Origin of the sequence: Bremerella alba, from assembly GCF_013618625.1 — a bacterium.
Lineage (GTDB): Bacteria > Planctomycetota > Planctomycetia > Pirellulales > Pirellulaceae > Bremerella > Bremerella alba.
Genome location: NZ_JABRWO010000013.1, coordinates 115,343 through 173,013 on the forward strand (window position 1 = coordinate 115,343; position 57,671 = coordinate 173,013).

The 57,671-nt window shown below is 55.6% G+C and carries 46 protein-coding genes (2 of these 46 running past the window's edge); 33 read left to right on the top strand and 13 right to left on the bottom strand.

Going from position 1 to position 57,671, the window contains the following annotated elements:
• The 4 genes from HOV93_RS21205 to HOV93_RS21220 all read left to right on the top strand — a co-directional run.
• Positions 1–1,402 carry the 3' portion of an FAD-dependent oxidoreductase gene (locus HOV93_RS21205; protein WP_207398548.1) on the top strand. The gene continues 869 nt to the left of window position 1, outside the view, so the window shows 1,402 of its 2,271 coding nt (coding positions 870–2,271); the start codon falls outside the window, past its left edge; it ends in the stop codon at positions 1,400–1,402.
• 9 nt (positions 1,403–1,411) lie between these two features.
• Positions 1,412–3,142 (top strand): FMN-binding protein, encoded by a 1,731-nt coding sequence (locus tag HOV93_RS21210; protein WP_207398549.1) that lies wholly within the window; start codon positions 1,412–1,414, stop codon positions 3,140–3,142.
• A 125-nt stretch (positions 3,143–3,267) separates the two neighbouring features.
• Entirely contained in the window at positions 3,268–5,082 is a 1,815-nt protein-coding gene (locus tag HOV93_RS21215) for a serine/threonine protein kinase (RefSeq protein WP_207398550.1), read from the top strand.
• Positions 5,083–5,227: 145 nt separating this feature from the next.
• Positions 5,228–7,267: a right-handed parallel beta-helix repeat-containing protein gene (locus HOV93_RS21220; protein ID WP_207398551.1), complete on the top strand. Its 2,040-nt coding sequence runs from the start codon at positions 5,228–5,230 to the stop codon at positions 7,265–7,267.
• Between the two features lie 63 nt (positions 7,268–7,330).
• On the opposite strand, the gene HOV93_RS21225 is transcribed toward HOV93_RS21220, so the two are convergent.
• The 3 genes from HOV93_RS21225 to HOV93_RS21235 all read right to left on the bottom strand — a co-directional run bounded on the left by HOV93_RS21225 (position 7,331) and on the right by HOV93_RS21235 (position 9,577).
• Positions 7,331–7,879: a carboxymuconolactone decarboxylase family protein gene (locus tag HOV93_RS21225; RefSeq protein ID WP_207398552.1), complete on the bottom strand. Its 549-nt coding sequence runs from the start codon at positions 7,877–7,879 to the stop codon at positions 7,331–7,333.
• Positions 7,880–8,000: 121 nt separating this feature from the next.
• Positions 8,001–8,897, bottom strand: coding sequence for a DUF4261 domain-containing protein (locus HOV93_RS26500; protein WP_207398553.1), 897 nt, complete (start codon positions 8,895–8,897; stop codon positions 8,001–8,003).
• 86 nt (positions 8,898–8,983) lie between these two features.
• A complete protein-coding gene (locus HOV93_RS21235; RefSeq protein ID WP_207398554.1) occupies positions 8,984–9,577 on the bottom strand; it encodes a DUF1579 family protein in 594 nt (197 codons plus the stop codon).
• 352 nt (positions 9,578–9,929) lie between these two features.
• On the opposite strand from HOV93_RS21235, the gene HOV93_RS21240 reads away from it, so the two are divergent.
• From HOV93_RS21240 to rdgB, 3 genes are all read left to right on the top strand, one after another.
• The gene (locus tag HOV93_RS21240) at positions 9,930–10,370 is read left to right on the top strand and encodes a hypothetical protein (RefSeq protein WP_207398555.1); all 441 of its coding nucleotides are present in this window, start codon (positions 9,930–9,932) and stop codon (positions 10,368–10,370) included.
• Between the two features lie 218 nt (positions 10,371–10,588).
• Positions 10,589–13,123 (top strand): U32 family peptidase, encoded by a 2,535-nt coding sequence (locus HOV93_RS21245; RefSeq protein ID WP_207398556.1) that lies wholly within the window; start codon positions 10,589–10,591, stop codon positions 13,121–13,123.
• Positions 13,124–13,132: 9 nt separating this feature from the next.
• A complete protein-coding gene (gene rdgB, locus HOV93_RS21250) occupies positions 13,133–13,747 on the top strand; it encodes an RdgB/HAM1 family non-canonical purine NTP pyrophosphatase (protein WP_207398557.1) in 615 nt (204 codons plus the stop codon).
• Positions 13,748–13,762: 15 nt separating this feature from the next.
• Here the strand turns inward: rdgB and HOV93_RS21255 are convergent, their stop codons facing one another.
• Complete coding sequence (locus tag HOV93_RS21255) at positions 13,763–14,461, bottom strand: hypothetical protein (RefSeq protein WP_207398558.1); 699 nt, start codon at positions 14,459–14,461, stop codon at positions 13,763–13,765.
• Between the two features lie 5 nt (positions 14,462–14,466).
• Entirely contained in the window at positions 14,467–15,219 is a 753-nt protein-coding gene (locus HOV93_RS21260; protein ID WP_207398559.1) for a hypothetical protein, read from the bottom strand.
• A gap of 211 nt (positions 15,220–15,430) precedes the next feature.
• Between HOV93_RS21260 and HOV93_RS21265 the strand changes: the two genes are divergently transcribed.
• The 7 genes from HOV93_RS21265 (at position 15,431) to HOV93_RS21295 (ending at position 24,167) form a co-directional block, all read left to right on the top strand.
• Complete coding sequence (locus HOV93_RS21265; protein WP_207398560.1) at positions 15,431–16,603, top strand: glycosyltransferase family 4 protein; 1,173 nt, start codon at positions 15,431–15,433, stop codon at positions 16,601–16,603.
• Positions 16,604–16,734: 131 nt separating this feature from the next.
• On the top strand, positions 16,735–18,039 hold the full coding sequence (locus HOV93_RS21270; RefSeq protein ID WP_207398561.1) for a Glu/Leu/Phe/Val family dehydrogenase: 1,305 nt from the start codon (positions 16,735–16,737) through the stop codon (positions 18,037–18,039).
• Between the two features lie 100 nt (positions 18,040–18,139).
• Positions 18,140–19,918, top strand: a complete 1,779-nt coding sequence (locus HOV93_RS21275; RefSeq protein WP_207398562.1) for a DUF885 domain-containing protein — start codon at positions 18,140–18,142, stop codon at positions 19,916–19,918.
• A 65-nt stretch (positions 19,919–19,983) separates the two neighbouring features.
• Complete coding sequence (locus HOV93_RS21280) at positions 19,984–20,811, top strand: DUF1295 domain-containing protein (RefSeq protein WP_235990753.1); 828 nt, start codon at positions 19,984–19,986, stop codon at positions 20,809–20,811.
• Positions 20,812–20,821: 10 nt separating this feature from the next.
• Positions 20,822–22,162, top strand: a complete 1,341-nt coding sequence (locus HOV93_RS21285) for an NAD(P)/FAD-dependent oxidoreductase (protein WP_207398563.1) — start codon at positions 20,822–20,824, stop codon at positions 22,160–22,162.
• Positions 22,084–22,875 carry a DUF1365 domain-containing protein gene (locus tag HOV93_RS21290; RefSeq protein ID WP_207398564.1) on the top strand — a complete coding sequence of 264 codons (792 nt, stop codon included), beginning with the start codon at positions 22,084–22,086 and terminating at the stop codon, positions 22,873–22,875. Before HOV93_RS21285 ends, HOV93_RS21290 begins: the two co-directional genes overlap by 79 nt.
• Complete coding sequence (locus tag HOV93_RS21295; RefSeq protein WP_207398565.1) at positions 22,803–24,167, top strand: SAM-dependent methyltransferase; 1,365 nt, start codon at positions 22,803–22,805, stop codon at positions 24,165–24,167. Before HOV93_RS21290 ends, HOV93_RS21295 begins: the two co-directional genes overlap by 73 nt.
• 268 nt (positions 24,168–24,435) lie before the next feature.
• Here the strand turns inward: HOV93_RS21295 and HOV93_RS21300 are convergent, their stop codons facing one another.
• Both HOV93_RS21300 and HOV93_RS21305 read right to left on the bottom strand, forming a co-directional pair.
• Positions 24,436–25,974 (bottom strand): lipopolysaccharide biosynthesis protein, encoded by a 1,539-nt coding sequence (locus tag HOV93_RS21300; RefSeq protein ID WP_207398566.1) that lies wholly within the window; start codon positions 25,972–25,974, stop codon positions 24,436–24,438.
• A 33-nt stretch (positions 25,975–26,007) separates the two neighbouring features.
• Positions 26,008–26,847 carry a glycosyltransferase family 2 protein gene (locus HOV93_RS21305; protein WP_207398567.1) on the bottom strand — a complete coding sequence of 280 codons (840 nt, stop codon included), beginning with the start codon at positions 26,845–26,847 and terminating at the stop codon, positions 26,008–26,010.
• A 120-nt stretch (positions 26,848–26,967) separates the two neighbouring features.
• Here HOV93_RS21305 and HOV93_RS21310 point away from each other — a divergent pair, with 120 nt between their 5' ends.
• Positions 26,968–27,783 carry a carbon-nitrogen hydrolase family protein gene (locus HOV93_RS21310; protein ID WP_207398568.1) on the top strand — a complete coding sequence of 272 codons (816 nt, stop codon included), beginning with the start codon at positions 26,968–26,970 and terminating at the stop codon, positions 27,781–27,783.
• A gap of 677 nt (positions 27,784–28,460) precedes the next feature.
• Positions 28,461–29,417, top strand: a complete 957-nt coding sequence (folK, locus tag HOV93_RS21315) for a 2-amino-4-hydroxy-6-hydroxymethyldihydropteridine diphosphokinase (protein ID WP_207398569.1) — start codon at positions 28,461–28,463, stop codon at positions 29,415–29,417.
• Between the two features lie 9 nt (positions 29,418–29,426).
• Here the strand turns inward: folK and HOV93_RS21320 are convergent, their stop codons facing one another.
• Positions 29,427–29,639: a putative signal transducing protein gene (locus HOV93_RS21320; RefSeq protein ID WP_207398570.1), complete on the bottom strand. Its 213-nt coding sequence runs from the start codon at positions 29,637–29,639 to the stop codon at positions 29,427–29,429.
• A 146-nt stretch (positions 29,640–29,785) separates the two neighbouring features.
• Here HOV93_RS21320 and HOV93_RS21325 point away from each other — a divergent pair, with 146 nt between their 5' ends.
• The 4 genes from HOV93_RS21325 to HOV93_RS21340 all read left to right on the top strand — a co-directional run bounded on the left by HOV93_RS21325 (position 29,786) and on the right by HOV93_RS21340 (position 37,504).
• Entirely contained in the window at positions 29,786–30,220 is a 435-nt protein-coding gene (locus tag HOV93_RS21325; protein WP_207398571.1) for a response regulator, read from the top strand.
• Positions 30,221–30,439: 219 nt separating this feature from the next.
• A complete protein-coding gene (locus tag HOV93_RS26505; protein WP_207398572.1) occupies positions 30,440–32,653 on the top strand; it encodes an esterase/lipase family protein in 2,214 nt (737 codons plus the stop codon).
• Between the two features lie 376 nt (positions 32,654–33,029).
• Complete coding sequence (locus tag HOV93_RS21335; protein ID WP_235990755.1) at positions 33,030–35,633, top strand: PVC-type heme-binding CxxCH protein; 2,604 nt, start codon at positions 33,030–33,032, stop codon at positions 35,631–35,633.
• 101 nt (positions 35,634–35,734) lie between these two features.
• Complete coding sequence (locus tag HOV93_RS21340; protein ID WP_207398573.1) at positions 35,735–37,504, top strand: c-type cytochrome; 1,770 nt, start codon at positions 35,735–35,737, stop codon at positions 37,502–37,504.
• Between the two features lie 297 nt (positions 37,505–37,801).
• Here HOV93_RS21340 and HOV93_RS21345 read toward each other — a convergent pair whose 3' ends face one another.
• Positions 37,802–38,299, bottom strand: a complete 498-nt coding sequence (locus tag HOV93_RS21345) for a hypothetical protein (protein ID WP_207398574.1) — start codon at positions 38,297–38,299, stop codon at positions 37,802–37,804.
• A gap of 339 nt (positions 38,300–38,638) precedes the next feature.
• Between HOV93_RS21345 and HOV93_RS21350 the strand changes: the two genes are divergently transcribed.
• Positions 38,639–39,037, top strand: coding sequence for a hypothetical protein (locus HOV93_RS21350; protein WP_207398575.1), 399 nt, complete (start codon positions 38,639–38,641; stop codon positions 39,035–39,037).
• Between the two features lie 33 nt (positions 39,038–39,070).
• A complete protein-coding gene (locus HOV93_RS21355; protein WP_207398576.1) occupies positions 39,071–39,541 on the top strand; it encodes a hypothetical protein in 471 nt (156 codons plus the stop codon).
• Between the two features lie 41 nt (positions 39,542–39,582).
• On the opposite strand, the gene HOV93_RS21360 is transcribed toward HOV93_RS21355, so the two are convergent.
• On the bottom strand, positions 39,583–41,241 hold the full coding sequence (locus HOV93_RS21360; RefSeq protein ID WP_207398577.1) for a serine/threonine-protein kinase: 1,659 nt from the start codon (positions 41,239–41,241) through the stop codon (positions 39,583–39,585).
• Between the two features lie 102 nt (positions 41,242–41,343).
• Positions 41,344–41,916, bottom strand: a complete 573-nt coding sequence (locus HOV93_RS21365; RefSeq protein ID WP_207398578.1) for a sigma-70 family RNA polymerase sigma factor — start codon at positions 41,914–41,916, stop codon at positions 41,344–41,346.
• Positions 41,917–42,055: 139 nt separating this feature from the next.
• On the opposite strand from HOV93_RS21365, the gene HOV93_RS21370 reads away from it, so the two are divergent.
• The 5 genes from HOV93_RS21370 to HOV93_RS21390 all read left to right on the top strand — a co-directional run bounded on the left by HOV93_RS21370 (position 42,056) and on the right by HOV93_RS21390 (position 48,863).
• Complete coding sequence (locus HOV93_RS21370; protein ID WP_207398579.1) at positions 42,056–43,627, top strand: hypothetical protein; 1,572 nt, start codon at positions 42,056–42,058, stop codon at positions 43,625–43,627.
• Positions 43,624–44,505, top strand: coding sequence for an HAD family hydrolase (locus HOV93_RS21375; protein ID WP_207398580.1), 882 nt, complete (start codon positions 43,624–43,626; stop codon positions 44,503–44,505). Before HOV93_RS21370 ends, HOV93_RS21375 begins: the two co-directional genes overlap by 4 nt.
• Before the next feature lie 6 nt (positions 44,506–44,511).
• On the top strand, positions 44,512–45,792 hold the full coding sequence (locus HOV93_RS21380; RefSeq protein WP_207398581.1) for a glycosyltransferase family 4 protein: 1,281 nt from the start codon (positions 44,512–44,514) through the stop codon (positions 45,790–45,792).
• A 52-nt stretch (positions 45,793–45,844) separates the two neighbouring features.
• On the top strand, positions 45,845–47,575 hold the full coding sequence (locus HOV93_RS21385) for an alpha-amylase family glycosyl hydrolase (RefSeq protein ID WP_207398582.1): 1,731 nt from the start codon (positions 45,845–45,847) through the stop codon (positions 47,573–47,575).
• A gap of 67 nt (positions 47,576–47,642) precedes the next feature.
• Positions 47,643–48,863, top strand: coding sequence for a glycosyl transferase (locus tag HOV93_RS21390; protein ID WP_207398583.1), 1,221 nt, complete (start codon positions 47,643–47,645; stop codon positions 48,861–48,863).
• Between the two features lie 81 nt (positions 48,864–48,944).
• Here the strand turns inward: HOV93_RS21390 and HOV93_RS21395 are convergent, their stop codons facing one another.
• A complete protein-coding gene (locus HOV93_RS21395; RefSeq protein ID WP_207398584.1) occupies positions 48,945–49,574 on the bottom strand; it encodes a 3-keto-disaccharide hydrolase in 630 nt (209 codons plus the stop codon).
• A gap of 288 nt (positions 49,575–49,862) precedes the next feature.
• Between HOV93_RS21395 and HOV93_RS21400 the strand changes: the two genes are divergently transcribed.
• Positions 49,863–50,651 carry a hypothetical protein gene (locus HOV93_RS21400; protein ID WP_207398585.1) on the top strand — a complete coding sequence of 263 codons (789 nt, stop codon included), beginning with the start codon at positions 49,863–49,865 and terminating at the stop codon, positions 50,649–50,651.
• Positions 50,652–50,706: 55 nt separating this feature from the next.
• Here the strand turns inward: HOV93_RS21400 and HOV93_RS21405 are convergent, their stop codons facing one another.
• Complete coding sequence (locus HOV93_RS21405) at positions 50,707–51,642, bottom strand: ZIP family metal transporter (protein WP_207398586.1); 936 nt, start codon at positions 51,640–51,642, stop codon at positions 50,707–50,709.
• A 187-nt stretch (positions 51,643–51,829) separates the two neighbouring features.
• Between HOV93_RS21405 and HOV93_RS21410 the strand changes: the two genes are divergently transcribed.
• The 5 genes from HOV93_RS21410 to HOV93_RS26240 form a co-directional block, all read left to right on the top strand.
• Complete coding sequence (locus HOV93_RS21410) at positions 51,830–54,031, top strand: heavy metal translocating P-type ATPase (protein WP_207398587.1); 2,202 nt, start codon at positions 51,830–51,832, stop codon at positions 54,029–54,031.
• 102 nt (positions 54,032–54,133) lie between these two features.
• On the top strand, positions 54,134–55,318 hold the full coding sequence (locus HOV93_RS21415) for a phosphoglycerate kinase (RefSeq protein WP_207398588.1): 1,185 nt from the start codon (positions 54,134–54,136) through the stop codon (positions 55,316–55,318).
• Positions 55,319–55,399: 81 nt separating this feature from the next.
• Positions 55,400–55,951, top strand: coding sequence for a DinB family protein (locus tag HOV93_RS21420; protein ID WP_207398589.1), 552 nt, complete (start codon positions 55,400–55,402; stop codon positions 55,949–55,951).
• Between the two features lie 39 nt (positions 55,952–55,990).
• Positions 55,991–56,404, top strand: coding sequence for a fluoride efflux transporter FluC (locus HOV93_RS21425; protein WP_207398590.1), 414 nt, complete (start codon positions 55,991–55,993; stop codon positions 56,402–56,404).
• A gap of 216 nt (positions 56,405–56,620) precedes the next feature.
• Positions 56,621–57,671, top strand: partial view of a DUF1559 family PulG-like putative transporter gene (locus tag HOV93_RS26240; protein WP_207398591.1) — the 5' portion only. The gene runs 1,007 nt beyond the window's last position; 1,051 of the gene's 2,058 nt are visible here — the first part of the coding sequence; the start codon lies at positions 56,621–56,623; its stop codon lies beyond the right edge, outside the window.

Sequence of the window (57,671 nt, forward strand, 5' to 3'; positions counted from 1 at the left end):
AAACGATCTCGAAATGCAGGATGGTAAAATTGCATCCATCACGGCGTTCGATACCCGCACCAGCCAGGTTCGCAAGTTTGAAGGAAGCATGTTCTGCGATGCTACCGGTCACGGCACGATCGGAGCTTTATCGGGTGCCCTGTACGATCAAACCGACAAGGGCCGCATGGGCATGAGCAACATGTGGCGTTGGGACGAAGCCGACCAGGAAGCGACCTTCCCCGAAACTCCGTGGGCTTTGGATCTGACGATGAAGGACTTCCCTTACCCTCGCGACCATCACGGTCAGTGGTTCTGGGAAAGCGGTTTCGATCTTGACCCAATCCAAGGTGCCGAGGCAATTCGCGACTGGAATCTACGTGCTGTCTATGGTGCGTTCAACGCGATGAAGAACCGAGACGGGGCCTCGAAGCATAAGAATGCCGAGCTAACCTGGCTGGCTTATGTCGGCGGTCCGCGTGAGTCTCGCCGCTTGATTGGTGACGTAATTTTGACCGAGGATGATATTGTCGCGAAGCGAGACTTCAAAGATGGCTGCGTGCCGAGTACCTGGTCGATCGACCTGCACTATCCTAAGAAAGAGTTCGCCGACAAATTCCCCGAGAACCCGTTCATCTCGATCGCGGTGCACGATCGTCGTGTCGATCGATCGTACGGCTATCCTGTCCCTTACCGCTGTTTCTACTCGAAGAACGTCCCCAATCTGTTCATGGCCGGCCGCTGCATCAGCGTTACCCACGAAGCTCTGGGAACCGTACGCGTTATGAAAACCTGCGGCATGATGGGCGAAGTTGTCGGCAAGGCCGCTTCCCTCTGCAAGATCTACGACTGCACGCCGCGTCAGGTCTACGAAGAACACTGGGACGAAATGGACCAACTGCTTAACCTGCCCGGTCAGGCTCGTCGTGAGACCGTCGAGGCTGAGATTGAAATGCCCACCACCCTTTTGCCTGCTTCCCCATACGGTCCGCCTTCGGGACTAAACCCAACGAAGCTAACCGGGATCGTGATCGATGACCGGCAAGCCGAGAAGATCGGCAAGTGGAGCGAAGGGACTGGCCTGAAGGGCTACGTGAATCACGGCTATCTATACTCGGGCGAAAAAGGGGCCAAGGTTCGTTTCCCCATCAAGCTCGAGAAGCCTGGCAAGTACGAAGTTCGCTACGCCTATCAGCCGCACGAAAATCGAAGTGCCAAAGCAAATGTCACCGTAGGGCTCGATTCGTCGCGTGAAACGAAGACCATCAACATGCAGGAAAAGCCGCCGATTGACGGAGGCTTTACCTCACTTGGTGTCTTCACAATCACACCGGGTGAAGAGTCGTACGTGGAAGTCGAAAGCGATGGCAACGGAAACATCCATGCCGATGCGATCCAGTTGATTCCCGTCGCTGGGAAGTAATCCACTTCGATGACGGAAGATGCCCAGACAGCCAACGTTCCACCAAAGAAACGCAGGTCACTCGGCCTGCGTTTCCTTCTACATGGATATCGGTTCGCCCTGATCGCAGCGATTGCGGTACTGATTCGAGTTCACAGTCAAAGCGAAAGCCGGGCCGCTTTAGATCCTGTGGAAATCTCGTTGGGCAAAGTCCAAGAATTCCTTCCGGCAGCGGCCTCCTTAGTGGCTGCTGCGGACCGAGATGGAGCCTACATTCAAAACGACGATGGCAAACGCATCGGCTGGGTCGTCACGACCTTTCCCACCGCCAGTAACATTATTGGCTTCTCAGGCCCGACCAATTCATTGATTGTTGTTGATGCCGACAACACAATCCGTGGCACCGAAATCCTTTCCAGTCAGGATACGCCAGAACATCTTACGGCCGTTCGCAAAGCGACTTGGTTTCTAGAGCAGTTCGCAGGAAAGTCTCCCCAAGACCTCGGGGGCCAATCGAAACTCGACGCCGTTTCCGGTGCCACGCTTACAAGCTTGGCCGTCATTGAATCGGTGACCAAGACGCTCGGTAGCGATCCTCCTAACTATCGCTTTCCGGATGAGGTCACGCTCGAGGAAGTGGCCGAGATCCTACCCGAAGCGCAAGACCTGATCGCCCGATCGTCGCCGCGCGGCTGGCTCGACGTGCTCGATAGCAGCGGCAAGATCATCGGAACCGTCTGGAGAACGAGCCCCCAGGCCGATCAGTACATCGGTTATCAAGGGCCCTCCGATGTTTTAGTGGTCATGGATACCGAAGAAACGCTGAAAGCGGTCGCCTTGCGCGAAAGCTACGACAACGATCCTTACGTGCGCTACGTTCGCGAAGACTGGGCCTTTCCTGAATATTTGGCCGGCTACGATCTCGACCAGCTTGCCAAGTTTGATATCCAGGCAGCGGAAATCGAAGGGGTTTCCGGGGCGACCATGACCAGCCAATCAGCGACCCAAGCTGTGGGTATCGCGGCCGACGCCTACCGGCGTGAGATGCAAGCCGAACAGAAGCCAGCATTGGCCCAGGTGCCCATCACATTCAGCTGGCGCGACATCGCCACGCTGGGGGTAATTGCCGCCGCCTTAGCAATCGCATTCACTAACTTACGTGGCAAGAAGTGGGTGCAGTTCGGCTTTGGGTTCATTGTGATTGCGTACCTTGGCTTCTTTGCGGGGGACATTCTGTCGATGGCGTTGTTGGTGGGCTGGGCCAGTCATCCCGTTCCCTGGCAGAAGTGTATCGGCCTGTTTGCCGTGGCAATCGCTGCGTTTGCGGTCCCGTTATTCAGCAAACGGCAGGTCTATTGCAATCATCTATGTCCACATGGTGCCGCCCAGATGATGATCCTCCGGTTCTCGAAGTGGCATTGGAAGATTCCTAAAAAGCTGCGTCTCTTACTTTCCGCGGTGCCTGCCGTGTTGCTGGCGATTGGCATTCTGATTGCTTTTTCCATGGTTGATGGCAACCTGGCCGCATTAGAGCCGTTCGATGCGTATGTGCCTACCATTTCAGGCTGGGCCTCTCTCTCGATCGCCATTGGTGGGCTCATTTTCTCGGCATTCGTCCCGATGGGCTTCTGCCGGTACGCCTGCCCAACGGGCGCCGTTATTTCTCACGTTCGCTGGAATGCCTCGAGCGACCAGTGGAGCATTCGCGACAGCGTCGCCACTCTTTTGATGGGTTTGGCCGTGATTTGTTTTTGGCTGTAGAGCCCTTTTGAGACAGGCTCTTGCGCAGTCGTCGAAGTTCGCGGGGTATGCTTCTATAATAAAACACACGCTCCCTGGCACTTCATCTTCTCAGATCAACTTCAAGAACCATAAGCGGCATTATTATGGACCAGAAACAGATGGGCCCCTATCGCCTGGAAACCATCATTGGCAGTGGTGGCATGGGGACCGTGTATCGTGGCATCGACGAACGAACCGGCGACAAGGCTGCGATCAAGATTCTGCCCAGCAACATGTCGCACAACGAGGGGCTGCGCGAGCGTTTTCAACGCGAGATCGAAACGCTGCTGCAGCTGAAACACCCCAATATTGTGCGGCTCTTCGGGTTTGGCGAAGAAGATGGCGAGCTTTTCTATGCCATGGAACTGGTCGAAGGACGCAGTCTGGCCGAGGTAATCGTCAAGACACCGATCAAGCATTGGCGAACTGTCGTCAAATATAGCCTGTCGATCGCAGCTGGCCTTCGTCAGGCACACGACATGGGGATCGTCCATCGCGATATCAAGCCGGCCAATGTTTTGATTACACGCGATAACAAAGTAAAGATCCTCGACTTCGGGATTGCCCGCCTCTTCGGAGCAACCGGGGTCACGATGGCCGGAGGTATCGTCGGCACAGCCGACTACATGGCCCCGGAACAGGCCTTTGGCGAAGGTGTCACCCCCAAGGCCGACCTCTACAGCCTCGGAGCGTTGATGTACGCGATGCTCGCGCGGCAGCCTCCCTTTCGCGGCAATACGGTGACCGAAATCCTCGATAAGCTTCGCTATAACGAACCCATTCCGATCGATCGCCTAGTAGAAGCTTTGCCGAACGATTTGAGCCAGTTGGTGACGCAGCTGCTGGAAAAGAATCCCGAACATCGGGTCCCCACGGCTCGAGCGCTGTGCCGCCGTTTAGAAGCCCTCTTAGAGCTTCCGGAAGACACCGACTTCGACCTGAACCTGGCCGATCACTCGACCCGAGCCCCATCGGCTCCGGGGGATGATTACCAGTTGAAAGATAGCGACGAGGTTGCCCCCACACTCGACCCACAATCCCGCAAGCTTGCGGAAGCCCCGACCATGCAGTTATCGGGGGAAGAGGAACCAAGTGACCTCAAGCCCAAAAACAAAAGCAGCGCAACGGAAGCTTCGGCGACGATTGTTACCCAGCGGGGAATCCAGGATGAGCCTAAGACCCGCTTCACAACCGTCGCGGAACAACGTCAGCGAACCTCTGAAGAAGAATCACGTCGCGTAAAAAGTACGGCTTGGATCAACTATATTCAAATCGGTGGCTTGCTCGTCGCGCTGGGCGTGGTCGTGGCCGTAATGCTCATTGCGCCGCAGAAGCCCGGCGCCGAACAGATTTATGATTCGATCGAAACCAGCGCCAACGAAGGGAATCTCGCGGAAGTCTCCGAGCAGATGGACGACTTCCTGGAACGATTCCCCGAAGACCCACGGTCCGAGTATGTCGCCCAACTCAAAGAAGAATTGAATCTCCGGCGACAAGAGAATCGCTATCGCCTGGCTGCCGCCATCGGACGGGGCAACCAAGGTCTGCATCCCGTCGAGCAGATTTATCTCGATGCAATGAAAACCAACGAATTCGATCCAATAGCTGCACGCGACAAATTGCAGGGACTGATCTTGGCATTTGGTCCCGCCCAGACGCAGCAAGGCGATATCGCACGCTGTCTGGTTTTAGCCGAACGACGCCTCAAGCAGTTGAATGCATCCCTGACCAGCCAGAGCAAACAACAAACGGCTTCGATTCGCGAGCGTCTGGAGTACGCCGAGCGAATCGCTGCCGATGATCCGCAAAAGGCCGAGCGTATTTATCGTGGTGTGATCCAACTGCTTCAAGACGAACCCTGGGGGTTAAATCTCGCAAATGACGCGCAAATGCGGCTCAACAATCTAGGTTCTCGATAGAAAGCGGAAGCCAAATGTGAACCGAGCTACGTTCAATTTCGTGCCTATTGCCGATTGGACTTGCGATGGCTCTGTTCTATCATGGAATTTACCCGCCAACTTCCTACCTTGACTCACCCTGCCCCCCACCATGGAAACCGCAAAGATGATGCTTCGTTATACGACGCTCTGGCTGCTTGCTATTTTGGCCGCCCCTGCCTCTGCTGCCGATTGGTATATCGCACCCGATGGAAAAGACGCCGCGGCCGGTACTCAGGATGCGCCATTCGCCACACTCAACAAGGCCCGCGATGCGATCCGCACCCACAAAAAAGACGAAGCCCACACCGTCTGGGTCGCCGATGGCAATTACACGCTGTCGTCCCCCTTTGTGCTCACTGCAGAAGATAGCGGCACGCCAGAGCATCCGATCGTCTACCGAGCAATGAAGGGAGCAGACCCTACCTTCTCCGGCGGAAGCGTCATTACTGACTGGAAGCAAGAGGGGAACCTCTGGCAGGCAACTCTCCCCACTGAACTTCGCAAACCGCTTCCCGAACAACTGATCGCCGGCCAACAATCGACCACGCTAGCGCGAGAACCCGATCAAGGGCTATTCACCCTGGTCTCCGTATCGGAAGATGCCCCGGAGAAAGGCCCCGCCAAGCAAACCCTTCGCCTGACTTCAGAAGATTACGCAGCGACGCTGGCGAAAGTCACGCCGGAAGAACTTTCTCAGGTTCAGTTTCTGGCGTACCACAAATGGGATAACACGCGTCGCCACCTCGACCAATTACTGCCAGAAGAGCATGCCTTGGTGACCTCTGGGCGAAAGATGAAGGGGCACAATCCTCTGAATGAGAAGACCCAGGTCCGCATCGAGAACTACGCCGCCGCACTCGATACGCCCGGCGAATGGCACGCTTCCGCCGACGGCCAGATTCGCTATTACCCGCGTGAAGGAGAAAACCCTTCGCAGATGCAAATGATTGTGCCACGACTAGAACAGCTCTTGATCGTGCGTGGCAAACCAGAGGCCGGCGAATTGGTTCAGCACGTCGAACTTCGCGGTTTGCGTTTCTTACACGCGCGCTGGACAACGCCAAAAGGTGGCTTCGAGCCCAGTCAGGCCGCGTCTCCTATTGAAGCAGCCATTCAGATCGATGGTGCCCGGCATCTGACGATCGCGGACTGCGAGTTCGGGCACATCGGCATATACGGCGTTTGGTTTCGCCGCGGGTGCCAACATTGCACGCTGGAAAGAAGCTGGATCCACGACACCGGCGCCGGTGGAGTACGTATCGGCGAAACGTCCATGCGCCGTGACCCCAAGGAGCAGACCAGCCACATCACTGCGGATAACAATATCCTCAACCACGGCGGACGGATCTTCCCCTGTGCCGTGGGGCTCTGGATTGGACATAGCCCCGATAACCAAGTCACCCACAATGAAATCGCCGACTACTTTTATTCCGGAATCTCAGTCGGTTGGCGATGGGGCTACCGCGAGAGCTTTGCCAAACGCAATACGATCGCCAAGAATCATGTCCATCATCTTGGCTACGGCGTGCTGAGCGACATGGGCGGCATCTACACGCTCGGCCCATCCGAAGGGACCGTCGTTCGCGGAAACATCTTCCACGACATTCACGCCTACAGCTATGGCGGTTGGGGGCTGTACACCGACGAAGGAAGCAGCGATATCGTGTTCGAGAACAACGTCGTCTATCGCACTAAGACCGGCGGCTTCCATCAACACTACGGCAAAGACAATATTGTTCAAAACAACATCCTGGCGTTCGCTCAGCTTTATCAACTCAAGGCATCTCGCGTTGAACCGCATCGCTCGTTTGTCTTGCAACGTAACATTGTCTTTTACGATCAAGGGGAACTGCTGCACGGACAGTGGAGCAAAGTCAAACACGACAGCTCGAACAACTGCTTCTTCGATGCTTCCGGAAGAGATGTCACTTTTGAAGGCAATTCGCTCGAGCAATGGCAAGCCCAAGGGCACGAACAGGGCTCGATCGTGGCAGACCCCAAATTTACTGACCCCGAGAATTTCGACTTCACGCTGGCAGAAGACTCACCGGCCCTTAAGCTGGGCTTCCGCCCCTTCAAGACAGACGATGTCGGCGTGTATGGCGACCAGCAGTGGATCGACAAAGCCAAGAGCTTTCAATATGCCCCGGTTCGCCCGGAATAGAAGAAAACGGATGTGGCCAGTGCGGTTTGACACTGGCCACCTTGTTTTCCTGAAAGCGGCTGCTTAGGACGATTCGGCGAACAGTTCGACTTTCGGGAAGTCGACCTCGGTCTCGGCGACGTGATTGAAGAAATTGGTGAAGTAGTTCATCGCAACCAAGCCAACCACTTCGGTGATTTCTTCATCGCCCAGCCCGGCGGCTTTCGCGGCGTTGAACTGATCGTCGCTGATGAAACCCTTGGTCTCGGAAATGGCGTCCGCAAGATTGATCACCGCCTGAACGGTCGGATCGGTCGATTCTCCTTGACGGACTTTCAAGGTTTCGTCTTCCGTATACCCAACGGCCTTGCCAACCGCCGTATGCGCCGAAACGCAGTACTGGCAGTGGTTCGTTTCACCAATCCGCATGGCAACCGCCTCGCGTGCCTTGGCAGGCAACTTGGAATGCGCCATCGCCCCTGAAAAGCCAAGGTACGCTTCTAGAACGGCTGGCGAATTGGCCATCGAGGCGATGATATTGATGTGCTTGCCGAGCTTCTTTTTGGCAACGTCGAGAAGCTCGCGTTGTTTTCCTTCGGCAGCTTCAAGTGCAATCGGTTGCAGGCGTGGCATGAGGGGTCTCTCCTTGCGTCAGGTTGTCAGTTGTTGACTTAACTGACCTCTTCGATACCGCCGGCATGCGAAGAGTTACACAAGATAAAACCGATTCCCAAGAATTTAGTCCGGTGGTGATCTACTTCACGTAAACCCCGGCCGTAACCGCATACCGTAGGCCAGCACAATAAGGAATTCCTGGATCGATATCGATCACCTTGCGCGGCGGGCCCAAGATGGCTTCCTCGAAGCGGCACTTCCAAACCTGGCTGGCATTGATACCGGGAAAGGCCTGACCGTCTTGCAGTTTGGGGCCATTCTCGAAGACATCCAGGGCCTTCTCGTAAACGATCTGCTGAATCTCACGCCAATCCAAGCCACGGAAGTGACATTGAAAGTCAGGCCAACCCAACACACCAAGGCCCAGGCTGTCGACAATCATATCGCGCGAATCGTCGTCGCGACGCTCGCCATAGCCAATCACCCGCGAAACACGCACATTGAAAGCCCCAGGTGCTTTCCATGGCTTGGCCGCGACCGCATTCAGGCCTTCTACGAACGCCTTCGGCTCGAGAAATTGCTCGGTCGCTTCCCAATAAATGGCATCGCAATCTGTGGCTTCAACGACACTCGCTACCAGGAACTGAATCATCTGCAAACGGTCCATTGGGCGCATGTTGGCTGCCGTCTGATCAAGCACCACAAGTTGATGCTCGCACTCGCCAACAACTCCATCCGCATCGTCCCACAGCCACGACTGCTCGAGAGCTGGCAGGAAAGGAGTCAGGTCGCCTGGATATTCGATCTCTTCTTCACGAATACTCCACGTCGCCCCCACCGATTTGCCACCGATATTGGTGACATATTTGGGATGACGGAAATCGAGACGATCGGAATCTCGTTTTCCATCGCGGGGCGCAAAGCCTTCGGTCCTCTTTTGCATGTTGTCGAGGACGGCCCCCTTGGGGACGCTTGGTTTCGACTTGTAGAACAATCGGACGCGGTAGTCGCGCGAGGTCGCGTTGTCTTCGAGCACGAATTCTCCTTGTGCTTCGTTTCAGCCAAAAAGTGCAGCTAGTAGCCTAGCTGCACTTCAGTATACTCCGCCAGCGGGCCAAACGCTTACTGCTTCACGTACTTTATTTTGCCCATTTCGGTGACCGTATCACCGGTTACCTGAGACAACGTGAACACAAAGCCATCTTCGGTCGGGACGGTTGTCATCTGGAAGTTCATCGGTCCGATCGGCGAGCTGCACGTACCTTTTTCGGTCATCACGCCGGTCTTCTCGTCGAGCTGCCCTACCGTGTGCAGGATATGGGTCGACATGTTATCAATCCAAATGCCCACAAAATTCTGCTCGGCATTTTCGTAGCCCAGGATGCCAAAGCCTTCCATCGGCTGACCATTGTAGGTGCTTGTGAACTCCTGAGTCACAAAGCGTCCGCCCAGAATGGACTTAAATTCAGCGGTCCCTTCGTCCACCGACTCTTCACCTTTGCCAGGCAGAATCCAGTTCGAGGTCGTCTTGTATTTGCCGACCATCGCTTGCAGATGCTTGTGCGGTTCCCCAGGGGCACCAAGCTTCGCCATCACCGCTTCCATCGCCGCAGAATCCAAACTGTCTGCGCTGGACGTCGCAGGCTCTTCGGCTGTCGCAATCGAAACGAGTGCGACCAAGAAAAAGATTCCCAACATTTTGTTAGTAACTTGCATTGAACGGTCTCCCTGATATGCCCCCCAAGTGAACGTGGCGCTGGCCACACCTGCGTCGATTTTATCGTAGTAAGGTCACCCTAATCACGCTCTTTTCCCAAACTTCATCTTCCAGGCAACACATAGGGCAAAGTTGATCCCCTTAGATGATTCGCCAACATCCATTCACTAGTTTGACCGTAGGTATTCGCTCCTTTCTTTTTTGCACCATCCACGCAAAGAATTCATTGACGACTCACAGTATCCCGCATAAAACCACAATTGAAGGGACGCAACCGGTTTGCAGGATTCGCAAATTTAATTTTGAAGGGGCGCCAGCTTATCTTTTCCTCTCACCGCTAAGGAGGATGCCATGCCCGACCTGCAACGATTGACCGATGCCGCTGTAACCAAACTTCTGACTGAGCACGCTCTTTTGCACGATCTTCTGGAAGAAGCAGATCAGATCACCGCAGAAGGGGACTCGCCCGAGGCGTTAATCCTCGGCCTACACGAACTTCGCGACATGATGCATGACCAGTTCGCCCAGGAAGAACGCGGCGGATATTTGCAAGAGACGATCAGTATAGCCCCGCGTTACTCGTCGGAATGCGAGCAACTTCGGCTCGATCATCGTCTGTTTTTAAGCGACATCGATGCCATGCTCGATGACCTGCATCATAGCCCTGCCGAGACCTTAGCCACCTTTCACGTACGCTTTCGCGATTTCACAACCCGCTTTTTAAACCACGAGCACCACGAGAACGCGGTCGTGCAAAAGGCGCTTGAAGAAGACATCGGCGTCGGCGACTAGCATCCTCGAAGAGCACCCCATCTCACTTTAAACGCTTGGCCACCGGCATCTCTGCGGTTGGCCATTTTTCATGCCACGGCAGATCAAACGGTTGCGATCGTGCCAAGAACGAACGAAAACTGCGTCATTTCGTCCCTATCCGTAGCCGCCAGACCCCAGTAAAATCAACCGATTCCTCGCGATTCTCTGTCTTCCACTGGGCGTTAGCGCAAGTTTTAATGAACGACATTCAGGCATCCACAATCACGCGCCCAGAACTTCTTGCTCCCGCAGGCGATTGGGACTGTGCTAGGGCAGCCATTGCTAATGGTGCCGACGCCATCTACTTCGGTCTCGAAACGGGCTTCAATGCCCGGGCTCGTGCCAAGAACTTCTCGCTCGACGACCTTCCCGCCTTGATGGAAATGCTGCACTGGCATGGGGTCCGGGGGTATACCACTGTCAACACGCTGACCTTCAGTGATGAACTGGCCACCATCGAGCCCATCATCCGCCGCATTGCCGAAGCCGGCACCGATGCGGTTCTGGTGCAAGACCTGGGCCTGGTAGGGCTCATCCGCCGGACAGCACCAGAGTTGCCGATACATGCCTCGACGCAAATGACGCTGACCAGCGCCGAGTGCATTGCCGAGATCGAAGAGACTGGCATCGAGCGTGTCGTCCTGGCTCGCGAGCTTTCCGTCGACGAGATTGCCAAGATCCACGCCCAAACCCAAATGCCACTGGAAGCATTCGTGCATGGCGCGTTGTGTGTCGCCTACAGCGGCCAATGCCTGACTAGCGAATCGCTCGGCGGACGCAGCGCCAACCGCGGCCAGTGTGCCCAGGCATGCCGCCTGACGTACGAGCTTGTCTGCGACGGAGCAGACATCGATCTAGGTGATCAGAAGTACCTCTTGAGCCCGCAAGATCTGGCCGCGTTCGATTTGGTGCCAGAACTGCTCGAGGCTGGCGTCGTCTCGTTCAAGATCGAAGGCCGATTGAAGACGCCCGAGTATGTCGCCAACATCACGCGTCATTATCGCCAGGCCATCGATTCGGCCCTGGCCGGCAAGCCGGCAACCTTTACGCCACGGCAAGTCGAAGAGATGGAACTCTCGTTCTCGCGCGGCTTCTCGCCTGGCTGGCTGCAAGGCTGCGATCACAAGATGCTTGTCCCGGCCACCAGCAGCGCCAAGCGAGGTGTGCTGGTAGCCGAAGTCGTCGGGATTGACGATCGACGCAAGCGGGTCAAGCTGGAACTGCACGGTCGATTGAAGGCTGGCGACGGCATCGTTTTCGAGGGAGATCGTGCCGCCGGGAAAGAGCAGGGGGGACGCGTCTTCACCGTCAGCCAACGCGGACGCCGCGTCACTGGCGAAGCCACCAACGGCCAAGTCGAAGTCGACTTCCCCCGAGGCTCGGTCGACTTTCAATACATTGCCCCTGGGCTGAAAGTGTGGAAGAGTGACGACCCGGCCCTGACTCGCGAACTACGCAAGACCTACAGCGGCGAACTTCACGGTCGCGATATCCCGCTCACCATCAACGTCTCGGCACGCGTCGGGCAACCACTTCGCGTCTTTGTTTCCAGTGACAGCCTAGGCCAGTTCGATCTTCAAACCGAAGAGCCGCTCGAGGAAGCCCGCAAGCATGCGTTGAACGAATCATTACTTCACGAGCAGTTTTCTCGCCTGGGTGGCAGTGGCTATGCCCTGGAAACGCTTTCCGCCAAGATCGCCGGAACTCCGATGGTACCGCTAAGTGTGCTGGGCAAGCTTCGCAAGGCAATGGTTGCCCGCCTGGACGAAGCCCGCCAACAAATGGCCACCCGGGGCAGAACAATCGAGCACGATCTGGTTCTTTCCGAAATGCAAACGGAAGTGGAATCGGCAGACGCAGAACCAAGCTTGCCGAAGCTGATCGTGCTCACGCGCTCGATGCACCAATTGGAAGCGGTCCTAAGCCAAGGGATCGAGACCGTCTACGCTGAATTCCAGGACATCCGCCAATATAAGGATGCCGTCCCAAGCGCGCACGAAGCTGGCTGCAAGATATTCCTAGTCACCCCACGCATTCAAAAGCCAGGCGAGATGGGCATCTTCAAGGCCCTCTCCAAACATGGGGCTGATGGCTACGTGGTGCGGAACTTGTCAGGCCTGAAGTTCTTCACCGAACTTGGGGCCATGTGCATTGCCGACTTCTCCTTTAATGCCGCCAACGAACTGACTGTCGACTGGCTACGAAGACACGGGGCCAACCGCGTGACGCCGTCGTACGACCTCAACCGCGACCAGCTCTTGGTGATGGCCCAACACTGCGCCGCAGGGCACTTAGAACTAGTGATTCACCAGCATATGCCCATGTTCCACATGGAGCACTGCGTTTTCTGCAGTGTCCTCTCACCCGGCACCAACAAGACCAACTGCGGACGCCCTTGCGACGAGCACGAGGTAAAACTTCGCGATCGAGTCGGGGCCGAACACCCCTTGATCGCTGACGTCGGGTGCCGCAACACGCTGTTCAACAAAACCCCGCAAAGCGGCGCAGAAGTCGTCCAGCCCATGCTTGAATTGGGCGTGCGAAACTTCCGCATCGAATTGCTAAGCGACGATCCCCCCAGCGAGATTACCCGCATCATCGACCTGTACCGCAACCTACTGCAAGGCAACATCGGCGGCGAAGAGGTCTGGCGAGAACTCAAGGCCTTGAACCGAGTCGGGGTCACACGCGGTACACTAGAACACGATCGCGATCCCTTGGCTATTATCTAACCGTCCACCATGCCCACCCCCTTAAGCGAGTGCCACGAACTGATCGTCGCTACGTCGAACCCCCACAAGGTTCGCGAGCTGACTTACCTGCTACAGCCGCTAGGGCTCCCGGTATACCCGCTTCCAGCGGACATCGATCTCGAGCCCGTCAAAGAAGATGGCAACACCTTGGCTGAAAATGCCCGCAAGAAGGCCTGCGGCTATGCACGTCAGCTTCAGCGGTGGGTGATCGCCGACGACACCGGCCTACAGGTCGACGCGCTCGCTGGAAAACCCGGCGTGCGTTCGGCCCGTTATGCCGGCGACGACGCCATCATGGCGATGAACTTAGCGCTGCTAATCGAACACATGCTCGACGTTCCCGAAGAAGAACGTTCGGCCCGCTTCGTATGCCATCTGTGTGTTGCTGCCCCTGACGGGGGCGTGGCCTTGGAAGCGTACGGCGAGTGCCACGGCAAGATCGGCCGGCAACCGATCGGCGAATTCGGGTTTGGCTACGACTCAGTCTTTCTCGTGCAAGATGGCCAGCAAACGCTGGCCGAACTCGACCAACAGCGGACGGCCCAGCTAGGGCATCGCGGCCATGCGGCGCGATCTCTTATCGCAGCTTGGCCGCGCGGCTAGGTCTTCACCGGCGGGCTATCTCCCTTTTCCAGCCAACTGCCGCAGGGCCTGAATCACGTACCGTCGGCGTTTATTGGAAAGCATCGAACCGAAGTGAATGTCTCCGTTGTCGCGGTATAAGGTGATTCGACGAGATCGATTCTTACCGGAAGATAACGACTCGTCGATCTGCCGCACTTCCGACCAGCGAAACCGTGTGGTCGATCCGATTGGGCCGACGCCTAGAAAAACGCTCCCGGCATCGTGATCCATCTCGTCGGTCTTAACGACCATCCGGCCAATCACGCTCAGCACAGCAAGCGAACCAAACAGCAGCGTACCTAAGACGAATGGGATACCAAATAGGGTGCGAAAGAGGTCGAATTCCCCTTCCTGGATCTGGGTCCCATATAGGCCCCACATCGAAAACCCAGACCATGCACCAATGAACGGTATAAGAAAGAACGCAGATGCGCTGCGGGTGGTCGCCGCAATACGCCACCCCATGCCGTAGTTCTCGTACGTGGTGCCGCTGGGCGGATCGTCGATGTTGAACGAATCGCTTTCGTCGCTGATCCAGCCGGCGTTTTGATAAACTTGCACCTCGGGCTGCGGCTCGAGCAGCGTCGAGATCTTATACGCTTCGTTGCAGTCGTGGCAAATCGCCAGGTCGTTGTCGACGTTCATCTGTCGTGTCGACAGATAGATATCACAGTTGGGGCACTTAAGCTTCAAGGCTACTATCCGACCGGCATTGCCAGTAGTTCGTTCTCAGGTTCCGCAGCCGCTTCCGGCGGCTGCGACGTCAGTAAAACCACATACTCAGGAAATTGCTTCGTGAACTCGTCGATGGCCACGATCGCTTCTCGGCACGACTCGGAACGAGCGAGAAGCACAGCCGATACAAAGGTCAGCAGCACGGCGCCTACCGCTGCGAGCCAGATGTACCAAACCAGGAAGAAGAAGGCGAACAACACCCCCACCACTCCTACCAGGCTCGCTTTGCTTAAAAGCTGTTGCCAATGCAGCACTCGGTAGCGACTCGCTCCCATCCGCTGCATCAACCACGTGCGGCTGAACGCCGGAGGTATATTCGTTCGATAGACATTTCCTTGGTAAATGCCATCGGGAATCTCTAATTTTCCGCACATATCCGGAAATTCTTCGATCAACGGATTGTGCTTGCGATACATGTACTCGAGCCCGCCAAAGTAGGTACTTCCCTTTACATAGACATCGGGATAGTGCTCTTCTTCGTGTTCCAGAAAACTACGCAGATCGGCCGGAGGCTCTTCGTCTACGTAGACCGTCACCGAGAAATCTCCGTCGCCATCGCAAAGAAACCAGAGGATCTTTCCCTCTTCGCGCATGGTTTCGGCGAACGAGAACGGATCGTTCTCGAGCATGGTGTCCGCTTCTTCAGGCAAGTTTTCCGGCCAAAACATCACCATGTTTCCGCCGTCTGTTCCGCCACTGCCGGTGTAATGCGTCATCAAATGCTATCACTGCTGTCGAATCGAGTCTCAGAATGCATTTGTCATACTTTATCACAACGAGCAAGACTAGGGAGAACCACCCCAGCAGGGCCCACCTCTTGGGTTCGTCTTGTCCCATTCTGGCAATTTCGTTAAGAACGCCGTCCGCGTCCGCGCGGTAAACCGCCGGACCGGCTTGACGAGACACCCAGGAACTATGCGGCCTCCCATGAAGATCGTGCAACTTATATCCGGAATTGGCGTTAACGGAGCCGTTATTCAATGTCTTCGCTTGGCCGAAGGACTCGCCAAACGTGGGCACGATGTCACTCTAGTCGCCCGAAACAACTCTTGGATTCAAAGCCAACTGCCGGGAACCAATGTCAAGTTCCGCAGCTCCGACCTTCAGCGCTGGCCCTTTAACGACCTAAGAGAGATGGCTCGCTGGGTTGCCCAAGAACGCGTCGACATTGTCCACACGCATAACACCAGCGGACAAATCTTCGGCGCGATGCTGAAGATGTTTACCAAAATCCCGGTCGTGGCAACCGCCCATCACACGAAGCTCCACGCCTATTGGATGCTGAAAGACTTCGTGATCGCCAACTCGGACCATACACGTGGTATCGAGATCGGCTGGAATCGCGTGCGACCCCGAAACATCGAAACCGTTCGCGCGCTGATCGATCATGCTCCGATCCCCGAAAACTCGCAGCAACTGCGAGATCGCTGGCGACAGGAACATGGATTTCAAAAGGACGACAAGTTAATCGGAATCGTCGGAGACGTTTGCCCGCGCAAGAATCACTTGTTATTACTGAAGGCCATGCCGCAAATCTTACGGCGTGTTCCCAACGCCAAGGTCGCCGTCATTGGCAACCGCTGCTACTGGTACATGCAGCGACTTCGCGCCGGCATCGAGCAACTAGGTCTGGAAAACGAGTTCCGCTTTATCGACTTCCAATACGACATCCCCAACATGATGCGGGCCATCGATCTGTTGGTTGCCTGTCCTACACAAGAAGCTTTTGGCCTGACACCACCCGAAGCGATGGCTGCGTTCAAGCCAGTGGTCGCAACCCGGGTCGGCGGGCTGATCGAGAGCGTGGTTGACGGCGAAACGGGCTATCTGGTCCCCAGCAACAACGCCGCTGCACTATCATCGGCTGTCGCGAAGGTTTTCGAGAACGACGACCTGGCTGAGCAAATGGGCGTCGCAGGCCGAGCGAGATTCCTCGAGATGTTCGACAACTACAGCAATGTGATCCGCCACGAAGACATCTACACGGATGTCGCCCGGCGGGTTCTTCGTCGCGATGTCGCCAAGCCGGTCTCGCTCCCTACACGGAAGTCGAACTCGCTGCCGACCGCTGGCGTGCCGCCGATGGTCTATCATCGCTAAGCCATTTCCTCGGTATTGCTTCTAGGCGTCCGTAGCGAAACAATACAACCAAGTGAAGCTTGCGTCGTAACCATCCCATTCCATCGGCGCGAAAACTTCTCTTCTCTTAGCCCCAGCAACGCAGGTTCGCCATGAATGCCCCAACCAATGTCGATCTCTTCTCGGGCGCGATCGCTCGGCTCGACAAAGCGTTTCAATTTGCCGACATCGATGCCGAAGCACTCGAACGCCTGAAGCACCCCAAGCAGATTCTGCAAGTCTCGATACCGGTCCGGATGGACGATGGCTCGCTGAAAGTATTCACCGGCTACCGTGTTCGCCACGATGACACGCGTGGGCCAACCAAGGGTGGCCTGCGGTACTCGCCGCAGGTAGACATCTCGGAAGTCAAAGCCTTAGCGTTCTGGATGACCTTCAAGTGCGCCGTCATGAACATTCCCTACGGTGGCGCTAAGGGTGGCATCTGCGTGAACCCGAAAGAGCTTTCGCGGATGGAACTCGAACGGCTCTCACGCGGTTTCATCGAACAGATCGCCGACTTCATCGGTCCGGAAGTCGATATCCCAGCCCCCGACATGTACACCAATGCCATGATCATGGGCTGGATGATGGATGAGTACTCGAAGATCCATCGCCGCCGCACACCCGGCGTAATCACCGGCAAACCAGTTCCCCTGGGAGGCAGCCAAGGACGCGATGACGCCACCGGACGCGGCGCCTATCACTGCATCAAAGAGCTGGAAAAGAAACGCGACTGGATCCCCAAAGAGACTCGCGTAGCCGTGCAAGGTTTTGGCAACGCCGGTCAAAGCATTGCCCGCCTGCTGCATGCCGATGGCTATCAAGTGGTTGCCGTCAGTGATTCGCGTGGTGGAATCTACAAGCCAGGCGGGTTCGACATTCCCAGCTTGATTCAAATTAAGAACGAATCGCGACGTCTGCAGGCCGTTTACTGTACCGGTTCGGTGTGTGAAGCCGTCGAGGCGAAGTCGATCACCAACGAAGATCTGTTGGAATTAGACGTCGACATTCTCATTCCGGCCGCCTTAGAAGACGTGATTACGGCGAACAACGCTAATAAAATCCAAGCCCCGGTCATCATCGAAGTGGCCAATGGTCCCACGACCGGTGAAGCGGACGAGATCCTCAACGAAAAAGAAAAACTAATTGTCCCGGACATCTTAGCCAATGCCGGCGGCGTGACAGTCAGCTACTTCGAATGGGTGCAAAACCAACAAGGCTATTATTGGAGCCTGGACGAAGTGCAGCAAAAGCTTCACGCGATGATGACCCAGGAATTCAACCACGTGTACGACTGGATGGTCGAGAAGAAGATCGACATGCGCACGGCCGCCTATGCGGTCGCACTTTCGAGAATCGGCGCCGCGATCGCTTCGCTAGGGACCGTTCAGTACTTCTCGGACATGGATTCGTAATTTTATACATTTAACCGGTTGGCGGGAAATCCTGCGTCGTTCAGAATAGAAGCACCCTTGGCTTGCCTCATTCATCTCTGAACGTCCACGAGGATATTCCATGTTCCTGTTTCGCTTGATCGCCGTAGCATTGATTGCTTTTGCCTCGGCCCCTGTTTCGCTCGTTGCCGAAGAGAACTCAGCCGCCGCGCAGCTTCATCAGCTGTTTGCCGACGATTGGCAGTGGCGGCTGAATACTTATCCTACGCTGGGCACTTCGGTGGGTGACCCGCGTGGCAACGCCAAGTGGACCGACCTTTCTCAGGCCGCCATTGAAGAGCGTGACCAACACCCTCACGAGCTTCTCAAAAATCTCGAGTCAATCGACGCCGATCAGCTCACCGGCCAGGACCTGCTTTCCTACGAACTGTTCGACTACAACCTCCACCGAGAGATTGAAGGACAAAAGTATCCGACTGAGCTGCTGGCAATCGACCAGTTGGGAGGTCCCCAGTTCGACTTGGCCTACACGGCCGAGCAGATGTCGTTCGTCACGGTAGCGGACTACGAAAACTACATCGCCCGACTCAATAGCTATCCCGAATATCTCGAACAAAACACGGCCCTGCTGCGCAAGGGAATCGAAACACGGTGGGTGCAACCACCAGGTCCGCTGCGCAGTATCCCCAAACTGATCAACGGTCAGGTACTTGCCGACGCCACTGACAGCCCGCTGTTCAAACCCTTTAAAGACTTTCCCGATTCGTTCTCGCCGGAAGACCAACAGCGACTGGCCAAGCTCGGTAAGTCGGCCATCGCCAATAGAATTTTTCCGGCGATGCTAAAACTGAAGTCCTTCATCGAGGACGAATACCTGCCTCACGGTGCCGAAATCATCGGTGCTGCCGCGCTGCCAGGCGGCCGGGAGTATTACGCTTACAAGTGCCGCTACTCGACAACAACCGATCTGACGCCGCAAGAGATCCACGAGATCGGCATGAGCGAGGTAAAACGAATTCGCGGAGAGATGGAAAAAGTGATTCGCGACTCAGGCTTCAAGGGAAGCTTCCAAGAGTTCATTCACTTTCTTAAGACCGACCCCCAGTTCTATTACACCGAAGCGGACGACCTGCTGATCGGCTATCGCGATATTGCGAAACGCGTCGATGCCGAGCTTCCCAAGCTGTTCGTAGAGCTGCCGCGTCTGCCGTACGGCGTGCGTGCTTTCCCCGACTACGAAGCCCCTAACCAGACCTCTGCCCGGTACTACCCAGGCTCGGCGGAAGCTGCCCGGGCAGGGTTCTTCATGGCCAATACCTACGCGCTCGACAGCCGCCCCAAGTACGAGATGGAGGCCCTCACGCTGCACGAGGCCTGCCCTAGCCATCACCTGCAAATCGCCCGGGCGCAAGAGCTGACCGACCTTCCCAGGTTTCGCCGGCAAGGGCACTACACGGCGTTTGTCGAAGGGTGGGCCCTGTACGCTGAGTCCCTGGGAGAAGAGATGGGGTTCTATCAAACGCCCTACGATAAATTCGGCCAGCTGACCTTCGAGATGTGGCGAGCCTGTCGACTGGTCGTCGATACTGGCATGCACAACATGGGATGGAGCCGCGCCCAAGCGATCCAGTTCTTCCAGGAAAACAGCGGCAAGAGCGACTTGGAAGTCGCCGTCGAGATCGACCGATACATCGTCTGGCCAGGCCAAGCGTTGGCCTACAAGATTGGTGAACTCAAGATCCAACAACTAAGAGCCAAAGCCGAGCAGGAATTAGGCCCAGCGTTCGATCTTCGCAAGTTCCATAACGCTATCCTCGATAACGGCGCGATTCCTTTACCTGTGCTAGAGCGACTGATCGATCGTTGGATCGCCGAACAAAAATCAAAGCAGCACGGTTAACATCTGAAATTTGCTGCGGTTAAAGCGTTTAACCCTATGTTGAACTCTTTTCCGCAGCATTTTCCATGGACCTGGCAAACTTACTTCTGATCAACGCTTGCGTCGTCGCTGGGTCTATGCTCACGCTGTGGCTGCTTAGTCTTGTGCTGAAAGATGCCAGTATCGTCGATCTCTTCTGGGGGTTCGGCTTCGCAGTGATCTCATGGATTTCTCTCCTTCTCGCTTCCGCCCCAACTACTGCCGCTTGGGTCACCACCATCCTCGTTACGATTTGGGGGTGCCGGCTGACGGGCTACCTCTTGTGGCGAAACGTTGGCAAAGGGGAAGATTCCCGCTACGCCGAGATGCGTGAGAAGCCGGGCCGTAACTTCGCCCTGTTCAGCCTCGTGGTGATCTTCGGCTTGCAAGGGACCATCATGTGGATTGTCTCCCTGCCGCTGCAAGTCATACCGACGCTCGACGCTAGTTTCTCCGCCCTAACGGCAGTCGGCCTGCTGCTATGGCTGGTCGGCGTTAGCTTTGAAACGCTCGGCGACTACCAGCTCGCTCGCTTTAAAAGTGATCCTCAAAACCGAGGCAAGGTATTTGATGGGGGCCTTTGGCATTACACCCGGCACCCCAATTATTTCGGCGACTTTCTCGTTTGGTGCGGTTATTATGTAATTGCCATCTCGTTCGATGCCTCGGCGTGGTGGACGATCATTGGCCCCGCGCTGATGACCTTCTGCCTGCTGTGGTTCTCGGGCGTCGCTCATCTGGAAAAACGCATTCAAACGCGGCGGCCAGAATACGCCGACTACATCCGCCGCACCAGCAGCTTCTTCCCATGGCCACCGGCCCCGAAGCTAGAAGCGGCAGCCGCTTCGTCTCATTCCCACTCGCCCACACGGTAGGAAGCTCGTCATGAATCGACAACGGATCGCGGTGGTTGGTGGCGGTATCAGTGGGAACCTGGTTGCCCGACTGCTGCACAATGACTACGACGTGACACTGTACGAAGCCGCCCATTACCCCGGCGGGCACAGCAACACAGTTACCTGCGAAGTCGAGGGCAAACCGTACGACGTCGACACCGGCTTCATGGTTTTCAACGACCGCACCTACCCCCAGTTCTGCCGCTTGCTTGAAATTCTGGACGTCGAAGCCCAAGACAGCGACATGAGCTTTAGCGTTCGCTGTGAGAAGACAGGACTCGAATACCAAGGCAGCAGTCTCCGCGGGCTATTTCCCAGCTGGAAGAACATGACCTCCCTCAGCTACTGGACCATGCTGAGAGACGTCTTGCATTTCAATCGTCTTGGCACCCAGGCTGTCCAGCAGGCATCGATCGCCGAAGCAGAGACGGTCGGGCAGTTTCTCAATCGCTGTCGTGTCGGCACGATGTTTCGCGAAAAGTACCTCATGCCGATGGCCGCCGCAATCTGGTCGGCCGAGCCACAACAGATACTCGACTTCCCAGCCCAGTTCTTCTTGGGCTTTTGCGACAACCATGGCCTGATGGGGATTACCAATCGACCGCAATGGAAGACCCTAGTTGGCGGATCGAAGCATTACGTGCGGAAATTGATCGAACCACTGGGCGACCGCGTTCGGCTGAACTCGCCGGTGAAACGGGTAATGCGAGACAGCGAGCACGTTGCGATAATTGCCAAGGACGATCAGGTCCAGGTATTTGACCAGGTCATTTTCGCCACTCATGCCGATCAAACATTGGCGATGCTCGATCAACCCACTCAGCAAGAGGAAGAGATTCTCAGCCACTTCCCGTACCAACCCAACGATGCCGTCCTGCACACCGACACACGTCTTCTTCCCACGCATTCGCATGCTTGGGCAAGCTGGAACTACTTTTTACCAGATGCCGATCAGACAACGGCCAGCGTGACTTACGACCTTTCTCGCTTGCAGAACGTTGCTTCACCGACGCCTATTCTGCTGAGCCTGAACATCACCAACCGCATCGACCCTCGCAAGATTCTCCAGCAGTTCAATTACGACCATCCTGCGTTTAATCGGCACTCGTATGCCGCACAGAAACGTCTGCCAAAGATTCAAGGGCAGCAGCAAACCTACTTCTGCGGTGCCTGGTGTGGCTATGGATTTCACGAGGATGGCGTGAGAAGTGCCTTGGCCGTTGCCGCTTACTTTGGAAAGAACTTGGACGCATGCACAGTTGCCTGTACGAAGGAACGGTCTCCCACACCCGCCATGGCCCCGTCGAACATCAGTTTGACTACCGCCTGACGATGGCCTACTTCGACCTGGCGGAACTCGACCAGGTTGTTGGCTCGGGAAGAATCTTGTCGGACCATCGATGGGCCGCTATTTCGTTCCCACGCGATGTCCACCTGCGTGGGCAATACGGTTCGCTAGAGAGTCGCGTGCGATCAGCCGTGACCGAAGAACTCGGCACGTGCCCGCAAGGCCCCATTCATCTCTTAACGCAGCTTCGTTACTTCGGACATTACTTCAGCCCCCTCAATATCTTCTTCCTTTACGACGACACCACCAGCGACTTCCCGGCAACCATTTTGGCCGAGGTCAACAACATCCCTTGGGGCGACCAGCAGGTCTACGTCCTGCAACCAACCTACAGCGAAGCCGACCAGGCCTGGGTTTGCGAGCATCCCAAGCAGATGCACGTCTCGCCGTTCATGCCGATGAACCACACCTATCGCTGGTCGTTCCGTTCGGTAGGTCAACGCCTGAGGGTGAGTCTCGAAAACCAGGAAGAAGGCCGCCCCATTTTTCATGCTGGCATGTCTTTAGAAAAAAGGCCGTTAGCGCGCCGCACCATTCAACGGTTTCTGTGGGGATTGCCAGCGATGAGCTTGAAGGTTGTCGCCGCTATCTACTATGAAGCCTGGAAACTTTGGTGGAAACGATGTCCCATATATCCTCACCCGCACCGTCGCAGCGAATCTCGCCTGCCTGTTCACGTGACCAAACCGGTTTAGTAGACCTGGCGATCGAGCATCCTTCCTTAAGGCTCCGCGAAGCACTGCCTCAAGTCTCGACCGGGCTTCACTGCTGGATCGCGCGACAGTGCCGTAAAATCTTACACCGCACGCTCTCGAGAATCGAAGCAGGGCACGTCCTTATTATCGACCCCCTCGGGCAACATCAATTTGGCCTGAGTCACGATGCTGAGCTACGAACTGTCGTACGTATCGACGACCTCCGCGTCTATCGCCACATGATGCTTGGGGGCACCCTTGCCGCGGCGGAAGCCTACCTGGAAGGGAAGTGGGTCTGCAGCGACTTAACCGCGCTGCTGCGGATCATGGCTCGTAATCTTGATCATTTAAAAGGGGTCGAGCGTCACACGTCGTTTTGGCTCGCCCCGTGGCGAAACTTACAGCAGTGGCGAACGCGAAACTCGAAGCACGGCAGCCGCCGGAATATCGCGGCGCATTACGATTTGAGCAACGAGTTTTTCCAGCTCATGCTCGACCCTACCATGATGTACTCGTCTGGCGTCTACGAGCAGGCCGACTCGACCTTGGAAGAGGCATCCATCGCCAAGCTCGACCGCCTATGCCGCAAACTTAATCTTCAGCAGGGTAGCCGCGTCCTGGAGATCGGCACCGGCTGGGGTGGCTTCGCCGAGTATGCCGCAAAGCAGTACGGTTGTCACGTGACGACAACGACCATTTCGCAGCAGCAGTTCAACTTCGCCTATCGACGAATCGAAGACGCCGGCCTCGAAGACCGAGTCACGCTTCTTAAACGAGATTACCGAGACCTCACCGGTACCTACGATCATGTTGTGAGTATCGAAATGATCGAAGCCGTGGGACGAAACTACCTGGATACCTATTTTGAAAAATGCGGCTCGTTGTTGAAGCCCAGTGGAACGATGGCCTTGCAGGTCATCACCATTCCAGACGAACGGGTCGAAAGCTACTCGCGTGGTGTCGACTTTATCCAGCGGTACATTTTCCCAGGCGGCTTTCTACCTTCGTACCAACTGATGGCCCGCTCGATGGCCCGTAAGACCGATCTGCGGATCGTGCATGCCGAAGATTTTGGCAGTCACTATGCCCAAACCCTATCGGCCTGGCGCGAGAACTTCTTCGAGCACCTACCGCGAATCCGTGCTTTAGGCATGGACGACTACTTCCTTCGCATGTGGGAGTATTACCTGGCTTATTGTGAAGCGGGCTTCCATGAACGCCAGATCGGCGTCAGCCAACTCGTCATGGCCCGCCCCAAGTTCCGCGGAGATGCGGTCCTCGGCAAGTTCTAGTGCGACAACGCCAGTTCGACTTCATGGCCAGTCGCCCTAGCCTTCGAAAGAAGAAACTTTTTAACCTCGGATATCACGGATCAATTTCCGAGTCTTCCCACACGAATTCAAGCTCCGCGCCCATCGGTGGTTGCTCTTCTTTTCCTCTGTGGCTAGACCTAATTTTATGAACAAAAGACAGCGTTCATTCTCTTCGCGATTGAATGTCTTCCATTCGGGGCCAATAGATCATGCACTCAACCTAAGCTGATCGCATCAGATCGTGCATTTAATCAACCACTGTATGAATATTTTCTTCTGGTTTCATGCCCCGCAGTTGCCGCCATAGCCAGCGAACTTCACCTCGCGCGAAAAATAAGTAGGCGATAACGCCGACGAGTATCTCTTGAGCAAGCGTGATCGCGTCTGGCAAAAAGTAGCTCATCCAACCGGCGAAATAGACGACGGCTCCCATGAGCACCGAAGCCCCCAACGCCGGTGCCAGTTGGCGGAACGTCCTCTTCACATCAACGCCGGTACTCTTGAAACAAAACGCCAGGTAGGGGCCGCAAACAGCAAGGGTACCGAGGGTCACCAGGCCTGCCAAATCGATCGTAAATAGCTCGGGATCGTGTTGCCCTGCGAAGAAGTAAGCGGCGCCACAAGCTCCGGCCAAGACCACCATGTTGGCAAATGCACCGACCGCCAGAAGATCGGCCCGTCCGGCAGCGCTCATCAGGCTGCCTGTGATATTGATCCAACTTTGCGCGACGATCATCAACCCCATCATCGAGAGCAAGTCGCCCGCCTCGATCCAATCGTCACCACCCAGCACCGGCATCAGTTCGTCGCCAACCATGAGCATGCCGATCGAGCAGGGAGCCAGCATGATTCCTACCATGCGATAGAAGGAGGCCGCCATCGCACTAAACGATTCGCGGTTAGTCTTCGCCTGCGATAACGCTGGCAACATGGCCGAGGTCACCGGTGAGGTCAGCAGATAGACTGGCCGGATCATTTGATTGTAGGCCTGGGTATAGTAGCCGATCCATATTTGCCCCACAGGGCTCGAGCCAAACACGACCCCTAAGATGATCTTGTCCAGGTTTTGACCTACGGCAAAGAAGATTCCACTGAGTGTGTAGTATCCGCTGAAGTTGAGCATTTGCTTCATATCGGACAACGGAGCACACTTACCGGGCCGCCAGGGCTCGATGGCCCAGAAGCCAATATTCAGCACAACCAGTTCGCTATACTGCTGTACGACAAGTGCCCAGATGCCCCAGTCATGGTACGCCGCAACAATAGCCAACACTCCGCTGACGATCAACGAAATCACCCGCACGATGGTCAATCGGCCGAAGTGCAGCTTCTTTTCGGCAAGTGACTTGTGTTGCGAATAACCATTGTAGAGCAGCGCAGTTCCTGAAAGCACGACCCCGACCAGCATTAACCGATCGGCGTGAAACCACATGGCCAGAAGCGGCGACAGACCAGCCAGGATGAAGGTAAGTACCACGCCGGTAATGATCTGATACCAGAACAACGTCGAAGCTTCTTCGTCGGTCAGCCCTTTCTTCTGCACCGTTGCGATATCCATTCCCAACGACCCGAATGCCCGAATGAGCAGCAAGATGGGCATGAACATCCCCAGCAGCCCGAATTCACCAGGCGATACCAGGTGATAGAGTTGGGCAATGACCACCAGCGAGATGATCTGCCCGGCAATCTGACCTATCATCGTCAGTCGCGTTGCACGCTGCGTTTTATGGATCAGATCGTGATCGAGCGGAGTTGCCGCATCGTCGGGCGTGGAGCCATCATTCATAAAACGGAGAAGTTCCAGCAGGTGATGTCGAACTTAATATCGGATCGCACACCACAAAGCCCGGATGCCATCTTTCCAGCCGATCTTTTTTCCTTCTTCAAACGTCCGAGGGAAATAGCGGATCGGAACTTCGCGGATTCGCAGTCCTTTGCGTCGGGCCAACTTGGCCGTAATTTCCGGCTCGATCCCAAAGCGTTTTTCGCGAAGCGTGGGCGCGATCTCCTGAATAACCTCGCGGCGGAACACTTTGTAGCAGGTTTCCATATCCGTGAGATACAGGTTCGAGAACAAGTTCGACCACATCGTCACCAATTTATTCGCCAGGTAATGACGAACGCGCGGTACATTGCGTTGCCCGGTAATGAAGCGGCTACCGTAAACGGCGTCCACTCCTTCACAAATGATGGGCTGTAGCAGCGCTCGATAATCCTTCGGCGTATATTCCAGGTCGGCGTCCTGGATAATCACGGCGTCTCCGGTCGCTTCCTTAAAACCGGTCGCCAAGGCAGCACCTTTGCCTTGATTCTTTTCATGCAGAATGATTTTCAAATCGGTCTGATCGCGGAGCGTTTCCAGCAGTTGCCGCGTTCCGTCGGTGCTGCCGTCATCAACCAAAATGATTTCACACTTGAAACCGCATTGGCGAACTGCTGCAATAACTTGTTGCAGCGAGTTGACTTCGTTGAAGATGGGCACCACGACAGAAAGTATAAAGTCGTGCGGAATCTCGTAAATTGCCAGCCGATAGCATGCCGCTTCACCCAAAAGCTGGTGCAGCATTTCTACTCGGCGTGATTCGTCTGTGGAGATCTCCAATAAAGTTTGCTCCAGATGCGACAAGACGTCCTGATCGTTTTCGGAATGTATACTCATTGGTTTCGGCAATTCCGGGAAGAAGAAGGCCCGAACCCGGAAGGGGCCACATCGACCAACCAAGTCCGCGTACAAGTATAGAGCACTTCTCAAAAAAACCTACCTTGGAGATCCGTCGCTATGATCGCTCCCTATCTGGTCGCTGCCCTACAAATGGACTCGGGAGCGGAAAAACCGGTCAATTTGGAACAAGCGGAATCGATGATCGCCGATGCGGCCCAAGCTGGTGCCCAATTGGTGGTACTTCCCGAGTTGTTTCCGTACCTGGGAAAAGTATCTCAACTGCGGAAAAATTCCGAATCGATGGACGGAAACGTCCTTCGGACGATGCGCGGCCTGGCGATCAAGCATCAACTGGTCCTCTGCGCCGGCAGCGTAGCGATCGCCGCCGATGATGACCCCGACAAAGTGATCAACCGGAGCGTGCTCTTCGGCCCTTATGGCCAAGTTTTAGCCACTTACGACAAGATTCACTGCTTCGATATCAACCTACCGGACGTGAAAGTGGTCGAGTCAGACTACGTGCGAGCCGGCAGCCAACTCTCGGTCGCTTCGACATCGCTAGGGCATATTGGCCAGGCCATTTGTTACGACCTGCGGTTCCCTGAAATTTTTCGTCGCCTTACCGAAGACGGAATGCAAATCTGCGTGCTTCCTGCGGCATTCACCGACAAGACAGGGCAAGCTCACTGGGAGGTTCTCGCGCGTGCTCGCGCTATCGAAAATCAAATTTATGTCGTCGCCGCGAATCAATGCGGAATGTACGGTGACTCGATCCAATGCCACGGAAATTCTTTGATTATCGATCCGTGGGGAAAGGTGCTCGCGCGCGGCGAGCATCACCAGCCCGGCATCATTTATGCGGAAATTGACCTCGCTTCGCAACGTAAAATACGGGCCGAATTGCCGGCACTTTCGCATCGCCGAATGGTCTAGACGCCTTGCGAGAGCATGTAGGACCTCTTGTCAACTACCCAGACACTCGCAAACAACTTTGTATCTACACATCACTTGTTTCTAAGTACTTTCTTCTGACATAAACGCCGCACGTATTTTATACCCCAAGAGCAACACGCATTTACAAACGATTTACCCGCGTGAAATACAAGCAAGAAACACAATGTGAAAAAAAGATTACGATGGTTGCTTGACAACTCCGCCTCGCTTCGCAAAATTAGTCCCTATGTTGATTGGAAACACGGGACGCTGAATGCGTCTTTAAAACCTCTCCTCTCCTCCATAACCTGTGTCATTCGTTGCAAATTGGTCGCTCTGACCAATCGTTCCCGGATCGCGAGAAGGACATCCCCAGGGAGTTCTGCGCGCTGGAAACAGCACAACGCATTACTCGGTTATGCTGATCATTTGAGAGAGTCGAGAGGGATAGAGTGCGTGCGAGAGATATTGCTTTCCGGCAAAGGGATTTGTCACATATAGGTTGGCAGAGCTCTCCGCTAAATAGTTTGAAGGGCGACGACTGAATGGACCGACGTGCGACAGGCTTTTGGGCCTGTTTATGGAAATCCCTTCATGCTTTTTAGCGTCCCGATCAACATGGTAGATTGCTTGTTCACTTGACTTGTCCTCCTAGCCGCTCGCAGAGCAACTAACTTGTGCCCACTATCTTGATTGCCCTGGGCGCGAACCTCGGAGACTGCGGTGCTTCGCTCACTTTGGCCGTCGACCAACTTGCTTCCGATCCCGATTTTTCGTTGGAAGCAAGAAGCGAGCTCTTGACGACCAAACCCGTAGGTGGACCGAGCGGACAGCCTGATTATCTCAATTCGGCTGCGAAATTTTCCACCTCGCTCTCGCCCGATCAAGTTCACCAGAAACTGATCGACATCGAACAAAGCCATGGCCGCGTTCGCATTCAACGCTGGGGAGCACGGAAGCTTGATCTTGACTTACTTCTCTATGGCCAGCAAATCACCAAGACCCCGCAGCTTACCATCCCTCATCCGCGGATGAGCTTCCGCCGGTTCGTCATGCAGCCGGCGGCCGAAGTCGCCGCTGAGATGCTTCATCCCGAACTGAACGCCACCATCGGGCAGCTTTGGCAACATCTCTCGGACGCGTCTCCGTTGGTCGAGATCGCCGCACTACCAGGCCCAGCGGTCTATCAGTTACTTGCGGCTACCGAAAAAGAACTTAGCGATTCGAAACTCTCGTTCGCCAACGATCTGCTTTCGTATCCCGAATCGCGGAACGAACTGATCGCTTCCCTGCAAACGCTGACCGAGCAGCAGTCGCTTCACGGCAGCCTTCCCCCTGGCTGCCGCGTCCGTATTCTTCCTTGGTGGCACGGGATCGCCGAGGTCCTTACGCAATCGAATCGGGCTGTCCCACCAAGCACCGAGCCAGCACGACTGACGGTCTACTGGAACCGGCCTGAAGCGACCTACGGTGCCGTCGAAGAAGGCTGGTGGACCCACGAAGAAAGAAACGGCCTGCAAGCTCAATTAGCTGAGGCCGTTCGTGGGAACGTTCATGCGCCGCGTCTTTGGTTAGAGGATAACGACCTTGCGTCAGCCGTCACCGAATTGACTGCGGCCATTCAAGCCATCTAGGGGTATGTCTTAGCGCGAGTGATGCTCGGTGAGGAACTTCTCGGCAGCCTCTTTCTTTTCGCTAGGCACCAGAATACGAATGGCCAGGACACCGGCCAGACCGCCTTGATGGTCGTTGTCCAGAATACAGGGAATGCCCTCTTCCTTGATCGCATTTTGAATGATCGTAGCTTCCTCGTGGCTCTGGCACGTACGCACGGCCACAAAATCCATATCTTCCATAAGACCGTAACTCCTACTCTCGATGTCTAACTCAAGTGTTGCGGGCTCCCACAGCTGGGACGCGCTTCATACGGAATTGTAACCTAGTCTTGGCCTGAAGACCCAAACCATTCCAAATGATTCTCTGTCGCGACAGGTTCGACCCCATGGCCAACCGCAAACTGAAAACCGTGATTATCGATGACGACGCCGGAATTGTTCGTTTGGTGAAAACGATTCTTCGCGGGGCCTTCGGCAACGAGCTGGAACTATACGACTTTATCGACGGGCATGAAGCCCAACAATGGATCGGCAACAACTGTTGTGACCTGCTGATCAGTGACATCGAAATGCCGGAAATCAACGGCCAGGACATGCTCATCTTCGCAAAACAGCGCAATGCATGGACCCAGGTTGTTTTCCTGACGGGCCAGTCAAGCTGGATGCACGTGACGCAAGCCGTCGAAAATGGCGCGTCCGACTTCCTGCTCAAGCCGATCCAACGCACGGAACTCTGCAACATCGTCCAGCAGCACATCGAACGTGCCGCTCGCTGGCAGTCGGCCTTGTTTCCTAAGTCAACTGCCTCGGCCGGAGCCTAGTTCAGACTGACCAGGCCACCTAAAACCGAAACGATCGCTACTACCTAACGCACCGAGGGCGATTTTTCTTGCTTGCGCAGAGACATTTGGCTGCGCAGACCTTATCGGTGAGGTAACGTTTCATGGCGAAATTTGAAATGGATTTCGTTTCATGCGCATGTCGTGACGGATGACATACCATGACGCACTCCCCACCAAACGTTGCAGGAAGCGAATTACGTGGTCTGCTGGAAGCCAACATTTGCCGCTCTTTGCGCTGCGGTCTTGCTCATTCAGTTCGCGTCTGGATGCGCGTTCTGTCGCCAAGGTCGCTGGCGTGATCCTCAAATGGTTGCTCCTTGCCCGGAAGCCAACCCGAAATCGCAATATCCCCTTGGTATCTGGTGCAACCCTTGCGACGTCACCGCCATCGATCCGATTGACCTCGACGAGGCCAACTCGCTCGCGAGTGCCGATCTATCGACCGCAGCCACCGGAAGCTTTGTTCAACTGTGTGCCTTCGACGAAGAAGTCGACGCCCCGGAAGCTTACGAGGAAGTCTCGACCAACCTAGGGGAAGCCGTCGTCGGTCGCCCTCTTAAACGCATGTCGAACATGCCCAATCTTTTGAACCACGGCGGCGAACGCATCGAAACGCCGTCAGCCCATCGCCTGGAACCTGAAGCGATCGGCGAGCCCACGAACCTCGGCCCCGAGTTCTTTCAAAGCGAACTGGGCGAAGGGGAAGTCCTTTATATGCCCGGCATGCCGGGCATGGTCGAGCAGTCGGTGCCGGAAACGGAATCGGCCGATATCCAACTTCGACAAGCCGAATCGTATTATGCGATGGCTGTCGATGCCGACCGGCAGGTCGATGAATCGGCAATGAATATGTATCTCGATGCGGCCATCGCAGCCTATCGCTACATGCAAGCAGTTCCGCCTCAACCGAAAACCACCAAGGGTACCGAGCGTGCCTGGCAGGTCTACCATTCGTCGATCGCACGTTTGATGTTCATTGCCGACAAGTCTGGCTACATCGATAAAAAAGTCGGCATCAGGCTGCCAGTTAACGGCGGCTATAAGATCGTCGAGTTCGAATACGTCAACTTCCAACGCACCGCCGACGACTTCGACCGCTGGCATATTGTCGGCGATTATCAATCGAAATACCTTCTCACCAAGCATCGCTCGCCGGGGCTCGGCGTACCTATGGTCTGCATTCGCGAGCAAAAGAAAGCCGACAAATGGTACCCCAAGCAAGTTCCCTTTTCCGTGACCGGCATCCTGCGGCCGGAAGCGGAAATGAATCTTTACGACGCGACCCTCGAAGCCCAGATCCCCGGCGGCACGCATGTCGAACAGGTCGTTGCCAAACTGGAGCTGTACGACCCACGAACCTCTGGCGATGTGGAACTCAACTGCCGCCAGGTTCCACTCGCCAAAGATACCACGGCCCCCTATGCCTATCTGCTCAGCCAAACACGCGGCGAGTCGGATATCGAGGCCTTATATCCTTACAAGGACACCGAGAACGACGGGCTATTCATTCTGGAACCACATCGCAAGGGAAAGATCCCCGTCATCTTTGTCCACGGCCTTTTTTCGGCTCCGTACACATGGGCTGGCATTGCCAACGAAATTGACAGCAACCCTGACTTAGCTTCCCGCTACGAAATTTGGGCGTTTCACTATCCCACTGCCGCACCCTTCCTGGAATCGGCCGACATACTACGAAAGCAGCTCGCTCAGATTATTACGGAAATGGATCCGAGTGGGTTTGACCGAGATCTCCGAAATGCCGTCATGGTGGGGCATAGCATGGGAGGGCTCATTGCCAAGCTGCAAGTCACCGACAGTGGCAATACGCTTTGGGAGCACGCAGCCTTTCAGCCACTGAACACCCTTGATGCTCCGCCGAAGATGCAGCATTACCTGCGCGGTCAGTTTTACTTCACGCATTCGCCCAATGTGGGACGCATTGTCTTTATCGGCACGCCCCACCAAGGCACCACCCATCTCACGATCAAGGCCAGTCACGTTTCCGGAGCACTAGTCCATGGAGGCCCTTGCCTGATCGATGCTCACAAAAAACTAGTCGAAGACAACCCGGCAGCATTTCGTAAAGAATTCCGCAAACGTGTGCCCATCAGTCTCGACCTGACAAGCCCCGAAAGCATGCTGCTCAACGGCATCTATCGCCTGCCAATTCAACCTGACATTCCTCGCCACACCATCCTAGGAAACGGATGGTGGTCGATTCACGATGGACAAAGTGACAGCGTGGTTCCTATCACGAGTGCACGGCTGCCGGCAGTGAATTCGGAAATCATGGTGTCTTCGATGCATACCAATCTCAACCGAAACCCAGGCACGGTTTGCGAAGTTCTGCGGATCCTCCGCGTGCATGGAACACGCCCTGCGTTTGCCCGACAATATGTCCCAATTCGATAGCTGGCCAGTACCACCGGCATTCTCCGTTTCATTCTTAAAACACGCCCACGGAAAATCTGCTTTTCCACTTTCCCCTAGCTCGTGGAATCAATGCGTTAATGTTGATTATTCTCACGCTCTTGTCTGATTTATCCCAATTTGTCGGAAATGCCCCAGGCGGAAATCGCCGTTGAAGCTTTCAACGCGGTCACGCTCACGACTATAATCCATAGGTTCGTCATACGATTGCCTGACCTTAAAGGGGTACTTGGGAAATCTCGAGCAACCTACCTCGCTTCGCACCAGGTGGACTCGCTTTGATTTTCATCGTGAGCACACGCCTTTCCCCATGCCCTTCATGCTGATGCCTCGATTACTTTTCCAACACAGGAACACCATGATTCGACCAATGTGTACGGCAGCCTTGCTGCTGGGTCTTTGCGTTTCGCTGATCTCGTCTTCTTCCGTCGATGCCGCGCAGCTTGAATTGAAGAAGGGGGACAAGATTGTCTACATCGGCAATACGCTGGCCGAACGGATGCAATACTTCCCGCACTTCGAGACCCGTCTTCAGGCTCGCTTTCCGGAATTGAACCTGGTCGTCCGCGACCTTGGCTGGTCGGCCGATGAAGTGACTCTGCGTCCTCGCAGCAAAGACTTCAACGACCACGGTCATAAGCTGGAAGATCACAAGCCAAACGTGATCATGGCCTTCTTTGGCTTCAACGAATCGTTCGCCGGTCAAAAAGGACTCGCCAAGTTCGAGAAGGACCTCGATAAGTTCATCACCGATACCAAGAAGACCAAGTACGACGGCAAGTCTCCGACGCTCGTGCTCGTCTCGCCCATTCCACACGAAGACCTTCACTCGCGAGTTCTGCCAAGCGGCGAAAAGACCAACGAAAACATCGCCGTGTATGCTCAGGCCATGCAAAAGCTGGCCGACAAGCATGACGTCGTGTACGTCGACGTCTTCGCCCCCATGCTCGAACCCATGGCCGGAGAAAGCGATCTGACCATCAACGGCATTCACTTGAACGACGAAGGCTATAAAGTCTTCGGCAAGGCGCTCGACGAAGGCCTCTTCGGTGCTGCTCCGAAATACAAGACCGACCTGGCCACGCTTTACCCGGAAGTGAAAGAGAAGGACCTGCAGTTCTTCTACGATCACCGTGCAGTCAACGGCTTCTACATTTATGGTGGCCGTAAAAATCCGTTCGGCGTGGTGAACTTCCCTGCCGAGTTCGCCAAGTTGCGGAAGATGATCGAAAACCGCGACCAACGTATTTGGAAAGTGGCCAACGGCGAAAGCGTTCCGGAACAAGTCGACGATAGCAACACAGGCGATTTCACCGCCATCGAAACGAACGTCAACCGTCCGGTCGATATCTTCGATCCAGCTGCGGAAGCCAAGACCTTCACATTGCCTGAAGGTTACGAAATCAACTTGTTTGCTTCGGAAGTCGAGTTTCCTGACCTGGAAAACCCGGTCCAGTTGGCATTCGATGCCAAGGGTCGACTTTGGGTAACCACCATGGAAACCTACCCGATGTACCTGCCTGGCACGCCTCCGGACGACAAAGTGTTGATCCTGGAAGATACCGACAGCGACGGCCAAGCCGATAAGCAAATTGTCTTTGCCGATGGCCTGCACATTCCCACCGGTATCGAACTGGGAGACGGAGGCGCTTATGTCGCCCAGCAGCCGAACCTGATGTTCCTGAAAGATACCGACGGCGACGACCAGGCCGACGAGCGAACCCTCGTTCTGCACGGCTTCGACTCGGCCGACTCGCATCACTCGATCAGTACGTTCACTTGGGGCCCCGGCGGTGGGCTTTACTTCCAGGAAGGTACGTTCCACCACTCGCAAGTCGAAACGCCTTACGGTCCGGAACGCCTCGCCAACGCTGGCATCTTCCGTTACGAACCGACGACCGAAAAGCTGGATATCTTTGTCTCTTACCCCTTTGCCAATCCTTGGGGGCACACGTTCGACGACTGGGGTCAGAACCTCGTGGCTGACGCTTCGCCAGGTGCCAACTACTTCGGTACGGCATTCAGCGGCGACGTGGTCTATCCACAGAAGCACGCTCGCATGCAGCAGTTCCTTAAAAAGCAGTGGCGTCCAACCGCCGGTTGCGAAATGGTTTCCAGCCGTAACTTCCCGGAGTCGGCCCAGGGCAACTACCTGTTGAACAACTGCATCGGCTTTCAAGGGATTCTCCAGTACAAAGTGAAGGACGACGGAAGCGGCATCCACGCCGACCCGGTCGACCCACTGTTGGTCTCGAAAGACACCAGCTTCCGTCCGGTTGATATTCAGTTTGGCCCCGATGGCGCACTGTACATTGTCGACTGGTACAACCCACTGGTCGGTCACATGCAGCACTCGCTGCGTGATCCGAAGCGTGACAAGCATCATGGTCGTATTTGGCGGATCAGCTACACCGGCAACGACCTGGTGAAAGCTGCCAAGATCGACGGTGCCTCGGTGCCCCAGCTGCTGGACCTTCTGAAAGAGCCAGAATACCGCACCCGTTACCGCGTTCGTCGCGAGCTTCGCAATAAGGACGCCAAGGAAGTCTCTGAAGCGATCGAAACCTGGATGGCGGAACTCGACAAAAACGATCCGATGTTCAATCACCACTTGCTGGAAGCCTTGTGGGTTAAGCAAAACCTCGACCTGGTCGACGCCGACCTGCTCAAGCGTTTGCTCACCGATGGCGACTTCCGTGCTCGTGCGGCCGCGACCCGCGTGCTGTGCTACTGGCGCGATCGCGTCCCAGGCACGCTTGACCTGCTCGAAGTTCAGGTCAACGACGAAAACCCACGCGTGCGTCTGGAAGCCATCCGTGCTTTAAGCTTCTTTGAAGGCGAAGACGTCCCGCGTGCCCAAGAGATCGCCCTGCAATCGCTTCTTCACGACCAGGACTACTACCTGGAATACACGCTGAAGGAAACTTTGGAAACGCTCGAAAAGCGTGCCAAGCAAGGCTAACTTTTTGGACTACGATAGATGACTAAGGAAGAGTCATCCTCGACTTGGGGATGGCTCTTTCTTTCGAAAGACCGCCTGCCTACCCTCCGGAACTGTTTACGATGTTGATTCGCTATCTACTGCTGGGTTGTCTGATGTCCGCGTGCGTTTTGCTCGCGACTCCCCAAACCGCTTCCGCCCAAGGCGCAACCGACGCCATGGTTCGCTTGCTGCAAAGTGGCAAGCTGCCGGAATCCCGCGTCGGCACGGTCGTCGGCATGATCGCCGAACGCGGCAATGCCGAGAACCTGGGCATCCTCTTTCAGGAAGCCACCAAAAACGACGCCTTCAGCCCAGCCCTGACGCTCGAATCGCTTCAAGCGTTGAAGACCGCCAGCGAGAGCCGCAACCTGATCCCCGCCGGCGACCTTTCCGCCATCAGCACACTGATCGCCAGCGACGATCAGGCCCTGAAGACCCTCGGCATTCAATTGGCAGGCCTCTGGAAAGTCGAAGCCACCGCCGACACACTCGCCTCGCTGGCCCTTAATAACGATCACTCGCTGAAACTACGCCGCCAGGCGATCGTCTCATTAATCGCGACCGGCAGCGACCAAATGGCCGATACCGTCGCCCAGCTGACCCGCGAAGACCAACCGCTGCCGATCCGCTATTTGGGTGTCTCGGCGCTGACCAACATCGATCTTCCTCAGGCAGCCAATGCCGCTGCGAAGGTTCTTTCGGAAGCCGATACGTCGACCGATCCGGCCGACATGATCGACGCATTCCTGGCCGACACCAAGGGCCCCGATGCTTTGGCAGCCGCGCTGCAAGCAAAGGAAATCGACGCCGATGTGGCCAAAATGTGTCTCCGCCAAATGTACTCAGTGGGTCGCTCGGATGCGTCTTTGGTCGACGTGCTAAGCGCTGCCGCCGGTATCGACAACAACCCCGACCCGCTCACTGACGAGCAGTTACAAGCACTGGTCGCACAGGTTTTGGCCAAGGGTGATCCGGCGCGAGGGGAAGTCGTTTTCCGGCGTGCCGACTTGAGTTGCTTCAAGTGCCACGCGATCAGTGGTGCTGGCGGGGCGATCGGTCCCGACCTTAGCCCGGTGGGTGCGACCAGCCCGATCGACTACGTGATCAACTCGATCCTCTTCCCCGAGATGGCCGTCAAGGAAGCGTACATCATGAAGTCGATCGTCGACTTCGACGGCAAGATGCACCAAGGCATCGTCGCCGACGAGAACGAAGACCGCACGATCCTGAAAGATGCCAACGGCAATGAAATCATCATTCCCGCCGACGACATCGACCTCGAAAAGGAAGGGGGCTCGCTCATGCCCAAAGGCCTGGCCAACTTCCTGACTGAGGAGGAATTCCTGGACTTGGTCGCTTACATCGGGGAACTTGGAAAACCAGGCCCCTACGGCATTCGTAGCGAGCCCACCATTCAGCGCTGGCGTGTGCTGAAGGAAGTTCCCGCCTCGCTCCAAGGGGAAGCAAACCCATCGGCCGGCGAGTTTGAATCGCAGATATTGGGCCTCGATGCCGATTCTTGGCTGTCCATGTACGGCAAGGTGAACGGCGACCTACCCCTGTCTGACCTCAGCGAAATCGAAAGTCCGGTCTTGTTTCTTCAAGCCGAAATCGAAGTCGTCGACGGTGGAGATATCGGAGTCGATTTAAACCACCAGGCCGGCGTCACGGTGTGGATCACCGACGACGAGTTCCCGGGCACCGAACCGATCAACACCAGCATCTTGCCTGGTCGACACAAGGTCACCTTCCGCTTGGATACGCGAACCTTCCCCGGCAAAACGTTCCGCGCCGTCGTCACCAAGCCAGCCGGTTCCGACGCCCAGTACACGGTAGTCGGCGGAAGCTAGTTGGGACGTCCCCGCAGGGTACCCAGCGGTGACAGCGCAGCAAACCACGAACAATGTTCCCACATTGCTTGACGTGAAAGACCGTATCGGCGCGATACGGTCTGCTTCGCGTCACTACTGAAACCCCACGCGTTAGATGTCTGCCGCGACGGTCACGGTGGCCCTCGTAAATTCGGCTGCGACGAGAGTTGCGAAGAGTATTTATTAGGCGACATGCTCACGTCTTGGTGGGCATGTCTTTGCTCGACCGGTTTCCGATGCCCACCCGGTCTTAGGGCAGGTACCCTCTTCGCTTGTTCACGCGGACGTGCGCGTAGGATAGAGTGTTTTTTTCTTCGTGGGGATCGCCCGATCGTCGCCCGAGTAGCTGCTCTGGGGCGCAAGCCGTTCGTGCCGTCGCCGTTTCTTAAACAGCGTCTTCAGCCGCTTGACTTCACTGCCTTGCAGGCCGAGTAGCTTGAAGTGAAACGAGACCCACGCAAACGCGCGTTCCATTTCATTGGCCCCGAGCACAACAAGCCCGTCGATGCGCCGGCGGTTGGAACGCGCTGCCCGAGACTGTTTGGCTTGCCCAGCTTTAGGCGGCTGAGGAAGGGGCGGCATCTCGGGGTCAGACGGCTTTTGTGGCGAATGATCGACCGGAATCACCAGTCGTCCCACGACTTCTACGGGGATTTCCACCGTCACTCCGCAGTCCGAGCACCCGAAGTACTGGCCAACGCGCACGACGATCTGCGGAGCGCTCTCTTGCGAGAGCGCACCGTCATCTTTCGATTGTGCGTTGGATGATGACATAGGAAAGCTCGGTAAATTTCGGGGGGCCACGAGGCAGCCGGGTTGGATCGTTCCTGAGCCCTGAAGGGGCCAACAAGTGCTGAAAAGATGTTCTAGCTCGTCCGCTTCCACTTGAATTTAAAGACGTGGAAGGGCACCCCGATGGATCGTCCTCTGAGGTGTGTCACTTTAGTATACAGGCAAGGCACTGCGTGAATGAGAGCGCACGCACATTTTTTTCTAACGAACGTAGCACGCATGTATCGCGGACACTTCATTTTCGTTGTCCGGTATGGAATTCCCTTTATAATGCACGTCGTGCTGATTGATCTGACACAAACCCAACGAAGGCAGAGAAACATGCGAACGGCGCTTTGCACACGAATCATAGCGTGCTTCGTTGTGGTCTTTAGTGTGGTGGCTGCTGGCCGCTGTGCCATGTCGGCAGAGGAACTAAACACAGCAGAGATTCTCGCCGAGGCCAAAGCGTCACTTAAGACGGATCGAGACTCGCTGGGCAAGGCTCGGTTGAAAGGCAGGTTTGAAATCTTCGGCCTGGACGGAAAAGTCGAAAAACGGATGCACACCACCTTTGAATGCTGGGTCTGGGGAGACAAGTTACGCAATAACGGTCTCTGCGATTTCGATAGGTCGACTTTTCCACATGCCCGTTACGACGACGTACGTTCGTTGCTACTGGAAGATGGCTCGCTTTACGTCACCTACTTTAGCCCCCAACTAAAAAGGGTCGGCTGCTAGACACGAATTAAACGGCAGAAGCCTCATTCAAGCATGCTGAGTGATACTTACTACACCGCCTGGTATCACCCATCCACGCTACTGATCTTGCCCTTTAACCCGACCCGCGATGGGCTTGAGTCGATGAAGTTCATTAAGGACGGCAACGGCATTCTCCATGGCACCTATCACCCCAGCAAGAACGTTCGATGCGAAGTAGAACTCGATTCTGGGATCGGCAACCGGCCTATCTCCGCCAATGTTTACGTCAAAGAGCGGGTCGTTCACGAAATCAAGGCCACGTGGAAGGTATGGGGAAATGGTCGGACGATGATCGAGACAATTGCGAACACTTCCCATGGTCAAAACGCCACGTATACCTGGACCTTGACCGAGTTTGATGTCTTGCAGGCCGTGAATCCAAACCAGTTTCAACAAGCTGATCTTGGCGCGCTACAAGGCGCACGCGTGATTGACAAACGAAATCCGAACAACGTTTTAATCAATGGGTTTCCTATTCGCTAGGCTTCCTGCCCCGCGACACGCAAGTCCTCGCAGCGACGGATCTACTCGTCGTCCATTGTGCGGCGGATTCTGCGGACGACGAAGTACTGGATCATGCCTAGGATAACGATCGACATGGTCATGGTGGTGGCGTCGAAGAAATCGACGTAACCCACCGGGCGGAGCGTGGCTCCGATGATCACGTGCATCAGGTAGCCTATCGCGGCCAGGGTCATGGTGTATCCGACCAACCCTTTCTCGTAGAGCGTTGCACTGGCCGCGACCAGCAGCAGATAGATCAGCGACAATGGGCTCGCCGCGCCATGCACCAGAAACAGGAGACCGGTGAGCAGGACGAAGTTCCAGGTCATCCAGGCGTAGATGGCCGTATTGCGTGAGCTTGGTTTCTCGTACATCCGCTGGAAGAACCACGCCGCGGCGGAAAACGCGATCGCGAATAACACAGACGCCACACGAAACCACGGCCGAGCCGAGACCGCTTCTTGAATGATGTAAGAGCTAACTACATGGTACGTAAAGAACAAAATCACGCACGCCAGGGTGCTGGCCAGGCCAGGCTTCCGTCGAGCCCAATAGATAATCCGCTCGCCAATACCCAGCGGCTTGGCGCGTATCGGTTCATGCCGCAGATACGACTGCAGGTCGGCGGCCAGTTCCTTCATACTGCTATACCGAGCCGCCGGCGTTTTGTGCATGCACTTCAGACAAATCGTTTCCAACGCCCGGGGGACGCTCCAATTGAGCTTTCGCGGGGAGACCGGATTGACGGTGCAGATCTGGTCGATGGCCTCTAAGATGTTGCTGGCAACAAAAGGGGGCTTGCCGGTCAGAAGTGCGTATAGGATTGCCCCCAGGCCGTAAATATCGGTGGCCTGATCGACGAGGTGATTCTTGCCGGCGGCCTGTTCCGGGGCCATGTAGCCGGGCGAACCGAGGATCTGGCCCGAGTAGGTCATCTCGGAATTGCCATCCATGCGTTTGGCCAAACCGAAGTCCGTCACGCGGGGGTGCCCATCGGCGTCGATCAAAATGTTCGACGGTTTCAAGTCACGATGCACGATCCCCACCGCGTGGGCATGGGCCATGGCCTGTGCGATCTCGAGAACCAACTCGGCGATCCGTTCCGGCGGCAACCCACCTTCGCGAATGACATCGGCCAGGCTGCGTCCTTCGACATAGCCCATCGAAAAGAAGTGCCGCCCTTGATGGTGCCCGACTTCATAGATGGGGACGATACCGGCGTGCGACAGATTCGCGGCGGCCTCGGCTTCGGCCCGGAAGCGTTGAATTTCCTGAGCCGAAGCAAACTGGCCGGAAAGAATCATCTTCACCGCCACAACACGTTCCGGCGAAAGCTGTCGCGCCTTGAAGACGACGCCCATCCCACCGCGGCCAAGTTCATCGATCAGCTCATACCCTGGCACCGATTCGATCGTATCGGCATTTCTGGCAGAAGTAACGGTCTTGTCGGGGTCAAGGTCGACCGTGGCCGGCGTCAAATCGTCGATGGCCAGATGCATATGCAGCGGCGAAATGTCCAGTGCAGAGCTCTCGTCGTTGGCCAACATTCGCCGGGCTTCGTCATGCAGGTCACCGCGGTCGGTAAAGTGCTCGGCCAGCCACGGCTCACGGTCTTCAGGCGAAAGCTGAATGGCCTTCTCGAAGGCATCGCAAAGTCGCTGGTAGTCGTCCGGTGTCATGCTTTGCGTGGAATTGGTTGGCTGAAAAGTAGGGACTGCGTGTCGCGGGTCGTGAAGCGGGTAACTGGTATTCGACCCGCGATATGCGGGCCCTACCGGAGATTAAGACGCTGTCGAACCATCTTCTAGTTTTGCTGAGAGCCAAGCTTTGGCCATTCGCCAGTCTCCTTTCACGGTCGATACCGAAACATCGAGGGCAGCGGCGGTCTCTTCGACGGTCATCCCGGCGAAGTAGCGCATCTCGATGATCTTGGCGTGCCGCGGATTGAGTTCGGCCAACTCGGTGAGCAGTTCATCAAGCTCGACCAAATCGACGTTATTTTGGGGATCGCCAGCGACAAGCCCTTCTTCTAGCGTAATCCGCTGGGCCCCTTTGCCTCGCTTGGCAGCGTTCTTCGTGCGAGCATGATCAACCAGGATTCGCCGCATGATATTTGAGGCGACCGCGCAGAAATGGGCTTTCCCTTTCCATTCGACCCGGTTCTGATCGACCAGCTTCAGAAACGCTTCATGCACCAAGGCGGTTGCCTGTAGCGTGTGGTCGGCCCGTTCGTTCCGCATGTGCTGATTGGCAATCCCCTTCAACTCTTGATAAAGGATGGGCAACAGCTTATCGGCCGCATCCCGCTTGCCGTCGGAAAGAGATGCCAGCAAACTTTCGACGTCATCGCTCATGAAGTTCCGATTCCTGAAGGGGTAAGGCAGGGGGGGCGACTTGATTCTCCTTGCTTCCACGTCTAGCTTAACAGTCGACGAGGCGGGGGAGAATGCGCTGTGGCGTTTTGTTGGCAAACAGGAATTTGGAAGGATCTCGATGAACCTGGTAATCGTGCATCATCACCTTAATCGGGGCGGCGTGACCCAGGTGATCCTCAATCACCTGCGCGCCCTGCACGAGGCCGGAGCAACCGATATCTTCGATCGAATCGTGGTTCTTTATGGAGGCCGCGCGACCGGTTGGCCCGATCAAGCGGAACCGGCCCTCGAAGGCGTTCAACTCGTCTCGATTCCCAGTATCGACTACGACACCGTCACCGCCGTCGGCGAAGAAGCCCCCTATCGGGCAACGTCGGAAGTCCTCAAAAAGCTGGAACTCGCACCGGAAGAGACTCTGTTGCATGTCCACAACCACACGCTCGGAAAGAATGTGGCGTGGCCCAACGCTTTGGCTCGACTGGCCGAAGCAGGCTATCGCATGCTGCTTCAACTGCACGACTTCGCCGAAGACTTTCGCCCAGACAACTACCGCCGCCAGATCGAGTTCCACGCTGCAAGCGGAACCGGGATGGCTGAGGTCTTCTTTCAAGCCCCCCATGTCCACTATGCGGTGCTGAACTCGCGCGACCGGAGCATTCTCGAAAAGTCCGGCTTCCCTCACGAAAAACTGGCCTGGCTTCCCAACCCGGTGCAACCGTTTCCGATCTTGCCGCACCGAGCCGACGCCCGACACAAGCTGCAAGAGAAATTGAGCGTGAGCCCCAACCAAAAGTACGTTCTGTATCCGGTGCGGGGCATTCGGCGGAAGAACGTGGGGGAATTGGTCCTGTGGTCGGCGTTGGCTCCTCCTGGGACCACCTTCGGGATTACGCTAGTTCCCGAGAATCCGGTCGAGTTGAATCCCTATCAAGCGTGGCAGGCCCTCGCCGAAGAACTTCAGCTTCCTTGCAAGTTTGACGTGGGTGGCGACCAGGGACTCTCCTTCCACGAAAACCTGGCCGCAGCCGATGCGATCATCAATACGAGCGTAGCCGAGGGGTTCGGGCTCGTGTTTCTGGAAGCCTGGCTGACCAACAATTTACTGATCGGGCGCGACCTGCCAGAGATCTCGGCTGACTTCAAAGAAGCGGGGCTCCGCTTAGATAGCCTGGCTGCGAGTCTGTTTATCCCGAAACGCTGTCCGATTACATCTCGCGAAGTCTTCTCAGAACAAGCCTATCGTCAGCGGATGGCCCAGCTGTTCATGCAGGTGCAACAAGACTTCGGGCAAGAGGCCATGGAAGTCGAAGACTTAGCGAAACAACTGGACGAGCGATTGAGCGACGACTGGATCGACTTCGCGCTGCTTACCGTCGAAGCTCAACGGGAAGTCGTTCGTGCGGTCGCTGAGAACCAAGAACTTGCTGAAGCGATCGTGCAAGAAAACGAACACGTGATGCGTCCCCTAACACAAGAGGATGCGAATTTCGATTCGACCATCCAAATCAATTCGCAAATTGTTTTAACGCGGTTCGGACTCAAAGGTACCGGCGAGCGACTTCGTCAGCGGTACGAGCAACTAGCCAGGCAGCAGCCGGGGCCGGTGTCGTCGTTCAGCGGAGCGGATCGGATTCTAAGGCAATTTGTTGAACTGTCCCGCTTTCATCCTGTCCGCCTGGAAGACGCATGAACCGATTCTCGGAAATCTTAAACCGTAACTGTCAGCCGCTCGCACCGATTCCCACCGAGCAGCCGGCGCAGTTAAAGGAACTGCCGGAGATCCGTGCGGTTTTGTTCGATGTGTACGGAACGCTGCTGGTTAGCGGTAGCGGCGATGTGGGCACGGCGATGGAGATGACCAAAGGGGATGCCCTGGAAGCCGCTTGGGAAGCGAGTGGTGTGCAGTGCAAAGTGCCCGCCGAGGAGATGATCGCCCGGTTTTATGAAGTGATCCAAGATGATCACAAAATTGCCACTAAAAGAGGCACTTCTTATCCAGAGGTGGTGATTGAAGAAATTTGGGAAAAAGTTTTTGACGCTCCGATGCGTCTTGGTCAGGTCGAACTTCCGTGCGATTTCGACATGAAATTGTTTGCGTGGGAGTTCGAGACGCGGGTGAACCCGGTGTGGCCGATGCCGGGTTTTCAAGAGGTTCTGCAGTGGTTACACGAGCAGGAGTACACGTTGGGAATTATCAGCAATGCCCAGTACTTCACTCCTAAAATCGTCGAAACGTTCCTGGATTCGCCCCTTGAGGAAAAGGGATTTCGGCCGGAGAACTGTTTTTTCTCGTACGAGCATCGTGTTGCCAAGCCAGGGACGGACCTTTATCAGGCCGCCGCCCAAAGTTTATCCGACCAGGGAATCGAGGCGTGTCATATTTTGTATGTTGGCAATGACATGCTGAATGATATTCAGCCAGCATCGCAAATTGGCATGAAAACTGCACTATTTGCGGGCGATCGTCGTAGTTTACGACTACGGAAGGACGATGCTCGAATGTTGCCAATACAACCTGACGTTACCCTCTTAAGACTTTCTGACATTTTGGCTTGCCTTCCGAGATAATCCAGCATGAACGTACCTGATACCGTAGGGCACAACATTGGCTTCGTAGGAACACGCTTTGCCGGGACCGATGGCGTTTCGCTTGAAGCGGACAAATGGGCCAAGGTTCTTTGGGAGCATAAGCATGTCAGCTATTGGTATGGCGGGAAGATGGATACCGATCCCGACATCACCAGCCTGGTTCCGCATGCCTATTTTGGTCACCCGGATATACAATGGATTAATCGCCGTATCTTCGGTACCACAACCCGTGACCCCGAAGTTACCCGGCGGATATTCGCGCTTGCCGAGTATCTTAAACACACGTTGTACGAATTCACTCGGCGTTTCAATATCGAGGTGATGATCGTGCAAAACGCGCTCTGTATCCCGATGAACGTTCCTCTGGGCGTGGCCATCACCATGTTCATTGCCGAAACGGGTTTCCCGACGATCGCCCACCATCACGACTTTTATTGGGAACGCGATCGCTTCTCGGTCAACGGAATTAATGACCTGCTTAGCATGGCGTTTCCGCCGACACTGCCGTCGATTCAGCATGTCACGATCAACTTGCCAGGCCAGGCAGACCTTTCCCACCGCAAAGGGCAATCGTCGATCCTGGTTCCCAACGTTCTGAATTTCGAAGACCCGCCGATCAACGACGATTACCCGCACTCGTTTAAAGAAGACATCGGTCTTTCGCACGAAGACTTTGTCATTCTGCAGCCAACACGAGTCGTGCCCCGAAAAGGGATCGAGCATGCGATCTCGCTCGTCAATTCGCTCAACAACCCCAAGTACAAACTCGTCGTGACGCACGAGTCTGGCGACGAAGGGGACGAGTACATGCACGCCTTGCAAGAGATGGCCGAACGACAAAACGTCGACATTCGCTTTGTTGCCGATCGTGTCGGGGAAGAGCGTGGCAACGATCGCGAAGGTCGCAAGATATATACCCTCGGCGATTGCTACGCCGCCGCCGACTTCATTAGTTACCCGAGTCTGTACGAAGGCTTCGGCAACGCCTTGATCGAAGCATTTTACTTCAAAAAGCCCATTCTGGTGAATCGTTACTCTATCTTTGTTACCGACATTGAACCCAAGGGCTTTAAGGTCGTCACGATGGATGGCTATCTCACCAAAGATGTGGTGACCCAGGTTCGTAACCTGATGGAAGATGGTGCGTATCGCCAGGAAGTGGTCGAGCACAACTTTGAACTTGGTAAACGATTTTTCAGTTACTCCGTACTCGAACGTAAACTTCGGGCCTTGGTGACCAATTTCACCGGTATGGATGATTTATAAGCCGTGTCGCGCTCGAAGCCCGAAGCGCGGCCGTCTCGGATAGGGAGGTTCCATGATCGGCACGTCAGAACAACACAATACACTTAGTCAGCAGCTGAATCGCATGTACGGCGAAACGGTCGCCGCCGAAGTTCTGCCGCGTCTGCTTGATTTGCTCGAATCTTATTCTGCCAAGATTCCTGAACCCAAACGAACCGGCTGGAACGAAACGGACGTCGTCCTGATCACCTATGCCGATCAGGTCTACGGCCCTGACAAAAGCCCCTTGGCCATCCTCAAGGACTTCCTTGTCCACCACGGCTATCAAGACCTGCTCAATACAGTTCACCTGCTTCCCTTTTTTCCCTACACCTCCGACGACGGTTTCTCGGTGGTCGACTACAAACAGGTCGACCCCAATTCCGGGACGTGGTACGACCTGCACGCGCTGGCCGAGCACTTCGACCTGGCCTTTGACATGGTCGCCAATCACTGCTCGCAAAAGAGCGAGTGGTTCCAGAAGTACCTGCAAGGGGAGAAGCCATACGACGAGTACTTCATTGACGTCGACCCCAGTGTGGACCTCAGTCAGGTTGTGCGTCCACGGGCCCTGCCGCTGCTTTCTCCCTACGAAACGGCCGCCGGCGAAAAGCATGTCTGGACGACCTTCAGCGCCGATCAGGTCGATTTAAACTACGGCAGTCCAGAAGTCTTGCTGGCGATGACCGACGTGCTGCTGTATTACGTTCAAAACGGGTCCCGAATTATCCGCTTGGATGCGATTGCGTTTCTGTGGAAGACGATCGGCACCAATTGCCTGCACCTGGACGAAACCCACGAGGCAGTCAAACTGTGGCGCACCGTCACAGAAATTGTCGCTCCGCACGTGCTGCTGCTGACCGAAACCAATGTGCCGCATGCCGAGAATATCAGTTACTTCGGTTTGGCCGACGAAGCGCACATGGTCTATCAGTTCAGCCTTCCGCCGCTGCTGTTCGATGCGTATTTGAACGAAGATGCGACGACGCTTTCAAAATGGATGGAAACCCTATACGACATCCCTGCCGGCACCACCTACTTCAACTTCACCGCTTCGCACGACGGTATTGGCGTCCGCCCGCTGGAAGGGCTTGTGCCGGAGCAGCGTCTCGACAAACTGGTCCAGGCCACGCGTGAGCGCGGCGGACTGGTAGGCATGCGAACAATGGCCGACGGCTCGCAAAAGCCGTACGAATTGAACATCACCTATGTCGATGCAATGGGCGAACCTGAAGGCTTCGGCCCTGAACATCATGCCCTGCGGTTCCTGGCATCTCAGGCAATCATGCTGGCCATGAAGGGAGTCCCTGGCATCTATTTCCACAGCTTGGTCGGCACCCAGAATCACATTAGCGGCGTCGAGGAAAGTGGGATTCCACGTCGGATCAATCGTCGTAAATTCGAGCGACTTGAATTAGAGAATCAGATCACCGAGCACGAAACGCTGCAGAATCGCATCTTCCATGGTTATCAAAACCTGATTGCCAAGCGGATCGAACAGTCGGCTTTTCATCCGGATGGTCCGAGCGAAGTCTACCATACCGGTAACCCGGCTATATTCGGCTTTAAACGCACTTCACCAGACCGCGATCAAACGATTCTTGTTCTGGCAAACTTAACCGATAAGCTGCAAGGCCTTCCTCTGAGCGACCCCAAACTACATCCGCTCACGTTCGACTTGATCAGCGATCAATACGTGGTTGAGTCGCAGGGCATTACGCTCGATCCTTATCAAATCGTCTGGCTCACCGAACCTGACGGCTAGTGAGCTTGCTTCGAGTTTACAGCACGCCCCTCTCCCCATCTAACGTTCCCGGCCAGGAGACATAAACTTGTCCGACTTCATACAACACGGCCCCATTTCGACCCTGCACGATTTCGGAACACTTGGTTCCGAGCAGCTCGAACGCACGCTCGAAGACGCTACCAGCGAATACCCGATGGGGCTCATCCTGCCGGTCACAGCCAGCGACATGCGGGCCCCGGCGTTCGCGACCATCATGAATGAACTGGAAGGGACGAAGTTCCTCAAGACAATTGTCGTGGTGCTCAATCGAGCCCCAGATGTTGAAGATTACCGAGAGTGTCGAAAACTGACAGCCCAGCTAGGCAACACTTGCCGCGTGCTTTGGAACGACGGTCCCCGAGGTCAGGCTGCATTTCAGCAGCTAACCGACGCTGGCTTCAACGTTTCTGTCCCCGGAAAAGGCCGAGCCGTTTGGACCGCGTTCGGCTACCTACTGGCCGATCCTGAAATCAAAGCGATGGCACTACACGACTGTGACATCGTGAACTACCACCGCGATATGCTGATGCGGTTGTGCTTGCCGATGGCGCATCGCGGTTTCGACTTCGACTTTTGCAAAGCCTATTATGCCCGCGTCACCGACCGCATGCATGGGCGTGTGGTTCGTCTGTTGGTCACACCCCTTTTGCGAAGTCTGATTCGCGTGCTGGGCAACGATGACTTTCTGATCTTCTTGAACAGCTTCCGTTACCCGCTCTCCGGCGAGTTCGCCGTGACCTCAACGCTTGTTCGCGCGAATCGCATTCCCAGCGATTGGGGTTTAGAAGTGGGAACGCTGGCCGAAGTCTTCCGCAACACGGCCCCCAAGCGGATTTGTCAGATTGACCTGGGTCATCCTTACGAGCACAAGCATCAGCCGATCTCGCTGGAAGATGCTAATCGCGGTTTGATGAAGATGACCGCCGACATTTTGCACAGCATCTACCGTACGCTCTCGAGCCGAGGCATTGTCTTTAATATGGGCATCTTCAACACGCTCGAATCGGCCTACCTGCGTGATGCCCAGGATGCAATTCGCCAGTACCATGCCGACGCGGTGATCAATGGTCTAGAGTTCGATCGCCACAGCGAAGAACACACCGTCGAAGGCTTTGCCCGCATGATCACGCAGTGCGGCCAAGAGTTTTTCGAGAACCCGGTCATGGCTCACGAGATGCCAACCTGGACTCGCGTACGAAGCGCCATCGCAGACTTCCCCAACACGCTGCGGCGTTCGGTGGAAGGGGATTCGGCAGAGTACACCTAATCCGGGCCAATCAGCTCGCAAGAAGCAAAAGCGGCCGCGATTTTATCGCGACCGCTTTCGTTTTAAGTTTGCGAACAAAGACTAGTCGTCCAGACGACGAACCTGGATGTCCTTGAACCAGACTCGGCTACCTGGGTCGTGAGCTTGCAGGGCGAAGGTTCCCTTGTCCAGCACACGCGTGAAGTCCTTACCTGCCTCGGCGTCTTCTGGTTCGGTATAGTCGGCAGCGATCTTACCGTTGATCTTGGTCACGATGTGCTTGCCGTCGACCTTGATGTGGTAGTCGAACCACTCACCATCCTTCGCCGGCGAGTCGTCGATGACGTCTTTGACCGAGTAGATACCACCGGTCTTCTTCCGGTCGTGATGGGTGTTGTTCACCTGGGCTTCAAAGCCGTACTTAGGCCAACCCTTGTCTTGAAACTTGGTGTGGAAATAGATCCCACCGTTGCTGTTTTCGTTGGTTTTGACTTTCGCTTTGAATTCAAAGTTCTTGAACGGCTTGTCGTCGCCAACATAGAACAGGTGGCTGCGTTCTCCGACTGCGACGAATGCGCCGTCTTCGATCTTCCACGATTCAGGGTTTTCGCTGATCTTCCAACCATCGAAGGACTTGCCGTCCATCAGCGACTTCCACTCGCCATCGGCGGCGGTCGCGACAGCGGACAACATCAAACAAACCAGGGCACCTGTGGCCAAACGCTTCAACATGAGCTTTCCTTTACGAAGAACGAATGTCTTCTCTTGTGGGGATGGAGTTGTGTTTGTGGGGGGGGACCGACAGATCGAAAGAATCGTCCTACGTCGGCGAGACATGAAAATTATGCCATTGATTTTGGTTGAAACGCTCGACGATGACAAGATTCCGCTCGATTCAGGCGAAGTTTTTATGGATTCATGACGAATTTTCGCTATTTTCTGAGATCTGTAGCGAAGCGCCATTTGCATAAAGTCTCCCCTGTTTTTGCATTTCGACCCAAGTGAGAGAGCATCAATCCAATGAGCACCGCATCCCCCTTGCCGATGAATTGGGAACTGCCTCAGATCTTTCACGAGCGACTGGGGGATGGACCTGGTCGTCAACGTGTCATGCAAGCCGAGGGGCACCTACTGATTGTGACCCACCGCCCACCGCGGCATAACGAGCGAGTTCGGGCGGGTCGCTTCTTCTGGCGCAACCCGGCTGGGGCCCTGCAAAGTAGCGACTTGGGCCAAGGGCCTTCGTCGATGATCAAGCATCTGGAAGAGTACCACGCTGCGATTGCTAAGCTTGAAAAAGCCGAGGCCGATGCCCAGTCGAGCGAAGAGTACTTTCGCGTTATTAGCGAGTTAGGTCCCTTACTACGGGCAACACGAAACCTGCAAAGCACGCTTCAAACAGCGCGTGAACTCTCCGGCAACGATCGGACCATGATCAACTTTCGCGACCGCAGCTACGAGTTAGAGCGTTCAGCCGAATTGCTGTACAACGAGTCTAAGAACGAACTCGACTTCCTGATCGCGCAGCGCACCGAACAGCAAGCGGCCAGCAGTCATCGGATGGCGGTCTCGGCGCATCGCCTGAACATCCTCGCGGCGATGTTCTTTCCCATGGTCACGCTGGCCACGATCTTTGGTTCGTCGTTGAAGCATGGCTGGGAGACGGCCGGGGCACCGCTTCCATTTATTGGCATGTTGATTGTTGGCTTAGCTTTGGGATTCATGCTGAACTGGTTTATCAATGTGCCGGTCGAACCCAAACAAAGAAAACGACACGGAGCCGATGCTAAGATCCCCCGCACGCCATAAGCAATCGAGGGTCCTCCAATTTACATAAGCTGGACTTTGCCACAGAGGACAAGCACTAAGGATCGGCGACTTCTGCCGCTTGATCTTTGGGCGGTTGGCTATGGTCGTGCAGGCCGCCTGGTTCGGCCAGACCAATCAGGTAGGCGACACCAACCCCCAGCAGCATGACCAGCGAGAGCTTGACCTTATCGTGCGAGTGAAACTGCACTTCCGGCAAGATGTCGGCCAGAGAAATACACAGGAAGACCCCCGCCGAGAAACAGAGGGCCATACCGACCATAAATTGTTTGTTCGCATCGAACCCGTTGTAGCCGACATAAAACAACAGGACGCCCAAAGGGCACATCAACGCGTAACCGAGATTGACGATACTGATGGTACTAACTGGCCACTTGCTTTGCCGCATGATGAAGGTAATCGACAACGCATCGAGGGGTTTGTGTAAGAAGATCCCCAGAAAGACGCCCAGCCCTAGCAGTCCCAGGAAGCCTGACTCGTGATGGGCTGCCGCCGAGACACCGGCAGCCAGGGCAATTCCATCTAGCAGCGTGTGCAAAGACAAACCCAAGAAGACGCCTAGCCAGCGCATCCTCGAGTCAGGGGCCTCATGCGAGTGATTGTGCTGCGGGGCGTGTCCTGGATGATCGTGCTCATGATCGCAATGCAAGTGCCCGCCATGCTCGTGATCGCTGGCCGCCGTGCCTGGGTATTCGTTTTCGATAGGAGCGTGTTCATGAAAATGAAACAAACGCATCAAAAAGAACGTGGTGATTAAGCCCACCAGCAAACTGCCCATCGCCCAATCCAACGAATTGCACTCGGCAATCCCATGCGGGAGCATATGCAGAATCCCCACTCCCAACATCAGCCCCCCCACGGCGCTCATCATCATCTGCATGCGGGTATGCGTCAGACGAATGACCACTGGCAGCCACCCTCCCAACAGGGAAGCAGCGATGATCAACAAACAGTAGATCGCCAGCAGAAGCATGGATCTTAATTCCACAACCAAAAGGGCAATCCCCTAGGCGATTACACGCGTTCGGGGGAAACATCTCAGCTTAGACGCCAAGTGGTTAGATGCCAAGTGGTTACAAGGGCTTTGCCCCATCGCTTCGCAACGCTACCATTCAGATAACATCCGTTTTCCTAAACCCCTATCACCGAAGTAGATCCGGATGACGCACTACCCCCAGGACGACTCTCTCAGCAAATTCTCGACGGTTAGCCTACAGGTCGCTGAACTCGATTGTGCGGAAGAAGTGCGGGTCCTTAAGGATGGGCTGGCCAAAAAGCCGGGGATCGAGAAGCTCGACTTCGACGTGATGCGGGGGCGAATGGATGTCCATTACGACGACCAACAGTGGAACGTCCATCGCTTGCTGGAGGCCGTTAGCTCTCTAGGCATGACCGCTCACGAGGTCATCGAGACGCCTCAATCCGAATCCGCTGCAGAGCCGGTCCGGCACAACAACGATCGAGAACGGGCCCTGATTCGCAGTGGTGCATTTCTGCTGGTGGCCGTCGTTATCCAAGTGTGGGAATCAGGCGGAATCGGGGCACTTTTCGGCCATGGCGAAGGTGCGCATACCATTTCGGTGTTGGCGATCCTGCTGTATCTCATTTCCATTTCGTTCGGCATCCGCTGGATCTTCCCTAAGGCGGTCAAAGCGGTCCTGCGGTTTTCTGCCGATATGAACCTCTTGATGACCGTTGCCGTGACCGGTGCGATCATTCTGGGCGAATTCTTCGAAGCGGCCATGGTCACGCTCTTGTTCACGCTGTCCGAGGTCCTCGAACAGCGAAGCGTGACCAAAGCTCGCCGTTCGATTCAATCGCTGATGTCGCTCGCCCCGGATTTGGCACGCGTTAAGACCGAGACCGGCATTGAAGAAGTCGCGACTGATGAGATTGAGAACGGCCAGATTTGCCTCGTCCGTCCTGGCGAACGCATTCCCCTGGACGGAACGGTCGTCCAGGGCCTCTCGGCAATCGACCAGGCGCCGATCACCGGAGAGTCGGTCCCCGTCGAGAAAGAGCCAGGCGACACGGTTTATGCCGGCACCATCAACGGCAGCGGAAGCATCGAGTTCCGCGTGGCAGGCACCTCGGGTTCTACCCTGTTAAACCGGATCGTGCGGCTCATCGATCAGGCCTATCAACGTCGCGCACCGAGCGAACAATGGGTCGATCAGTTTGCCCGATATTATACGCCTACGATGATGCTCTTAGCGGTCGCCGTGATGGTCATTCCCCCGACGATCGTCGGCTGGTCGGCAGAATCCGCAACCGATTGGTTTTACAACGGGCTAGTACTTCTAGTCATTGCTTGCCCATGTGCATTGGTGATCTCGACACCGGTCAGCATTGTTTCTGGCCTCACCGCGGCCGCACGCCATGGTGTGCTGGTCAAAGGAGGTCTCTCGCTCGAGACCGTGGCGAAGGTCAAAGCGGTCGTACTCGATAAGACCGGCACTCTTACCACCGGCATGCCTACCGTGACGACCGTGCAGTGCTTTGGGGACCAAACCAACGACCAGGCCTTGGCCATGGCAGCCGGATTGCAAAACCACAGCACGCACCCCATCGCCAAAGCGATTGTTCACTATGCCAATCAAGATGAAGTTGCTCCGGCCGAATTCGCCCATGTAGAAGAAATCCCCGGGCGTGGCATTTCCGGACAGATCGACGGCCAGCGGATCTGGCTGGGAAGCACTCGCCTGGCCGCCGAACAAGGCGCGGATATCTCCGAACTGGAAGGCATCGCCGCGAAAACGGGTGCTAACGTGGTCGCCTTGGGGCAAGACAACCAACTTCTGGCCGCTTTTCAGCTGCAAGATGAACTGCGAGACACGGCGGGTCGGGCTGTCGAGTCGCTGCACCGCTTGGGCGTCGCGCAAGTCGAGCTGATTTCCGGAGATCGCACCAGCGTGGTCAAAGATGTCGCGGAGAAAGTGGGGGTCGATGCCTGGAAGGCGGAGCAATTGCCTGAGGACAAGATCGAAGCGGTCCTGCGTCTGCGCAACGAGCACCAACTGGTTGCCATGGTTGGAGATGGGATCAACGACGGTCCGGCCTTGGCAGCGGCCGACGTCGGGATTGCCATGGGTGCGATGGGCAGTGATACGGCTATTGAAACGGCCGACATCGCGCTCATGTCGGACGAGATCGAAAAGCTACCGTGGTTGATCGCGCATGGGCGTAGAACGCTGAGTTTGATCCGGCAAAATATCTTCGCAGCCCTGGCGATCAAGGTGATCTTCATCATTCTGACGATGATCGGCTATCCCAATCTATGGCTGGCCATTCTTGCCGATACGGGCGTTTCGTTGGCGGTGATTGCCAATAGCCTGCGATTACTGCGGACTAAAACGTCGTAAACCCTCGCAACTGGGCAGCACCTTTTGCGAGGCCCTTTCGAACGTTACATTGGCGGTTTCAACGCACAACCCAGAGATCCTTACTCGGAGCTTGAATCCCAAATGGCAAAGCTATCGATCGCCGACGTAGACGTTAGTGGCAAGAAAGTCTTGATGCGGGTCGACTTCAATGTCCCGCTCGACGGTGGCAAGATCACGGACGATCGTCGCATCGAAATGGCCCTTCCTTCGATCAAGTCGGTCGTCGATCGCGGCGGCCAGCTGATCTTGATGAGCCACTTGGGCCGCCCCGAACCCGGCGCAGACAACTCGGCGTTCAGCCTGAAGCCAGCAGCGGCTCGTTTGGGCGAACTGCTTAGCAAAGACGTTGCATTCGCTTCCGATACGGTCGGTGACGATGCGGCCGCCAAGGTAGCTGCCCTGACCGATGGTGGTGTTGTCGTGCTCGAAAATCTTCGCTTTGAAAAGGGCGAAAAGAAGGGTGACGCAGACTTCGCTGGCAAGCTCGCGGCCTTCGCCGATATCTACTGCAACGATGCGTTTGGTACCTGTCACCGCACCGATGCTTCGATGCTTGCCGTTCCGGAAGCGATGGGCGACAAGCCCAAGGTAGTCGGCTTCCTGGTCGAAAAGGAAATCACTTACCTTTCCGATGCCATCGGCAATCCCAAGCGACCTTTCGTCGCGATCCTGGGTGGTGCCAAGGTTTCCGACAAGATCATGGTCATCAAGAATCTGCTGGGCATCTGCGACAAGGTGCTCATCGGCGGTGCGATGGCCTATACATTCTCGCTCGCTCAGGGTGGCAAGGTCGGCAAGAGCCTGGTCGAAAAGGACAAGGTCGCACTGGCGAGGGAATTGATCGAGATTGGTGGCGACAAACTCGTTTTGCCCGTCGATACGCATTGTGGCGACGATTTCAGTGGCAGTTGCAATAAAGTAGTTGTCAAATCCGGCGAAATTCCGGACGAATACGAAGGTCTCGACGTTGGCCCAGAAACCGCCAAGCAGTACGCTGAGTTGGTGAAGGATGCCCAAACGGTGGTTTGGAATGGCCCGATGGGTGTCTTCGAGATGCCACCCTTCGACGCCGGTACCAGGGCCGTTGCCGACGCGATCGCCGAGTCGGATGCCATCAGCATCATTGGCGGGGGTGACAGTGCCGCAGCGATCGGTCAGTTTGGCCTGGACGACAAAGTGACCCACGTCTCGACCGGCGGGGGCGCCAGCCTGTCGATGCTGGAAGGTCAGGCTTTTAAGGCCGTCGATGCCCTCGACGACAAATAACGTCGAATAAATCGCAACGATCGAATATCTTAAAGCGGTCCTGGCTTCCAGGGCCGCTTTTTTCATCGACAGGAGTTCCCTATGAATGCCGTAGCTCCCATCCTTCGTTTGCACGAACATCGATTCTGGGTAACCCAAAACCTGCGGGACGCCTGCTGCCAGCTAAGCCCGGAACAACTGAATCAGCCCCACGAAATAGGGCAAGGCACCCTCTGGAAAACGCTTTGCCATCTTTATGCTGCCGAATATGTTTGGCTGGCAGCCCTGCAAGGAACCGACGACGCCGTTGCCCCCGGCGATGTCGCGGGAAAGCTGCCTGGCAACCAAGAAGGGGAGGGGGCGTCGACGTCCCTTGCGGCTTTAGTCGAACGGTGGCAGATACTTGATGGGCTCTGGCGTGCTTATCTCGACGCGATTGCACCAGAAGATCTTGATAAAACCGTCTTCCGTAAGAGCACTAGTAGCTATCAGGGGCAACGCATTGGCTCGACAGCAATGGACGTCTTGCTGCACGTCGCGACGCATGCCCATTACACGACCGCCCAGGCCGTGAACATGCTGCGCCACAGTGGGCTATCCGACATGCCGCAATCGATGTTGATTACGCTCGCTCGCAGCCAATCTGCCACCTAAGCTGAAGACTTACTGCAGAAAGCCCTTCGGAAAAGCATCATGACTAAAGTTATCCTCATCCTGACGATCGCATTTTTCGGGGCCTTGGGTGCGTTAGGTCGCGTCTACGTAGGATCTTTCATCCAAGGCTATGCCCCTGAATTCGATACGGTAAAGTTCCCGATCGGAACCTTAGCCGTCAATGTGCTGGGGTGCCTGATATTCGGCTTTTTCGGTTACCTCGGTCACCACCTTGAAATTCTCCCAGCGTATTGGCGGACGGTTCTTCTTTCCGGGTTCCTGGGATCATTCACCACGTTTTCGACGTTTGGGTTTGAAACGGTCCTGCTCTACGAGAATGCCCCATACGGAAAAGTCATGTTCGCGGCCGCGAATGTCTTGTTAAACGTCACCCTGGGAGTAGGAGCGATCCTTCTTGGGCTGCAATTGGGGCGATTTTGGACGGGAAATTAGTGCTTACGACGCCGTGTGCGATAGGTTTGTTGCGAGCAGATGAAGAATGCGCTAATTGCATTTCAGCCACAATGAGTAGCCGGGGAAGTCGTCTACAATGCACGCTTGAATGCATTGTCCCATCTGTCTTTTAGGAGCGGATGGTTCTACAAACCGGTTGATGGCCGAACGTGCCCATTAACCTAATCCCTACGGTTAGCAATGGCTTTTGGCTCTATGATTTGGGCAAATTCGACGCGTTTGGCCTCGTTTATTTTTGTTGCGGTTCTTTGCTTTGCCGTTACCGGCTGTGGCGGTTGCGGGGGTGATTCGCCGGCGAGCAAACTAGCCAAATTTAAACTTTCTCGTGGTAACAACGAACCTAAACCCGCCCCAGCTAAGAAGCCTGTGGAAAAGCCTGCCCCAGCATCACCGGCCGAAAAAAAGTCGCCTGCTGCGACACCCACTCCCGAGTCCAAGCCTGCTGCGACAACCGCGCCGACACCTGAGGCTAAACCTGCCGAGCAGCCAACGGCACCTCCGACAGAAACAGTTGCGACTCTTCCGGAGACACCTGCCAATCAAATCGCAGGGGCACGTGATCGTTTCGCTATCCTGGAAGGGTTTAAGCTACAGCCAGTTCAAGGAGAGCGAGCTCAAACCAAAGCACGGTCGAAGGCCGTCTTGCACATTCTTGGCAAAGCATTGGCCCAGCAAATCGCAGACAATAGCACGATCCCTGCGTCGGCTCCCACCGACAAGCAAGGGCGTCAATTGCTGAGTTGGCGAGTGCACCTTCTTCCCTACCTCGGCTATGCCGACCTATACAGCAAATTCAATCTCGAAGAGGCGTGGGACAGCCCGCACAATATTAAACTCGCCGCTGAAAAACCTTATGCGTTCATGACACCAGAGATAAACGATGACCGGACGAATTTCGTGCTGTTGACCGGCCCGACATGTGCCGCCCAAGAGCGTCGAGCGAATCCGCTTAGCGCACTCAGCCCACGCGGCCTTCATAATTCGGTCGTCGTTGTTGAAGTCGCCAATCCCGCGAATCGAGTGGTTTGGACCAAACCCGCGGATCTGCCTTTTGATCCCTCAGAACCGTCCCAAGGAATCGCTGGTTGGGCAGACAACCATTTCTGTGCGATTACCGGAGATGGAGTCGTTCACGATTTTCCGGTGATCAGCAACGATCATCTCAATCGCCTTTTCGTGGTCAGCAATCCGATTCAGCTAAGTGAAGTCGCATCAAGCTCTCCGCAAATTCAGCCCCAAGGCACCT

Excerpts from the sequence above, each read along its gene's own strand:
- HOV93_RS21210 (WP_207398549.1), top strand. The coding sequence starts at position 1,412 with ATGACGGAAGATGCCCAGACAGCCAACGTTCCACCAAAGAAACGCAGG.
- HOV93_RS21215 (WP_207398550.1), top strand. The coding sequence starts at position 3,268 with ATGGACCAGAAACAGATGGGCCCCTATCGCCTGGAAACCATCATTGGC.
- HOV93_RS21220 (WP_207398551.1), top strand. The coding sequence starts at position 5,228 with ATGATGCTTCGTTATACGACGCTCTGGCTGCTTGCTATTTTGGCCGCC.
- HOV93_RS21225 (WP_207398552.1), bottom strand. The coding sequence starts at position 7,879 with ATGCCACGCCTGCAACCGATTGCACTTGAAGCTGCCGAAGGAAAACAA.
- HOV93_RS21235 (WP_207398554.1), bottom strand. The coding sequence starts at position 9,577 with ATGCAAGTTACTAACAAAATGTTGGGAATCTTTTTCTTGGTCGCACTC.
- HOV93_RS21240 (WP_207398555.1), top strand. The coding sequence starts at position 9,930 with ATGCCCGACCTGCAACGATTGACCGATGCCGCTGTAACCAAACTTCTG.
- HOV93_RS21245 (WP_207398556.1), top strand. The coding sequence starts at position 10,589 with ATGAACGACATTCAGGCATCCACAATCACGCGCCCAGAACTTCTTGCT.
- rdgB (WP_207398557.1), top strand. The coding sequence starts at position 13,133 with ATGCCCACCCCCTTAAGCGAGTGCCACGAACTGATCGTCGCTACGTCG.
- HOV93_RS21260 (WP_207398559.1), bottom strand. The coding sequence starts at position 15,219 with ATGACGCATTACACCGGCAGTGGCGGAACAGACGGCGGAAACATGGTG.
- HOV93_RS21265 (WP_207398560.1), top strand. The coding sequence starts at position 15,431 with ATGAAGATCGTGCAACTTATATCCGGAATTGGCGTTAACGGAGCCGTT.
- HOV93_RS21270 (WP_207398561.1), top strand. The coding sequence starts at position 16,735 with ATGAATGCCCCAACCAATGTCGATCTCTTCTCGGGCGCGATCGCTCGG.
- HOV93_RS21275 (WP_207398562.1), top strand. The coding sequence starts at position 18,140 with ATGTTCCTGTTTCGCTTGATCGCCGTAGCATTGATTGCTTTTGCCTCG.
- HOV93_RS21280 (WP_235990753.1), top strand. The coding sequence starts at position 19,984 with ATGGACCTGGCAAACTTACTTCTGATCAACGCTTGCGTCGTCGCTGGG.
- HOV93_RS21285 (WP_207398563.1), top strand. The coding sequence starts at position 20,822 with ATGAATCGACAACGGATCGCGGTGGTTGGTGGCGGTATCAGTGGGAAC.
- HOV93_RS21290 (WP_207398564.1), top strand. The coding sequence starts at position 22,084 with ATGCACAGTTGCCTGTACGAAGGAACGGTCTCCCACACCCGCCATGGC.
- HOV93_RS21295 (WP_207398565.1), top strand. The coding sequence starts at position 22,803 with ATGTCCCATATATCCTCACCCGCACCGTCGCAGCGAATCTCGCCTGCC.
- HOV93_RS21300 (WP_207398566.1), bottom strand. The coding sequence starts at position 25,974 with ATGAATGATGGCTCCACGCCCGACGATGCGGCAACTCCGCTCGATCAC.
- HOV93_RS21305 (WP_207398567.1), bottom strand. The coding sequence starts at position 26,847 with ATGAGTATACATTCCGAAAACGATCAGGACGTCTTGTCGCATCTGGAG.
- HOV93_RS21310 (WP_207398568.1), top strand. The coding sequence starts at position 26,968 with ATGATCGCTCCCTATCTGGTCGCTGCCCTACAAATGGACTCGGGAGCG.
- HOV93_RS21320 (WP_207398570.1), bottom strand. The coding sequence starts at position 29,639 with ATGGAAGATATGGATTTTGTGGCCGTGCGTACGTGCCAGAGCCACGAG.
- HOV93_RS21325 (WP_207398571.1), top strand. The coding sequence starts at position 29,786 with ATGGCCAACCGCAAACTGAAAACCGTGATTATCGATGACGACGCCGGA.
- HOV93_RS21335 (WP_235990755.1), top strand. The coding sequence starts at position 33,030 with ATGATTCGACCAATGTGTACGGCAGCCTTGCTGCTGGGTCTTTGCGTT.
- HOV93_RS21340 (WP_207398573.1), top strand. The coding sequence starts at position 35,735 with ATGTTGATTCGCTATCTACTGCTGGGTTGTCTGATGTCCGCGTGCGTT.
- HOV93_RS21345 (WP_207398574.1), bottom strand. The coding sequence starts at position 38,299 with ATGTCATCATCCAACGCACAATCGAAAGATGACGGTGCGCTCTCGCAA.
- HOV93_RS21350 (WP_207398575.1), top strand. The coding sequence starts at position 38,639 with ATGCGAACGGCGCTTTGCACACGAATCATAGCGTGCTTCGTTGTGGTC.
- HOV93_RS21355 (WP_207398576.1), top strand. The coding sequence starts at position 39,071 with ATGCTGAGTGATACTTACTACACCGCCTGGTATCACCCATCCACGCTA.
- HOV93_RS21360 (WP_207398577.1), bottom strand. The coding sequence starts at position 41,241 with ATGACACCGGACGACTACCAGCGACTTTGCGATGCCTTCGAGAAGGCC.
- HOV93_RS21365 (WP_207398578.1), bottom strand. The coding sequence starts at position 41,916 with ATGAGCGATGACGTCGAAAGTTTGCTGGCATCTCTTTCCGACGGCAAG.
- HOV93_RS21370 (WP_207398579.1), top strand. The coding sequence starts at position 42,056 with ATGAACCTGGTAATCGTGCATCATCACCTTAATCGGGGCGGCGTGACC.
- HOV93_RS21375 (WP_207398580.1), top strand. The coding sequence starts at position 43,624 with ATGAACCGATTCTCGGAAATCTTAAACCGTAACTGTCAGCCGCTCGCA.
- HOV93_RS21380 (WP_207398581.1), top strand. The coding sequence starts at position 44,512 with ATGAACGTACCTGATACCGTAGGGCACAACATTGGCTTCGTAGGAACA.
- HOV93_RS21385 (WP_207398582.1), top strand. The coding sequence starts at position 45,845 with ATGATCGGCACGTCAGAACAACACAATACACTTAGTCAGCAGCTGAAT.
- HOV93_RS21395 (WP_207398584.1), bottom strand. The coding sequence starts at position 49,574 with ATGTTGAAGCGTTTGGCCACAGGTGCCCTGGTTTGTTTGATGTTGTCC.
- HOV93_RS21400 (WP_207398585.1), top strand. The coding sequence starts at position 49,863 with ATGAGCACCGCATCCCCCTTGCCGATGAATTGGGAACTGCCTCAGATC.
- HOV93_RS21405 (WP_207398586.1), bottom strand. The coding sequence starts at position 51,642 with ATGCTTCTGCTGGCGATCTACTGTTTGTTGATCATCGCTGCTTCCCTG.
- HOV93_RS21410 (WP_207398587.1), top strand. The coding sequence starts at position 51,830 with ATGACGCACTACCCCCAGGACGACTCTCTCAGCAAATTCTCGACGGTT.
- HOV93_RS21415 (WP_207398588.1), top strand. The coding sequence starts at position 54,134 with ATGGCAAAGCTATCGATCGCCGACGTAGACGTTAGTGGCAAGAAAGTC.
- HOV93_RS21420 (WP_207398589.1), top strand. The coding sequence starts at position 55,400 with ATGAATGCCGTAGCTCCCATCCTTCGTTTGCACGAACATCGATTCTGG.
- HOV93_RS21425 (WP_207398590.1), top strand. The coding sequence starts at position 55,991 with ATGACTAAAGTTATCCTCATCCTGACGATCGCATTTTTCGGGGCCTTG.